This window comes from Corynebacterium sp. HMSC06D04 (genome assembly GCF_001807315.1).
Taxonomy (GTDB): Bacteria; Actinomycetota; Actinomycetes; order Mycobacteriales; family Mycobacteriaceae; genus Corynebacterium; species Corynebacterium simulans.
On the sequence record NZ_KV788547.1, the window covers coordinates 283,877 to 329,481 of the forward strand.

Here is a 45,605-nt window from a genome sequence, read left to right on the forward strand (position 1 = left end):
TGGGTAATCCAGACCGGGCCAGACATAGGCGCGCAGCACCTGTAACGCCGAACGGGCAGCCGGGGTCATCGTCTCGGTAGCGAAAGTCGAGGTGAGCGCGACCCTACCCTCTGGGATCAGAGAGCGATCCAGCATCCCCACGAAGCGCTTACGCTCTGCGGGCGTAAGCAGCTCTAGCTTTTCCACGCTGACGATCGCGTCGTAGCGACCACGCCATTGTTTCGGATGCGGCACGGTGTCATCGATCTGCTGAATCTGTACCGAATCTGCCGCGCCCTCGAGCACTAGGGTTTCGTTGAAGTCCTCGACTTGCTCGGCGTCGGCAGTCAGCACGTCCACCGTCGCCCGCCTGTTGACTGCTTCGACAGCCACATTCATTCCGGCTGCGGGATAAACCAGCAGATGAGTGCCGGCGCCGGTGCACGTGGCGTCGAGAAGCCATTGCGCAGCACGCTTTTGGCCATCCTTTAGGTCGGTGCGGTCCACCGCAGTCGGCTCACTAACGTGAGTGACGTCAACGAAGTGCTCCTTAGGTTCCTTGCGGCCAGCCTGTGGACTAAAGCTAGGCACAGCCTCCCGGACCGTCGTCGGAACGCCGCTGGCAAAGATGCCGCCCGAATGGGTATAGCCATCACCGGCATAAAGACGCACCAATTCCACGGGTAGCTCACCCGGGGTGGAATGCTCGACCTCGAGCTCGCGCGCCTTCGGGCGATAATTCGCACGCAGCAGTCCACGCAAAACCTTGACCAGCTTGTCAGAGTCAGCGGTGGTCCACTCGCCCGCCAGATAAGACTCCGCGAATCCAAGCCAGCCGGTGGCTGCGATGCGAATGAAGAGGGCGTCGTGCAACACGGAAAGGTCTGGTCCGCCCTCTGCCTTAGATTCAGGGTCCAGATCCAACTCCGCGAGATCACAGGCCTTGGCGAATTCCGCCTCCGCACGCCGGGCTTTAAAACGTGCAAAGCTCACCGCCGGAAGCGTCGCTACGCTCGGCCACTGATTGGCATCGATGGTGGCTAGATGTGGAAAATCACCCATTGGTCCGGTTATCTCCTTGGCAAACGTCTACGTGCACAAAGGCTTCCAATTAACCCTAGTGTGAAAAGCCCACCTAGATGCGCCGCCATGCCGAAGAAGAAGCTGTTTAACCTACATAAAGTATGCATGTACGGTGACTAGGGTTTAGACTGATTCGGTACAAAATTTTTCGCTTTCTTAGGAAGGTATCTCCCCACTATGGCTGAAACCCCTTACCGCCCTGCAGGCGGACGCCACCATGTAGTCGTCATCGGCGCCGGCTTCGGCGGCCTCAATGCAGTTCAGCAGCTGAAGAACGCTGACGTTGAGATCACCCTGATTGATAAGAAGAACCATCACCTTTTCCAGCCGATGCTGTACCAGGTAGCCACCGGCATGATTTCCGCCGGCGAGATTGCTCCTTCCACCCGTCAGCTTCTGCGCAACCAGGCCAACGCTCACTTCGTCAACGGCGAAGTCACCGACATCAATCTGGAAGGCCAGACCGTTACCGCTGAGCTTGAGGGCTTCCAGCGTACCTTCGCCTACGATTCCCTCGTCGTCGCCGCTGGCGCTGGGCAGTCCTACTTCGGCAACGATCACTTCGCTGAGTTCGCTCCGGGTATGAAGACCCTGGATGACGCACTGGAGCTGCGTTCCCGAATCGTCTCCGCCTTCGAAAAGGCCGAGTTCGTTGACGACCCAGCTGAGCGCGAGCGTCTCCTGACCTTCGTCATCGTCGGCGCCGGCCCAACTGGTGTTGAGTTGACCGGCCAGATCGCCGAGCTGGCTAACCGCACTCTGCGTGACCAGTACTCCAACTACGGCACCACCAGCGCCAAGATCTACCTGCTTGATGGCGCACCGCAGGTTCTTCCGCCATTCGGCAAGCGCTTGGGCCGCAAGGCGCAGCGCACCCTGGAACGTCTCGGCGTCGATGTGCGTCTGAACGCCATGGTCACCGACGTCACCGAGGACGCCGTCACTTACAAGAACATGAAAAACGACGAAGTCGTCACCATTGAGGGCGCAACCAAGATTTGGTCCGCTGGTGTGGCCGCTTCCCCACTGGGCAAGATGGTTGCTGACCAGGCAGGCGTCGAAGCAGACCGCGCTGGCCGTGTCTCCGTCAACGATGATCTGACCGTGGGCCAGCACTCCCACGTCTACATGGTCGGCGACATGATCTCCCTGAACCGCCTGCCTGGCGTGGCGCAGGTTGCGATCCAGGGTGGCGCACACGTGGCCAAGCTCATCAAGGCAAAGGTCGACGAGGAGTCCACCGCCAACGAGCGCGAGGCATTCGAGTACTTCGACAAGGGCTCCATGGCCGTCATCTCCCGCTTCAACGCGGTTGTGAAGATGGGCAAGACCGAGTTCGACGGCTTCCCGGCTTGGGTTTCCTGGATGGGACTGCACATCATGTACGTCCTTGGCTTCCGCAACCGCACCACCGTCGCGGTGAACTGGATCCAGAACATGATCTCCCGCGACCGCGGCAACCTCGAAATCACCGAGCAGCAGCGCATCGCTCGCAACTTCATCAACAAGAACAAGTAAGCCCAAATAAGCCACTGTTCTAGCAGTTGCAGCTATCCCCCGCACAACCACCAAACCACCTGGTGTGCGGGGGATTTTGTGTCCTTGATCTCGTTTCTGCGCAACCACACCCGAAGACGCGTGACGGGTGGTTGTATAAGAAATGTATCTACCCCTTCTCTCCTTACAAGGACGGTTCTCTATGCCTACTTCCTTGCTCAACATGGTCCCGCAGATTCTGGCCGGCCTTCTCACTCTCATCCTGACTCTCGTCGGCATTTTCACCGGCGGTTCAGTGGGCTCCAGCTCCAATGCACCGCAGCCAGGCGATACCTCGGTTACGAGCCCTAGCAACGGAAACTTCGACGTGGCAGCGGATCAAACCCGCGTCTTCAACGAACTCAACAAGTACCGCGCACAGTATGGTTTGACGGCGGTAAAGCGCTCCACCACGATGGATCAGCGCGCTCAGGATTGGGCAAACTATCTTGCTGAGACCGGCCAGTTCTACCACGACCCCAAGTTCAATGAACGCGAAAACATTGCGATCATCATGACCAATGATGTGTCCGAAGCCGTCTGGAACAGCTGGCACAATTCCAGCGGCCACCGCGCCAACATGCGCGCTGACGATGCCAAGTACGCAGGCCATGGCGTAGCTATCATGAAGAGCGGCAAATTCAAGGGCCAGAAAGTCATTGTTCAAAAGATCTCTGACGTTGCAGTACCGAATACTAGGGCATAGTCCGCATTAGGTTGATGCATTGTCCAGCTCCCACAACGCCGTGGGAGCTGGACTCTTCTTTTGTCGATGCATCTGAACTCCGCAACATTGCGTGATAATAGACGGGGCCTCCAACGCACTACCTGCCGATAAACTAGGCAAACCGCCTTCGTGCACTCCCAGTCTTTGTTAATCTCACTTCTACAACAAGGGGTGCCGCAGGCCTGCGGCTGAGATTAGACCCTTAGAACCTGCACTTAGTTAGCACTAGCGAAGGGATAGTTGTGAAGAATTCTCATCCACGGGGTAGTTTGCCGCGCGTATTGACCATTGCGGGCACCGATCCGACAGGCGGCGCCGGCGTCCAAGCGGACTTGAAGGCGTTTATGGCTGCGGGTGCTTATGGCATGTCCGTGGTAACGGCGCTGGTGGCGCAAAATACGCAGGGCGTGCGCTCGGTGCACACGCCGCCGCTGGAGTTCCTACAGGCCCAGTTGGACGCAGTGCTTGACGACGTCACGGTTGACGCCGTCAAGATCGGCATGCTCGGCAATGCAGATATCACCGCCTCCGTGGAAAAGTTTCTAGACCAGCTAGCACCTTCCACGCCGGTTGTTCTCGACCCAGTCATGGTCGCAACGAGTGGCGATCGCCTCTTGGACGAGCAAGCTGAGGCCGCAGTGCGGCAGCTGTGCAGCAAGGCCACCGTGATTACGCCGAACTTGAAGGAGCTCGCGGTGCTCACAGATACTCCGCAGGCCCAGACCTTCGAGGAGGCTACGGTCATCGCCCAGCGCTGGGCTGCTGATACCGGCACTGCCGTCATCGTCAAAGGCGGCCACCTGCCATCCGGCGATGCAGGAAACGCTGCTGTAAGCGCGGACGGCGTCTTAGTGCAGGTATCGAGCCCGCGCGTAGAGACCAAGAACACCCACGGCACCGGCTGCTCACTGTCTTCGGCACTGGCAGCACGATTGGGCGCCGGCGAAGATCTAGCAGAGGCTCTGGAATGGTCCACCACCTGGCTGCACGAGGCGATTGCCAATGCGGATGCCCTAAACGTAGGAAAAGGCCACGGCCCGGTGGACCATGGCCATATGCTGCGACGCCTCGCAGGGCTTTCATAGCAGCTCGTATCAGCTACTCAAGCGCGTTTAGAGAAGGTCAGCGCCCGGGCGCGTGAGAACCGCCACCAGGAAGGTGGAGCTTTCCTTGAAGACCTTCATATCCCACGAGGAGAAAAGGAAATCAACGCGGAAGCCCACCTCCTTAGCTAAGGTCAGGAAGTCATCGAATGCCCAGCCGCGGCCCTCACCAAAACCGACGACAAAACGGCCGTCGGAATGCAGCGAGTTGTAGATATTGCGCAGGGCTGCCTCACGGCCATCTACTGCCAGGAAGGTCATGACGTTACCTGCAGATACCGCTAGGTCGAAATCGCCTTCGGGAATCTCGTCTTCAGACAAGTCGCCGACTACCCACTGGCCATCCGGAAAGTCATGCTCGGCATGCGAAATCAGGATCGGGTCCACGTCGACGCCCACCACCGTGTGGCCGCGGCCCACCAACTCGCCGCCTAGGCGGCCCGTGCCACAGCCGGCGTCGAGGATGCGAGAGCCACGTTCCACCATGGCGTCGGCAAGCCGTGCTTCACCATGGATGTCTTTGCCCTGCGCAGCAAGCATCTTCCATTTGCGTGCGAAATTCTCCGAGTGCGCGGGGTTAGCTGCGGTTACTTCTTTCCAGGTAGGCATGAAAACTAGTATATGCCCTAAGCAGTGTAGGATTTAGCCGCTAAGTAAAACTGCCTGCCGAACCTGTTTTGGCGCGCAAACGTTATAGAAGTGAAGGAGGCTGAAACGATGCCGTCTGTCCCGTCGCCCTTTAGGCCACGCAAGAGAAACGATCCTCCCAGTTCCTCCCGCACCTTCTCCGTTCCAGCTGAGCGCGCGATAGAACACTGCCGTGTCTTCGTCGACGGCGAGGCACTACCGGGCGAGTTCACCCCTCACTCCGCACTCCGGACCGTCGAGGAATATGGCCGCGGATTCGTTTGGGTGGGTCTGCATGAGCCTTATGAATCCCAGATGACGAAGGTCGCTTCCGAGTTCGGTATTCACGAGCTGATTGTGGAAGACGCCGTTCAGGCGCACCAGCGTCCCAAGCTGGAGCGCTATGATGACCAGCTCTTCGTCGTCGCACGCTCGGTTAACTACCGCGACCACGATGAGGTTGCCGATAAGCGCCAGATCATCTCCACTGGTGAGGTCCAGATGATTTTGGGCAACAACTTCATCATTACGGTGCGCCACTCGGCTAAGCTGCCCAATCTCGCCTACACCGTGCAGGACGAGCAGGACTTGGTTGAGCTCGGCCCGGTAGCCATGGCCTGGAAGATTCTGGATATGTTGGTGGACCGCTACTCCGAGATCGTTCGCCTCATCGCAATAGAGATCGATGAGATCGAGGAAGAGGTCTTTACCCCACAGACCAAGTTCAACATCGACAGGATCTACATGTTTAAGCGTGAGATCTTGGAGATGAAGCACGCCATTGACCCGCTTTCGGTAGCGCTAAAGGCCATGACCAATGACCACAAGGATCTCATCTCCAAGCAGATCCGTTCCTACCTGCGCGACGTCAACGACCACGAGCTTGTGGTCAAGGACCAGGTTGCGGGCTTCGACGAGCGCTTAACCTCGCTTATCGACGCCTCCGTTGCCAAGGTGACCATGCAGCAAAACAGCGACATGCGTACCATCTCCGCGGTGGTCGGCATGTGGGCTGCCCCTACCCTGGTCGCCGGCATCTACGGCATGAATTTCGATGTCATGCCGGAACTGCACTGGGGCGGCGGCTACTTCATGGCGCTAGGCGTCATGGTGCTCGTGGTCGCGGTCATGTGGTGGTGGTTCCGCCGCAACCACTGGCTCTAGGGCTGAAACAAACGCCCTAGGGAGTACACAGCATTCCCTAGGGTCCGCAGCACTATGGGTTGACCATCGTGCGCAGGTTCGTGCGCGCAATGAGTTTGCCGGCTTGGCGCATCTCAATGCACCAGATGTGGGTGCGCCGACCCAGCTGTACTGGTGTTGCCACGGCTTCCAGAATTCCGTCAGACACTGAGCGGATGAAGTCAGTGTTGTTGTTGATTCCAACGACCGGTGCAGCCGCTGCAACGAAGGATGCAATGGAGCCCACGGATTCCGCGATGGAGCAATAAAGGCCGCCGTTGGCAACGCCCCACGGCTGGTGGTGCTCAGGCTTGACCTCAAGCTGGGCACGTACTTCGTCCTTCGAGACAAAAGTAAAGTCCAGGCCGAGCAGCTCGCCAAAGCCGTGGTTGTGGGCGTTGAAAATCGCGAGTTCCTCGGCGGAAAGCGGGCGTTCTTGGACGGTGGCGACCATTTTCGCCATGAGTTCAAACTTGTCTGGGTTTTCTTGGCTCATGCCATGACAGAGTAGCTGCAAACTCTGACGTAGGATAGAGCCCATGACTGAAAAGACTGAACTCGCCCACATCGGCGTTGTCGGCTTGGCTGTTATGGGCTCCAACCTGGCCCGCAACTTTGCCCACAACGGCAACACCGTAGCCGTCTACAATCGCAGCCCGGAAAAGACCCACAAGCTCATTGAAGCGTACGGTTCTGAAGGCAACTTTATCCCTTCCGAGACCATCGAGGACTTCGTCGCTTCTCTCGAGCGCCCACGCAAGGCCATCATCATGGTTCAGGCGGGCAAGGCTACCGATGCAGTCATCGACCAGCTCGCAGAAGCGATGGATGAAGGCGACATCATCATTGACGGCGGCAACGCCCTCTACACGGACACCATGCGCCGTGAGAAGGAAGTAGCTGCCAAGGGCAAGCACTTCGTCGGTGCGGGCATCTCCGGCGGCGAAGAGGGCGCGCTCAACGGTCCTTCCATTATGCCGGGTGGTCCGGCTGAATCTTGGGAGACTCTGGGCCCAATTCTCGAGTCCATCGCCGCTGAAGTCGACGGCACCCCGTGCGTTACCCACATCGGCCCGGATGGTGCTGGCCACTTCGTCAAGATGGTCCACAACGGCATCGAGTACGCCGACATGCAAGTCATCGGCGAGGCATACCAGCTGCTGCGCTACGGCGCGGGCTTGGAGCCGGCAGAAATCGCTGAGGTCTTCAAGGAATGGAACTCCGGCGACCTCGATTCCTACCTGATTGAGATCACCGCTGAGGTGCTCGCACAGAACGATCCAGAAACGGGCAAGCCGCTTGTCGACGTCATCCTGGACGCCGCCGGCCAAAAGGGCACTGGCCGCTGGACCGCCATCAACGGCCTAGAGCTCGGCGTACCAGTCACCGCCATCGCAGAGGCAGTCTTCGCCCGCGCACTGTCTTCTTCTGCTACTCAGCGCGCAGCTGCGCAAGACGGTGAGCTGCCGGCCGGCCTCATCTCCTCGGATGTCGACAAGCAGGCGTTCATCGAGGACGTACGCCGTGCCCTGTATGCCTCCAAGCTCATCGCGTACTCGCAGGGCTTCGATGAGATCAAGGCTGGCTCCGAGCAGTTCGGTTGGGACGTTGACCCGCGCGATCTTGCCACCATCTGGCGCGGCGGCTGCATCATCCGCGCGAAGTTCCTGGATCGCATCCGCGAGGCTTATGACACCAACCCGCAGCTGCCTGCTCTCATCCTCGACCCATACTTCAAGGGCGAGCTCGCCGAACTCATCGCTCCGTGGCGTCGCGTTGTCGTTGCCGCAACCCAGATGGGTCTGCCGGTGCCGGTATTCGCCTCTTCCCTGTCCTACTACGACAGCCTACGCGCTGAGCGTCTGCCGGCTGCGCTGATTCAGGGTCAGCGTGACTTCTTCGGTGCGCACACCTTCAAGCGCGTGGACAAGGAAGGCACCTTCCACATCGAGTGGTCCGGCGACCGCAGCCTGACTGAGATGTAAAAAGGCTTTTTCAGCCTTCTTTCAAAGCGCTAGGTTCTCTTCTTCAGCGGAGGATGCCTAGCGCTTTTGCTTTGCCTGGATTGCGGTCTAAGAAGCGTTGGCCACTAAGATTTAAGGCAATGACTACTTTCGCCGAACTCGGCTTACCGCAAGAAATCGTGCGTGTCCTCAACAAGCAGGGCATCACCGAACCTTTTCCCATCCAGCAGGCGGCTATCCCCGATGCGCTCGCTGGCAAAGATGTCTTGGGCCGCGGTCCTACAGGCTCAGGCAAGACCTTCACCTTTGGTCTGCCGATGCTCGCGCGCCTGGCTCAATCCGGCGCCTCGAAGCCTGCCCGGCCACGCGGCTTAGTGCTCGCGCCCACCCGCGAGCTTGCCACCCAGATCCACGAGCGCCTCAACGACCCAGCTAATGCCTTGGGCCTGCGCGTGCTTTCCGTGGTCGGCGGCGTGAACATCAATCATCACATCCGTTCGCTGGCTCGTCCGGTGGACCTGCTGGTGGCCACGCCGGGCCGTGCACAGGACCTCATCAACCAGGGCAAGCTCTCCTTGGAGGACGTCTCCATCACAGCGCTCGATGAGGCTGACCACATGGCGGACATGGGCTTCCTACCGCAGGTACGCAAGCTTTTAAAGCTCACGCCTGCCGACGGCCAGCGCTTGCTGTTTTCTGCCACGCTGGACGGAGACGTGGACAAGCTGGTGCGCCAGTTCATGCACTCCCCAGTAACACACTCCACTGCGCCTGTTGAGGCTGCCGTGGACACGATGGAACACCACCTCGTATTCGTGGGCGACCGCGACGCGCGAAACGACGTCGTCGTGCGAATCGCCGCACGTGAGGGCAAGACGATCATGTTCATGCGCACCAAGCATGGCGTCGACCGCCAAGCCAAGAAGCTGCGCCGTGTGGGCATCAATGCATTTCCACTGCACGGCGATAAGGGCCAGGGTGCACGCACCAAGGCGATTGAGGGCTTCGCCGACGGATCCGTGCCGGTGCTCGTGGCTACCGATATCGCTGCCCGAGGCATCGACATCGCGAACGTTTCCCTTGTCGTCCACGTTGACCCACCAGCTGAGCACAAGGCTTATCTGCACCGTGCTGGCCGTACCGCGCGCGGCGGCGAATCAGGTGCCGTGGTGACACTAGTTATGGACCAACAGCGTGAGGAAGTTGCCAAGCTCATCAAGAAGGCCGGCGTTGCGGCAGCAGAACTCGATCTCAGCGATCGCCCCACCCCCGCCGGTGCCCCAGAGCTAGCCAAGATCACCGGCGCGCGTAAGCCAAGCGGTAGCCCCCTTCCTCCACCGAATCAGAATGCATCTTCCCAGCAAGGCGGGAAGAAAAAGCCGGTTGGATCCCGGAAAGGCTCGCAGGGTAAGCCTAATCAGCCGAAGAAGGGCTCGGGCCGCAACTCTACAGACCGCAGAGCCTCGAGCAACGGCAAGGGCTACCGCTCCCGCAACGGAAAGCCAGGTGGTTCTCGCCGCCGAGGTGGTGGTCAGCGCTAATGCTGCTGACTGAGCAGGAGTGGCGGACACGGCATGACGCCCACGTCTCCCGCGCCAACGAGCTGCTAGCCCAGTTCCGCCATCCCGGTGACTATCACCCGGTTTATGACTTCCTCTTCGAGTACTATCCGGTGCGTCCCTCGCATTTGCGCCGTTGGCACCCTGGCTTTAACGTCACGCTCGCCGGCACGCCGGGCACGATCCCGCATGAGGAATGGCGCGACTACCATCGCACAGAGCAAGGCGTAACCCTTGACCTGGGAAACTTCTGGGCACGGCGGGGCGATTCCATCACTTATATCCGCAACCTGATGGCTAAAACAACCACGAATCCGGCTCAGTTCGATTGCTTCGGGCTACATGAGTGGGCCATGGTCTACAAGACGGACTCACCGCGCCATAACCTGCCGCTACGCCTTGGTGCCGAACGCACCAACGAGGTAGTGGAATCCCATCGCATTCGCTGCACGCACTATGATGCTTTCCGATTTTTCACGGAGCCTGCGCGCCCGCTCAACCTCACGGTCTTGACCCGTGAGGGCCAACCAGACAGCGACCAGGCCGGCTGCGTCCACGCCACGATGGACCTTTACAAGTGGGCCTGGAAACTCGGCCCGCTGGTTCCAGGCGAACTGTTAATCGAAACGCTGGAACTTGCCATCGAAGCCAGAACACTCGACATGGAGGCCTCACCTTATGATTGCCGTGGCTGGGGCTTCGGCGTGGTCCCAATCGAGACCGCGGCCGGCAAGGCGGAATATGTGGAGCGCCAGCGCGGGCTAGCCCAGAAAGCCAAACCATTGCGTCAACGGCTTGTCGCCATTGTTGACGAAGCCATGGCGGCTACAATTAGCAACCGTTAATGTGGCCTCCTTAAGGCTCGATATCCGGTTGTGAGAACGGCTATTACCGCCCCAGTGTGGAAGGAACTTTCGTGGCAAGACATTCCAACGGCAAAAACACATTCGCAGTGGCAGGCTGGGTATTGGCCCTCCTTGCAGCGTTGATCCTCGCACTCGCCGTCGGCGCCTATTTCCTTTTCCGCGGCAACGATGACGCCTCGACCGCCACTGCAGCAGCGTCTTCCGCAGTAGAGCCAGCCGAGGAATCAGGCGCAGCAATTTCTGATGCTGCCGCGCGCGATGAGCAAGCAGAAAGCAGCGCCGCCGCAAGCTCTGCGCCTGAGTCTTCAGAAAGCGCTCCTTCTTCCGCGGAGAAGCAACCAGAGGAAAATAAGCCTGCCACGTTCGCCGAAAATACCCTGGTTCTCCTCGATACCTCCGAGGGTCTGGCACCGTATTTCAACCAGGTAACGCAGGCCTTGGGCAACACCGCCAACGCGCTTGGCGAAAAGTCTGGTTTGGTAGGCCTGTGGAACTATTCTTCCCCACTGTCTGAGACCGCGACGGTGGGCTACCGCCAGAACATCGGCTATGGGGAGGCCGCCCCAGTGGCCTTTGCCCTGCAGCAGTTTGGAACCGGCGGCGTTCCGCAGACCCGCAGCGCCGTGACCGCAGCGGTGGCAAACGCAGCCGACCAAGCCGCAGGCACCGAGCAAAAGGCCAAGGTTCTGCTCGTTACCACCGGTACGGCCCAAGACATGGATGATCCAACTTTCCAGCAAGCTCTCGCCGATGCCAAGAGCGACAACGTCTCGCTTTCCGTCGTGCATATTGGCCCTGGGGAAAAAGACGCAGTGCTTGACGACGCCGCCGATTCCTTCACCGAAGTCACCGACCCTGCCGACCAGTCCGCCCTCGAGAAAGCCCTAAATCAAGCCGCAGGAGTTTAATCGCCGTTGCTGGCCTTACGCCACCTCGGGGCCTCCCCCCGTAGCGTCTCCGTCTTTCGCTGCAAATGGTGAGGTCCAAATGGTGAAGTCCAAATGGTGAGGATCAGATGGTGAGGTCGCGTAACACCAACATCATCGCTATACATCAGGCACAGCTTTTACGTCGCGTCCTCACCATTTAGAGATCCGGCTGCGGTGCACCTAGAGCTAGTGCCTTACTAGCCCGTTCTACAGATAAGAGAAAACGCTAAAACGCTTACAGTCCCCAACTCACGTGAGCTCGAGCTGGGGACTGTAAGCGTTTTGAAGCTGACCCGCGGGTTCCCACGGGAGCAAGGCCGCTTTACGCGGCCTAGGACCTAGGAGGACTTACGGTTGCGGCGTGCAGCCAGCTCGTCGATACCAATGACGGTCTCGTCCTTGAATTCGTCCAGGCGCTCTGCCGGGAAGGAAGAGATAGTGCCGGAAAGCTCCTTCAGGATGCCCGGGACCGCGATGCCGAAAACGCCCTGGCCGCCTGCCAAAAGGTCAATGACCTCATCGTTGGAGCGGCACTCGTAAACAGTGGTTCCGTCGGAGACGAGGGTCAGCTCTGCAAGGTCGTTAACGCCACGGTCACGCAGGGACTCAACTGCCAGGCGAATGTTCTGCAAGGAAATACCGGTATCGAGCAGACGCTTGACAATCTTGAGAACCAGAACGTCCTTGAAGGAGTACAGACGCTGGGAGCCGGAGCCACGTGCATTGCGAATGGACGGGTTGACAAGGTTGGTGCGTGCCCAGTAATCCAACTGACGATAGGTAATGCCGGCTACCTGGCAGGCAATTGGCACACGGTAGCCGAGCTCCTCGTCCGGTCCGACGTCGAAGAGCGACTCTTGCACGTAGCCCTCGCCTGCTCCGTGGGAGGCGTTGTACTCGTCTAGGTTCTCGTTGATGCTCACGTAATTACTCCAATGGGGTTTGTTGGAAGCCTCTAGGGCTTAATTAAAGGCCACGCCCCTAACCCCGTCAAGGCTAGAGGCTAAAGCTTGGCCAAACTCTCTAGCTTTACTTTAGACTTCTTCGTCCCCATTGTCATCATTAGTCACACGCGTGTCATTAGAATCTTTTTTATCTTCCGTTTCAAAAAAGTCCTCTTCAGAGACGCCCAACGAGCGCATCATCGCCTCGAAATCAGCATCTGCCTGCGGGTTACCCGAAGCGGAGCTATCTGAGCTGGACGTTTTCGCCACTTCCTCACCAGCATCGTCGGCGGGCGGATCGAAATGGAAATCAAAGTAAGCATCCATATCGTCATCCGAGACAAAGACGGCCACTTTAGACAACAGCTCTTTTTCTACAGTGATTGGTACATTGAAGTGTTCCGAAACCACCAGAGCATCGCTAAGCTTTGCGTCGTGCGCCTCACCCGCCGCATCGACGATGTCGACCATAAAGGTGCCTTCGTAATAGTTAACGATCTCAATGGAGCCCACGCCACCGAGTTGCTCAATGAGCTCGATGAGAAGGTCGTGTGTGGTGGGGCGGGTTTCGCTATAACCGTCGAGGCGCTGCATAACGCGCGCGCCTTCTAGTTGCGAGAGCCAAACGGGGAGGATGCGATTTCCTTCTACCCAGCGCATAAGAGCGCATAGTTCGCTTTCCGGCTCCATAACGTGAATGCCGTGGAACTCAAGACTAATTTTTCCCATGCTCTCCACTCTCCCACATTTGCCCGCCGCGTGGTGACGGAGAGCTTTATGTGGGCCGCTAGCACCAGGCACTAGCGGCGAAATCGGGAAATCTAGGAGTTGTATTCGTGACGCAGGTCAGTCTTGACCATGGTCGCGTGTAGCGAGACAACCAAAGCGGTCATCTGCTGTGACAATTCCTCGGCCTTCTGCACGGCAGTATCCGAGTTGGAGTTGGCCACCGGGGAGGCAACCTGCGCGATGAGATCTGCTTGGCGGCGGGCATTGTTGCGCAGCGACTTCAGCTGACGCTCTTCAAAACCGAATGCCTTAAGAGCTACTGCGGCAGATACTACGGAGACGTCATCCGCATCGAAGAACCCCGATGCGTCCGGGGTAATCAGGCCAATCTTGACTAGGCCGGCAACCTCCACCTCAGTGGAGCCTGCCTGATCAGCAACCTCTGCGTCAGTAAGACGCGTAACAACCGGAGCACGGAACTGGTCCGGGCTCAGCAACGTTTCTGCCTTGCCAGCAGAAACGATTGCAGTGACCTGGCCGGAATCCATAGCTTCCAGCTGCTCACGGATGACCTTCAGCGGGGTGTAGTTGTCACGCTGAGAGGTGAGAATGTAGAGAAGGCGATCAACGTCTTCCTGAGTGAAACGACGGTAACCGGAGGCAGTACGCTGCGGCGTGATTAGACCTTCAGACTCGAGGAATCGAATCTTCGACACGGTGACGTCTGGGAATTGCTGATTCAGATGTTCCAGGACGACGCCGATCGACATGGTCTTAGCTTTTTTTGCCTTAGCGGTCCCTTTCCGCAGGGCCGCGGCGTTAGACTGTGCTGCGCTCACTATACTTCTCTTGAATTTCTCTAAAGACTCGAAACGTGTTTATTGATTGGCGATGAAGACCAGACGGAACTTGCCGATCTGGATCTCGTCACCCACGTGAAGAACCTGGGAGTTACGCGGCTCGCGGTTGACGTAGGTGCCGTTCAGGGATCCGACATCGACGACCTCAAACTCGCCCTCGTTCACGCGGAACTCAGCGTGGCGACGGGAAACGGTGACATCATCCAAAAAGATGTCTGCCTCTGGATGACGGCCCGCGGTGGTGGTTGGGCGGTCCAACAAGAAGCGGGCACCTGCATTCGGACCACGCTTTACAACGAGGAGGGCTTGGCCCTCGGAAAGGTTTTCCACACCTGCAACGGAGGTGTCATTACCGGCGGCAGCGCCGTTTTCCATCTCCTTGAGAAGGTCTGCACGGAATACAGAAGTGGTTTCTACCTGCGGTTCCGGCGTACCGGTATGCTCGCTCATTTTTACCTCCGAAGTGTCGGATTAATGTTGACTTATTCCATATTAGCGATTCGCCCGCTTCCGCGAGCATCCTCACCAGATTTGTTTCATAAATTACTTTAACGGAAGATATTACCGATTCCTTTAAGTACGGAATTTCCTCCGCCAGACAAGGGATTATCGGAGACCATATACGTCCAGGTGGCACTCGGGCGGGCAAGCCCCGAATCTTCCAGGTGAGCACCTTTTTCATCAATGTCCACCGACTTGAAGGTAGCCACCGACTCCTCCACGGCACGTTGCGCCAAATCCTTGAACTCGCGGACCGCAATACGGTGATATTCGTCGATCGGTGTCTCACGGGCAATCGCGCGCAGGTGAATCGACTCACGGACATCGTCCATCAGCTCTAGGTGGTCGGCCCACGCTAGGTCAAGATGGTAGAGCATGATTTCCCGAGCGGCTTTTTCCTTTACCTCTGCGGGAAGTTCGGCAAGCTCCGCGGCACGTTCGGGAGCGCGCTCAGCTAATTCCTCCCAGGCTTTTGCGGTGTCGAGCAGCTTCGCTCGGCGTTCATCGATGATAACGCGTTGATCCGCCAACAGCTGGTTGTACTTCCAAGTCTGCGCGTGAATTTCCAGCAGCTGGCCTTCGGTTACGCGCTGACAATGCGCCACGAAGTCTGCCACGCGTTTGGATTCAATACGGCCAGTTTCGTCCGGCTGCGCCGAGAGGGCTTCGTCCTCCCCGCCTTGCTTGACGACGTCGTCTTCCAAAGACACGAAGAAGAGCGACAGGCCCGGGTCTCCTTGGCGTCCAGCACGCCCGCGCAGCTGATTATCCAGGCGGGAGGTGCGATGGCGCGAAGTACCGATGACGGCGAGACCGCCCAGCTGCGCGACCTGCTCGCGGTCAGCCTCAGTAGCGCCGCCCAGCTTGATGTCTGTACCGCGGCCGGCCATCTGCGTCGAGACGGTCACGCGTGCGATATCGCCGGCTTCGGCGACGATGCGAGCTTCCTCAGCATCGTTCTTGGCATTGAGCACGCTGACTTCGACGCCGCGTTCGCGAAGTGCCTCGGCTAAATCCTCCGACTCCGCGACATCGTGCGTGCCCACGAGAACCGGCTGGCCAGTAGCGTTAAGGGCCACGATTTCGTCGACAATAGCCTTCGATTTCTCCTCGACCGTGGCATAAATGCGGTCGGCCTCGTCGAAACGCTGCAGTTGTTTATTGCGCTCGATTACAGAAACGCGCAGATCATAGAACTGACGCAACTGGTCAGTCGCCTCAACCGCGGTGCCGGTCATTCCGCACACCGTCGGGTAACGGCGCATCAGCTCCTGCAGAGTGATCGTGTCGAGGATGCGGCCACCCTCGGAGACTTCAAGGCCTTCCTTAGCTTCCACCGCAGCCTGCAGGCCGTCCGGCCAGCGCTGCAAGTCAGCAACGCGGCCGCGGGAGGCGTCGATTAGCTGCAACTTGCCATCTACAACGATGTAGTGGATATCACGAATCAGCAAGGCCTTGGCGTGCAAAGCCAGATTCACCTTGACCAGAATCGTTCCGATGTTGTCCTCGGAATACAGCGAGTCAATGCCCAACTCGCGCTCGACGCGTGCCGCGCCATCATCGGTCAAAGCAACGGTACGGCCATCTTCGGCGATGACGTAGTCCAAGTCCTCACGAAGACGCGAAACCACATTGGTGATATGACCCGTGGGAGCCTCCCCTGGACGGTTTCCTGCCAGTACCAACGGAACCAGAGCCTCGTCGACCAAAACAGAGTCAGCCTCGTCTACCAAAGCGACGTCGGCTCGCGCCTGCACGGTCTGCTCGCGACTAGTGATCTGGTTATCGCGCAGCACGTCGAAGCCGAGCTCATTGACTGGGGCATAAATAATGTCGCAGGAATACGCTTTGCGACGCTGCGCGGCGTCCTTCTTCTCCGTCACGGAGTCTACGGTGAGGCCAAAAAATTCGACTAGCGGGCGCATCCATTCAGCATCCCGATCGGCCAAGTAATTGTTTACCGTCACAAGGTGGACGCGCTTACCGGTCAATGCGAAGCCGGTTGCGGCCATGGCTCCGACGAGGGTCTTGCCCTCACCAGTGGCCATCTGGATGACGTCTCCGGAAAGCAGGCGCAACACCGCTTGGGACTGAACGTGGAAAGGTTGCATGCCAAGCGTACGCTCGCTGGCCACGGCAAGGGCTGCCAAAAATCGCGCTTTATCTGCGATTTCACCCTCACGCACAGAGTCGCGGGCGGATTGTGCCACGGCGGCGTCGTCAAGCGCGGATAGCTCCTGGGTCGCAGCACCGGAGCTATCCACGATGGCTTTCGACTTTTTATCGTTCCGCTCGCTCTGCGCACCCATGGCCTTCCAAAACCAGCCAAATGCACCCATGTTCGTCTCCGTTACTGTTGAATGCTTCTTAAGTAAATCTTTAACTCTACCGACTCTAGCTAACCCTCTGTGGCCTATGTAGAGACGGCTCTATATCCTAGTCTTTATGCAATCTGTGAACGTGAAGCTCCCGTCCTCCACTGGAACCATGATGGCGGGTACCATTGACTTTCCTGACTCCGCGCCACAAGCCTTTGCGATCTTCGCGCACTGCTTTGCTGGATCGCGCCACACTCCCGGTGCGGCTCGCGTATCTAAGCAGCTCACCAATTTCGGCGTAGCTACCCTGCGCTTCGATTTCCCGGGCCTCGGCCAGTCCGAGGGCAATTTCGGTGAGACCAACTTCAGCCAAAATGTTGCTGATATTCAGGCTGCAGCAAACTGGCTGGCTGAAAACTACTCCGCTCCGCAGCTTCTGATGGGCCACTCCTTGGGCGGCGCCGCCTCCCTGGCAGCGGCAAGCGGTATTCGCTCGCTCAAGGCAGTGGCAACCATCGGCGCACCATTTGATCCTGCCCACTCTGTTTTGCACTACGCCGACAAGATTGGTGAGGTTGACGCAAATGGCGAGGTCGAGGTCATCCTCGGCGGGCGCGCGCTGACCATCTCCCGCCACTTCCTCGAAGACTTGGCGGATACCAACCCAGAGGATTACCTGCGCCTGCTGCGCAAGCCGCTGATGATCTTGCACTCCCCGATCGACCAAACCGTTGGCATCGACAATGCCCAGAACATCTTCTTAAAGACGCGCTACCCCAAGTCCTTAGTGGCCCTGGACAAGGCAGACCACCTCGTCACCAAGCAGGGTGCCGCTGCCCGCGCCGCAGACCTCATTGGTGCTTGGTTCGAGCAGTTCATCGTGCCGGAGAATGTACCAGCCCACATCGATGAAACCGCAGCTGAAGCGCAGCCTGCAGTCGGCACCAAGTTCGGCGTGGTGGTTCGCCACAATGAGCGCAGCGTCACGGCTGACCGCCCCAAGAAACAGGGCGGAAAGGGCCAAGGATTCACCGCGGAGGGCCTGCTGATGTCCGCGCTAGCTGCCTCGACCACGCAAACAATCAAGGAAGCCTCCAAAGGCATGCCGCTCGACGACGTCCAGGTCAACGTCACGTATGTGGGGGACACGACGTTTGAGCGCCGCATAAAGCTTGTGGGCGATCTTTCAGCGCAGCAGAAGTCGACCTTGCTCGAGGCCGCGAAGTCCTCTCCTGTTGAGCTGTTGCTGGGCGCCGCCCAAATCGTGGACGTCGAAGCATGATCGTGCTCAACCCCTTGTGCCCCGAAGCCCGCTGCCCTTGTGGGCTCGGGCTTAGCTTCGGCGAATGCTGCGGCAAGTACCACGGCGGCAAGCCCGCCCCGACCGCTGAGGCCCTCATGCGCTCACGCTTTTCGGCCTTCGTGACCGGCGATGAGGATTACCTGCTGCGCACCTGGGACCCGGAAACCCGGCCAGAGCGCCTACACCTGGAAGACAACGGTATCCACTTTTATCGCCTGGACATCATCGATACCGTCGACGGCGGCCCGCTCGATGATACGGGAATCGTGGAGTTCGAAGCTTTCTACAAAGGCGCGGCCGCAGGCTCCCAGCGTGAGCGCTCACAGTTCCGGCGCACACAGTGTCAGTGGGTATATAGCACCGGCGATTTTTAAGCAATACCCAGCTCACACAGGCGATTGGAATCAGTGAATACTACTGATGTAATCTATTCAGGTCGCATCCTCGAGATGTGACGGCGGACTATGGCGCAGTTTGGTAGCGCACTACACTGGGGGTGTAGGGGTCGCAGGTTCAAATCCTGTTAGTCCGACCAAACCGGTAAAGAAGCCGGCTTTGGGCAGTAGTCATCTACCGCCTAAAGCCGGTTTCTTCTTTTCGACCACTAAAATCCTTGAATCTGACCCTTGATTCCCAAGTGCTCCGCGATGCCCACGAGCTCGATGTCGAAAATGCGTGAGGCTAGGTCAAAGAGGAATTCACGGGGTTGGTCGCGCAGCGCGCCAAAGGTTGTCAGGTGCGCGAAACCGTGGATGGTGGACCACATCGACATGACCATCGTGTACAGCGCCCATGGAGTACGAGGGCCACCGGCCTCGTCGAGGGCATCGCGCGCAATCGTCATGAAATAGCCGAAGGTCTCGCCCATCTCGAAACGCGAATTGATTAAGTCCTTGCGTTCAAAAGACGCTGGCACGATGGAACCTGAGGAAATCATCGTCAGGCCTAAAAAGCCGACTGGGTCATGATGCGCGAAGCCTAAATATCCGAAAGCACACGCCTTCATCGTGCTAAAACCGAGACTTTTACCGCCTTCGTAACGCATCTGTTCGCGGAGATGCTCGTGTGCGATGGCATCGATATGCTTTTCCAATAAGGAAAGGAGCTTTTGATCTCCTTCTATCAAATGCGTCGCCCGGTCGAAATCGATACCAGCACGTTCGGCGGCAGTGCCGAGATGCATATTGCTAAGGCCGGAGTCGACGATGTCCTCCACCGCGCCGCGCAGTAGAGCCCTAACTACTTCCCCGTCGTTGCCTCGCGGCAAATGTTTGGCGCGAATTCTTTTATCAGCTGGGAGGCTACCTCCCATCGCAACTGGATCCTGCGGCGGGATAGCACCGTGCGCGAAACCTATTGCCAACCCGGCACTTAGGTAGTCCAAACAGGCATTGAAAGTCTGCTTCTTCGCGGTTGGCGAGAGATGTCGCAGCACGCCCGTGGTACACAGATGGGAGATACCATGGACACCAACCAAAAGGCTCACGGCTTGGATACGGACCAAGTCTGCATCGCGCGGTCCGCCAGCTTCCTCAATGCAATCGCGTGCGATGTTGAGCAGAATATCCAGCGTGGGGCGTTTGCCAGAGCGCTGGAGATAATCATCGAAGCTCAGCTCATAAGAGTGCAGGCTCGGAGCTGCTTGCGTAAACGTGAAGGCGTCGAAATAGACCGGATGCTTCTGAGCGAACTCGAAAAAGCCAGCAGCCATGGCTCGCATACGATCGAGCGCCGTGGCATCAGGGCTTAGGTACTTTTCTTGCTCATCTAGATAGTGGATGACCAGTTTGTCGAGGTAAGCTTTAGCCTCATCAGCCAATTGCTCATCAGATGCAAAAAGCTTCTTCGCCTCTTTGACCTCAACATCGGTCTGTTCGGCGACGGTACACACTGCAACGGCATCGCGTCCGGCGCGCGCAATGACGCGAACTGCCAGATCTAGCATGCACTGTCATGGCGAGCCCGAGGCCAAGCAAGCATCTACAGATGTCTTCACGCAATCCACCCTACTGTGGTCTAGGTATCCGTTCCGGGAAAATTGATGCGCTCAGCATCAATTAAGCAAACACATATGACCACATATGACATAGCCAACATGTCCGAGCTTTGCCCTCCGATGGAGGTACCGCCCCAAAAACCACAAAGCTCCCAGCAAACTAAGTTGCCGGGAGCTATGGATTAATTCGCCAAGATTGGGACACTGGCTAGGCCCCAATCAAGCAATAAGCTTTAGGCGCCAGCGTTGCCGATCTGGTCATCGAGCTTGTCGCGACCCTGCTGAATCTTGTCAGCCTTGTCCTCGCCGAACTTCTGCTCTGCCACCTCAGCAGCCTTGTCGAGGCCCTTATCGGAAATCTGCTCGCCCTTGTCGGAGTTCAGTGCGTCCTTTGCCTTGTCGAAGATACCCATTTAGCATCCCAACCTTTCTAAAATACTTTCGATATATCTTTCACCGCACCCCCAATGAAGGCTAAACCCCTTCATCGCGAATGCCTTTCCAACGCTACATGCGTTTGCCAATTCATGCCATAAAGAACTATTTATAGACGGGAATAGGCTCGCCATTTTCGGACAATCGCAGTCCATTCGCCTTTCCTTAAAATTTTCAGATTTCTCAGGTTTTACCTGCGATAACACCCCCGAGTCCACCCCCGATTTTAAGTATTTGTTCCAGCAATATAAGAGTCAACAAATTAAGTAAAATTAGGGAATGCTAGCGTAGCAGAACATCACTCAAATGATCCTGACGGTCGTTTTCTGGTGTTTTCCATCGGTACGCGCGCAAACTTGCAAAAATGATAGCCGCGGCATGGGAGGATGACCCAGCCCCCATCATTTCCCCCACCACCTAAAATCATCCGTTTTCAGTCATGACCTCAACCCACAGCGACTCCGCGAGCGCCCCAACTGCCGATTCCCAAGCCCAAGAGGAATTCTTTGGGCTTGTCTGGCCAGGCAAGGCGCAAGCAGCAGAACAAGCAAAAATTGCGACCACCAAGCAAAAGATTGCAGTGTCAACGCCGGCAGCTTGTTCCAATTCCATCGTCGAAGGCGACAACCTCGACGCGCTCAAGCTGATGGTGGCAGATGGCTTTGCTGCCGATGTCATCTACATCGACCCTCCTTATAACACCGGCAAAGACTTTGTTTATAAGGACAATTACCGCAGCCGCCGCAAAATGAACTCTGGCAGCTATAGCGGCTGGCATGCGCAGTGGCTGTCTATGATGCTCCCCCGGCTCATCCTCGCGCGACAGGTCCTCAAAGACACCGGTTTTATCTTTGTCTCCATCGGCGAAGATGAAAGTGCCAACGTACGCAAAGTGTTGGATGAAATATTCGGTGAGAACTGTTTTGCCGGACAATTGATCTGGAAAAAGGGCGGGACCGGGAAGAACGACTCCAAATACGCGGTGGTCGAGCACGAGTACATCCTGGCTTATGCCAAGTCCCCAGCTAACCCTGGTTTCAACGCCGATTCTGAAGCTCATACCACGACCAAGTACAACTTCAGCGACGAAAAGGGAAACTATTCGCTGGTCCGCCTAGACTCCAAAACACTGGGTTATCTTCCTTCCCTAGACTTTCCCATCGCAGATCCCCAAGGCCGCGAATACTGGCCCCACCAGCCAGCCGGCAAAGACAAGGTCGCGCGCTGGCGCTGGGGCAAAGACAAGGTCGAGGCCAACTATGAGCAATTGGTCTTTCGACGCGGTTTTGTCTACACGAAGAACTATCAGAAAAAGGGCGCGCGGCCGCGTTCCATCCTGGACGGTGAACGCTTTGGCGTCACACGCGCTGGACGCCGCGATGCGGAGGACGTCATGGGAGTTCAGGGCGTCTTCGATTTCCCGAAGCCAGTGCGCCTTATCAAGCACCTCATCGCCATCGCCGGCGGTCCCGACGCCGTGGTGCTAGATTTCTTCGCCGGATCCGGCACTACCGCTCAGGCGGTCTTAGAACTCAACGACAGCGACGGCGGCTCCCGCAGCTTTCACTTGGTCCAGATGCCGCAGCCTACCGATAGCAAAGGCCCGGCTTTTGCCGCGGGGTATAAGACGGTCGCAGACATTTGCATCGCCCGCGTCGCCGCCGTACCAAACGCTAAGTTTGCACACTACGTCCTGCAGGATTAGCAAGACTACTTCGTTTTCTTGCCAGATTCTGGGTCAATGGTGCCTGCGGGGCGACCTGGAATACCGAAGAAGTCGAGAACGCGGTCGGTGGCAAAGCCCTTGCCTACCTCCGCGCGATCGTCGGCAAGCCCGCCCGGCCAGATATGCGAGCCGCCGCCGATACGGATGTGCTGCAGCGGAGCTTTACATCCAATCCACGTTTGCTGCAGAGCGTTGTTAACCAGCTGCGTCGTTGAAATCTGCGTGGTGCATTCATTCCGGCGCCGGTTTTGCTCCATGACTTCCGCTACCGAATCGTACTTAGTGTCATGGCGGGTTCCGCCGTAGTACTCCACCACGGGGTCATCGGTGCCGTGCATATCTAGACGGCCGACCGGGGCTTCCGAACAGCCCTGGTGAATGCCCTCATAATAGGCCGCAGACACCGTTGCGATAGAGCGGAAAGTCTCCGGCATACGGCACGCCAAAAAGGCAGCAAATCCACCGCCGTTGGATAGGCCCGCGGCAAAGATACGGTCATCATCTACCGCATAGGTAGCACGCAAGCTATCAACCACGTCTGCAACGAATTTAAGGTCTTCCTCCTCGCTCGTCTTCGCATAAGGCGCCGGCGTCCAAGCATTATCCTCACCTTCTGGATAAACCAGAATCGCTTTCGCGGCGTTGAACTCCGTATATCCCTCAATGGTCTTGGGCTTCTCGCCCCAACCGTGGAAGACCATCACCACTGGCCAGCGCTTATCCGCGTCATAGTCTTCCGGCACATGCAGCAGGAAGGTGCGGCCATTCGGCATATTAATCTGCTTGGTTTGACCTGGCTCCGGGCCATCCAAAGGCGCTGAGACAGGGATGCCGAGGTCAGAGTCCTTATCCCAGAGTGTTCCGGACTCTGGTGCAGGCTCCTGCGTTGGCGTTGCCGAACAAGCTGTGGCAAAAGCCAAATTTAGACAAAACAGCACAAGCAGTGATTTCTTTAGGCTGCTCCGAGTAGAGCCGGCAAAAGCCCACCGCAAGTTAGAACAACGAGCATTAAGGGACACCTTCTCAGTCACGTCCTTTCTGCCACGCGTTCCACAATTGTTGATATCGGCCTTTAGAATCTAGCAGCTGCGCATGAGTGCCCTGTTCAATCACCCGGCCATCTTCCATAACCAGCACACAATCAGCCTTGGCGGCTTGGTCAAGACGGTGGGCAACCATAAGTGAAGTGCGCCCTTTTGTGACGGCATCGGCAGCCGCGTCGAGTGCGCCCGCACCACGCGAACCGGCCTCCGCAGTTGCCTCATCAAGAACCACGATTGCCGGATCCAGCAACATAATACGAGCCAGCGCCAGCTGTTGCGCTGCAACGGGGTCTAGCTGAATGCCCCAAGCGCCCACGACTGTATCAAGGCCATCGGCCAAGTCCTCAACCCAGCGCGCCTGGACTGCGCGTAGTGCCTGCCAAATCTCCTCGTCACTGGCATCGGGGTTACCCAGGGACAGGTCATCGCGCAGCGTGCCGGAAAAGACGTGGACTTCCTGGGAGACCATGGCCAGGCGGGTAACTCGCTCGGCGTCGGAAAGCCACGAGACCTCTACCCCATCAACCTTGACGCTGCCAGCACTCGGCACGCGCAGACCAGCCAGCAGCGCCGCAACTGTAGTCTTTCCCGCGCCGGAAGCACCCACCAGTGCGACGGACTGCCCCGGCGCAATGCTGACGTTGACGTCGCGCACCGCCCACGCGTTATCGCCGTAGCTAAAGCTAACGTCCTCCATCGCGACCTCACCACGCGGAGCCGGAGCTCCTGCGGACGGAATTGCCGCGAGCGGATCCGTAGTAACGCCAACGATGCGTGCGAGAGAGGCATAGCCCGACTGCACCGTATCCAGCACGCGCATAAGCCCGAGCAGCGGGCCACGCAGGCGGATAAGCATCAGCATCGCCGCCGTTACTGAACCCACCGTCATCGCGCCCTGCGTTGTAACCCAAAAGCCCACCAAAAGACCGACGCTCAACATCACCAGCTCCACGGTGGTGATCCATAGCTGCAAGACCATCATCGTGCGCCTTGCGGCGAAGCCATGCTCAACCACCTCACGGGAAGCGCCATTGATGCGCTCACGCATCTGCGGCTCCATCTGATAGGCACGCACAGTGGCGCGTCCGTGGATTGTCTCCAAGATGCGGCGCGCACGCTCCGCCATGGAGGCCCGCTCGTCTGCATAGCGCTGTGGCGCATGGCGCAGGTAGTTGCGCGCGGCAAAGAAATAGATTGGCGCTGCACAAACCACCACCAGTAGGAACTGCCAGTCCAATGTGACCAGGGCGATGGCGGTAGTGCAGATGGCAAACAGCGAGCTTGTTAGGACCGGCGCTGTCTCCGTCACGGCGGAGGAAAGCTCAGCCACGTCATCCGTGGAGCGGGAGACCAAGTCACCCGATCCGGCCTCCTCCACGCGGTGGACCGGCAGGCCCAAGGCCGTACCGACAGTCTCCTCGCGCAGGTTCGCAATCACTCGCTCAGTAATGCGCGAAAGCAGATAAAAACCGGCCGCAGAAAGCCCTGCCGAGGCAATCGCAACCACGATGAGCCCAATGCCAATACCGCTGAGACTGCGCAGCTGCCCGCTCCCCTCAACCACCGCGTCGACAATCTTGCCCAGCAGCACCGGGATATAGACATTGGCCACCGCACCACCGGTAAGCAACGCCAGCGCCAGGAAACAGACCTTGCCCGCATTCGGCAACGCCTTCACGTGTTCGCCCACCTTGCGGCGGACCTGCGGCCAGGTTGCAGTAGGAAAACGCATTAGATGTCCTCCCCTTCGCTCGCATGCGCGGCTGCAGCAGGCTCGCTCACACTATCGGCCACCGCGGTCCACGCCGGCGCGTTGGTATATACCACGGTGGTCATCCCGCGGCGGGCGTCACGCACGCGCTCAGCGACGACCTGTTCCGTCACCGAGTCAAGCGCAGTGGTCGGGTCCTGAAGGACGAGCACCTCGGCGTCGGCAGCAATCGCGCGCGCCAACGCAACGCGCTGACGCTGACCACCAGACAGCGCCCCGCCGTTTTCGCCGACCTCCTTTTCCAGACCGCCGGGAATATCCTCCGCCGCCGCGACATGCAGCGCTCGTTGCGCCGCACCCTTATCCGCAGCAATGTTGGACTCAACGGAACCTGCAAAAAGGTCCGCCGCATGCGGGGCCACAAGGAAGCGGTCTCGCGGCAGGTCAATCAGCTCTCGCGGGGCCACTCCCTTGATGACGTGCAGGCCAGGCTGCCAGCCAGGATCCCTAGCATCCGCCGCCTCACGGAAAGGCGCGTTGAGCAAAGCCGTAATGCGGCGACCACTAGCTTGAGCCGCGGCCCACCGCGAGGCAATACTCTTGCCCATCATCGTCATCGGCGTGATGACGAACTGCGTTAGGCCGACCACTGTGATGAGTTGTCCAACGCTCATCGCGCCCTTTACCGCCATCGCGCCGGCGGCCAGAGCTACCACGATGACGTAAATGGAACCGACAGCTTCGGTCGTGGCATTCAGCCGCGCGCGGGCGCCATTGGCAGAAACCGTCTTTGTATAGGCCGTGTCCGATACCTGCGAATAACGGCCCCGCACCGTATCGATAGCGCCTAGGCCTTTCAGAATGCGTAGACCCTGAACCACATCGGTGGCCATCGCGGAAGCCTGTGCTAGGGCGGCCTGACGCGCGCCCGAGCTCTGCCGCAAAGGCTTTGCCGCACGCAGAGAAAACCAAACCACCAGCGGTCCCCCGAGCAAGATGGCAATTCCCAGCGCCCAATTAACGCGCGAAGTCATCACCGCGACGTAGACAATGGCGCTAACTTCCGCCACGGGAAAGACAGTCATGATGACCGCATCAGACACGCGCTTGGTATCTGAGGACGCGATGGACAATAACTCGCCCGCCGTATGTTTAGCACCGGCAATCCCACGGGGATCCTGAATGCGATCCGTCACCGCCATGCGCAAGTCATGGCCAACCTCCAGCATGGCTCGGGAAAACATTCCGCGCGCGCACCATGCCGCCGACGCATTAACGCAAAAAATAGCAAGCAAAATCCCCAACCAGCGCAGCAAAGAGGAAAAGGACTGATAAGCAATCGCTCCATCGATAGCGTTTCCTACAACAACTGGGGTCATGCCGTTGCACAAGAATGAAACGGACATCAATACGGCCGCAGGGATCGTCTTTTCGCGCCGAGAAAACACGGTCTTTAAAAGCCACCGTGAATCCTGAGGTACGGGAAGTCTCGACATGGTGACCCATTCTATTTCAGCTTGGATAGTTTTCCGGAACCGTCTAACACGGTAGGTTATAAGTCCATATGACTTCTCAACTGCCCAACCCCGCGCACTATCCGAGTTACCGCAAGGCCTCGGAGAAGCAAACCCCTACCTTCAAGGGGGCGGAGCATCGTGCAGCCTCCGCACGTGCCTTCGTGCAGGGTGCCGATAACTACCATGACGTGCGCCCCAGCTACCCTGCCGAAGTAGCCGCACTAATAGCGGATGCCCACACGGTGGTCGATATCGGCGCTGGCACCGGCAAGCTCACGCAGACGCTGCACAATCCCGTCGTTCTGGCCTGCGACCCTTCCCCCGACATGACGCGTGTGTTGCGCACCCAGCTTGGTATTCCAGCCTGGCGGGCGGTGGCGGAGAGCACTGCGCTTGCCGACGCCTCCGTGGACGCTGTCGCCTGCGCCCAGACCTGGCACTGGGTCGAAGTGGAAAAAGCCTGTAGAGAATTCGATCGCATCGTGCGGCCAGGCGGCAAGGTGCTTCTAGTGTGGAACACCCTCGACGTCGGCGCCGACCCGTGGATCCTGCGCCTGGCCCGCATCATGCACTCCGGCGATATTCAGCGCCCCGGCTTCCTCCCCGAGCTTGCCCCTCCCTGGGAAATCGAGCGCGAACTGCGGCTTAACTGGGCTCATACGCTCTCCCCGGAGCAGCTACATCAATTGATGCACACCCGCTCTTATTGGCTGCGCAACGGAGAAAAGATCCATGAGCGCATGACTTATAACCTCGACTGGTATCTCTTCGAGCACATGGGCTTTGCGCCCGGCCAGGCAATCGACATTCCGTATCGCACGGATGCCTTCTTGCTGTGCCGAGCGCACTAGAACCCGAAGAGTCTAGAACTAGAGAAGTACTGTCGCCAGCAGGGAGCCCACGACGCAGGAGGTAAACACCGAGATCGCGCCGGGGATGATGAAGGAATGGTTTACCACGAACTTGCCGATGTGCGTGGTGCCGGTGCGGTCGAACCCGATGCAGGCAAGGTCCGAAGGGTAGGTCGGCAGGATGAAGTAGCCATAGGCGGCACCGTAGAAGCCAACGATGATGGCTGGGTCAATGCCCAGGGACATTCCGATCGGCGCAATGGCTACCAGAGCGGCGGCCTGGGAGTTGACCAGCTTGGACACGACGATCAGGACGATGGCATAAGCCCACGGAGCGGTCTCCACAATTCCGCCCAGATTAGATTCCAGAGAGTCGATGTGGGCTTCGAAGAAGGTATCGGCCATCCAGGCCACGCCGAAGACCGAGAACACTGCGGTCATGCCCGCCTTGAACACTGGCGTGGAGGCGATCTTCTTGTTGTCGACGTCGCAGAAAATCAGGATGATTGCACCGGCAACCAGCATGACCATTTGAATGACCAGGTTCATCGACAGGGCCTTCAGCTCGCCGTCCTCATTCGGGAAGGAAGGACGCAGGACGTCGAATGCGCCCAAGATGACCACGATAGCGATGGCGGATAGGAAGACTGCAACGGAGCGCTTTGCCGACGCCGGGAATACTTCGTCCAGCAGGGAATGACTGGAGGCAGAGATGGTCTTGGCAAACTCCGGATCCTTCATCTTCTCTTGGAAGACTGGGTCCTTATCAAGGTCCTTACCGCGACGCAGCGACCAGAGGGCGGCCAGGATAACGCCAGAGAGCGAAGCCGGAATGGCGACCATGAGGATCTGCGGGATGGAATAGGACGTGCCGGTGATACCAGCGTTCTCAGCGATGATGGAGGCCAAGGATACGGTAGCAACGGAGACTGGCGAGGCGGTAATACCCATCTGGGCGGAGGTCGAGGCAACAGCCATCGGGCGCTCCGGGCGGATGCCCTTCTTCAGGGCGATGTCCTCGATGATGGGAAACATCGTGTAGACAACGTGGCCGGTACCGCACAAGACCGTCAGGAACCAGGTGGTAAGTGGAGCCAAGATGGTGATGCGTTCTGGATGCGCACGCAGGAATTTCTCCGCGAACTGCATCATCACTTCGAGGCCTCTCGCCTGCTGCAGCGTAGCCGCACAGCCGATGACGGCGATGATGGTCAGCATCACGTCCACCGGTGGCTCGCCCGGAGCCAGGCCGAAGACAAAGACCATGACGATAAGGCCGATGCCGGAGATAAGGCCCAAGCCGAGGCCGCCGTAGCGGGTGCCGAGCAACAGCGCGGAGAGAATGACGATGACTTGAAGAACGATCGCCACTACTGAGGTGGGATCGAGAACTGAGGCTAACATGTCGCGCCTTTCGGAAAACCAAATCAGTTAGACATACTTAGACTATCCAAACGGGCATGACATCACAGAACCAAAAAGACGAGCTATTCGTCACACTTAGAGTGTTTGTTGAACAGCTCGCCTTTTGTTCGCGTTAGCGCTTAGAGTTCTTACCGCGGCGCTCGCGCACGCGCACCGCGATGCGCACCGGAGAACCGTGGAAGCCGAAACGCTCGCGGAACTTGCGCTCCAGGTAGCGACGATAACCAGCGTCCAAGAAGCCGGTAGTAAACAGCACGATTGTCGGCGGCTGCGTCGATGCCTGGGTGGCAAACAGAACGCGCGGCAGGCGGTTGTTCTTCATCGGCGGCGGGTTAGCAGCGATAGCCTCACGCAGCCAGTTGTTCAGCTGGCCGGTAGACACGCGCTGATCCCAGCTCTCCAGAGCCTCAATCATCGCCGGCTCCAGGCGCTGCAGGGCGCGGCCGGTCTGCGCAGAGATGTTGACGCGGGTAACCCAGGGCAGGTGGCGCAGCTGCTCGTCAATCTCACGATCCAGGTAGTAGCGGCGGTCCTCGTCCATCAGGTCCCACTTGTTGAACGCGATGACTAGAGCCTTGCCGGATTCGAGAACCATGTTGAGCACACGCTGGTCCTGCTCGGAGACCTCCTCGGAGGCGTCGATAAGCATGATGCACACCTCAGCAGCGTCGATGACTCCGCGGGTACGCAGCGAAGCGTAATACTCATGCCCCTGCGCGTTCTTGACCTTCTTGCGCAGGCCCGCAGTATCGATGAACTTCCAGAGACGCTGATCAAGCTGCACCAGTGAGTCCACTGGGTCGACCGTAGTACCCGCCACATTGTCCACGACGGAGCGTTCCTCGGAGGTCAGCTTATTCAGCAGCGAGGACTTACCAACGTTCGGCTTACCCACCAGCGCCACGCGACGCGGTCCGGACGTAATCGATGAATGGCGCGGTTCCTCGGGGAAAAGACGCAGAATCTCATCCAGAACGTCCGCGCCACCGCGGCCATGCTGCGCGGAAACCGGCCACGGATCGCCCAAGCCCAAAGCGTAGAACTCGGCCATATCGGCGTACATGGTCTCAGAGTCGAATTTGTTGGAGACCAAAATGACCGGAACCTCAGACTTTTGCAGCTTGCGAGCCATAACAGAGTCGGTCTCGGTGATGCCGACCTTCGTGTCGACCACGAAGACGATGACATCTGCAGTCGCCATGGCCTGCTCTGCCTGGCGAGCAATAGCAGCGTGGATGCCCTTGACGTTCGGGTCCCAGCCGCCAGTGTCTTGGACGAGGAAGCGCTGGCCGTTCCAGTCCGCGATATAGGAAACGCGGTCACGGGTAACGCCTGGGTGGTCCTCCACCACTGCCTCACGGCGGCCCAAGAAACGGTTTACGAGGGAGGACTTGCCCACGTTTGGGCGGCCAACAACAGCCACGGTGCAGAGGTTTTCCTCGGTGTGGGAATCCTGCACGCCGAAGGCACGGGAAAGTTCTTCCCATTCCTCCTCGCTCATTGGCTCTTCGCCGTCAGACTCATAGTCTTCACCGAAGTCGGCGTCGCCGAACTCGGAATCATCAAACTCACCGTTCTCGAGCTCCGACTCGTCGAATTCGTAGTCGAATTCTTCGGCATCGAAATCGCTCGGGGCCCAGCCGCCGTGCGGGTCACGGGCTACTTCTTCTTCGAGCTTGCCCACTGGGTAGTGGAACTGGGTATCGAAGTCGCCTGCGGCGTTATTGTCTTCTTGACCTGCAAAATCCTTAGACATGTGCAGACTCCTTCACGATTTCGGTGAGAGCGTCGAGGACCTCTTCCAAGCTCATGAAAGAGGTATCAACGAGGGTGGCATCCTCGGCAGGACGCAGCGGAGAAGTGGCGCGGGAGGAATCCGCGGCATCACGGCGCTCGACGTCTGCCAAGACGGTGGCGAAATCAGATTCCAAGCCTGCAGCAAGGTTCTGATCGTGGCGGCGCTGGGCACGTACCTCAGCGGCGGCGGTCATGAATGCCTTCGCCGGGGCGTCGGCAAGCACCACAGTTCCGATGTCGCGGCCTTCAACGATGGCGCGGTGCGCATCCCGGGCCAGCTTGCGCTGCAGCTCCACCAGGTTCTGGCGAACCTCAGGGACCGCCGAAACTGCGGAGACGTTACGAGTAACTTCGTCCTCACGAATGACGCGGGAGACGTCTTCGCCGTCGAAGATGACCTGCTTGGAATCCGGATCATCGGAGACCTCCAGTGGCAAGTCTGTAGTGGCCTTGATGACCGCATCCGTATCAGCTGGGTCGATGCCAGCGCGCAGAACTGCGAGCGTGGCAACGCGGTACATGGCGCCAGTGTCGACGTATTTTGCGTCGAGGCGCTTAGCCAAAGCACGGCAGGTGGTGGACTTGCCGGTGCCGGAGGGCCCATCGACTGCAAGGATGAGTCCACCGTCAGGCATGTTTGAAATCATGTTTCCTTCCATTACATCCCCACCGCCTTGTACAGGCTGGTCAACTCACTGGAGTTGAGCGCACGCAGGATACCTGGCTTCATCTCGCCCAGCTGCAGAGTGTGCAGCTTGGTGCGAACCAGACGCTGAACTGGGAAGCCAGCTTCCTTAAGCATGCGGCGGACGATGTGCTTGCGGCCTTCGTGCAGCTCAACGCGGACCAAGGAGTAACCCTGGTTCTTGTCCACGACCTGGACATAGTCGGCCTTTGCCAAGCCGTCCTCGAGCTCCACGCCTTCCTTCAGGGTGCGTACCAAGCCGTTGCCAGCCTCGCCTAGAACGGTAGCGAGGTAAGTCTTGCGCACCTCGTACTTCGGGTGCATCAGGCGGTTGGCCAGCTCACCATCATTGGTGATGAGGATAAGCCCCTCGGTATCGGCGTCCAGACGGCCGACGTGGAACAAACGCTGACCTGCGGCCACGCGTTCACCGATGAGGTCGCCGATGCAGGGGCGGCCCAGTTCATCGCTCATGGTGGACTGCAGACCGCGCGGCTTGTTGAGGATGAAGTACTGCGTTTCTTCGTTGACGTTGATGCGCACGCCGTCGACGCGGATGATATCCACGTTTGGGTCGACGCGTACGCCCTGCTGCATGATGATTTTTCCGTTGACCTCAACGCGGCCGGCATCGATCATGATTTCGGCGTGACGGCGGGAGGCAACGCCTGCCTTGGCCAAGACCTTCTGGAGGCGTTCGCCCTTGGAGTTATTCGACTTGCCTTCGGTCAGCCAATCTGCGCCCAGTTCGCGGGCGACGGAATCTGCGGTGGCCTTCTTTTTCCTATTTGCGCGTTCACGCTTGTCGACGTGTTGATGGCGGGCCGGCTTCGCATTGGAGACAAGCATCTCGCTGTCTCGCTGCTTCTTTTCCGGTGTGCCGTCTCGGCGAGCGGGTGGGGTCACAATAAGTGTCCTTATCAGTAGAAGTTATGAAGTTACCTGCGCAATGCTACCCCACTGCCGCGCACCGTGCGAATACCTAATATTCGGAATCGATCTGTTCCATATCCGGCAAAAGCGGTGCAAGATCCGGCAGGCGCTCCAGCGAGTCAATGCCCAGCAGCTCCAAGAAAAGCTCGGTGGTTTCGTAGCGGTGTGCTAGGCCTTCCTGCGGCAGCTCGCGTACGAGACCACGCACGGTGAGCGTGCGCATTACACCATCGACGTTGACGCCACGCACCGCAGCAACCTGGGCGCGGGTGACCGGCTGGCGATAGGCAACCACAGCAAGGGTTTCCAGCGCCGCACGGGAGAGCTTGGTCTGCGAGCCATCAAGCAGAAACTCTTCTACTGCATCGGCATTCTCCTGGCGGGTATAAAAGCGCCAGCCCTCCGCTGTCTCGCGCAGATCAATGCCTGAGCCCCGGGAATCAAACTCGCGCTGAATCGCCCGCAAGTGATCACTGACCACGGACTCCTCTAGGTCGAGCGCGCGAGCCAAAGACTCAACGGAGGCCGGCGAATCAATCACCAGAAGAATCGATTCAAGGCGCGAACGTTGCTGCGAGATTAGCGGAAGTTCCATGCCGGATACTGTACTGCACCGACACAGCTGGCCTACTGCGAGCCGGCATTAATCCCAGGCCGGGAATTACTCCACCGGTCTAATCCCAGTTGGAAGCCGCCACCACGGCAGGGTCCACGTCGAGACCGGTCCAGCTAAGTTCCAGTGGCCCGAGGGACTCTGGCTGCTCGGCGTCGACAGCCTTGGCCTTGTAGAGCTCCAGCAATGCCAGGAAACGGCCGACAACCTCCATCGAGACGGTGCAATCACGCGTGAGAGCAGCAAAACTCATCCACTGGCCCTCGCCCAGCAACTTCAGTGTGCTGAGGATCTTGCCGGCCTGCTCTGGGACAGAGACAGCAACCTGGTGAATATGGCCCGTGGCCACCTCATCCGGTGGCTTGGGGCGGAAGACGCTGGCAGCCAGCTCGGCAAAGGAGGCTGGCGTATGCCCTAGGCGCACGGGTGGGAGAAGTTCCACGAAAGCCTTCTCCATGGAGACAGCACGCGGATAGCGACGCCGCGCCTGTCGCTGCCATTGGGCGAATTGGTCGGCGACTTGCTTATAAGCCTTGTACTGCAGAAGCCGGGCGAAGAGAAGGTCGCGCGTTTCGAGCAGCTCAAGGTCTTCCAGATCGTCGACATCGCCGCGCGGCAAGAGGCGGGCCGCCTTCAAATCCAGCAACGTGGCAGCCACGAGAAGAAACTCGGTGGTTTCATCCAAATCTGCGGTAGCCCCCAGCTGGCGGGTGTACTCGACGAACTCATCGGTGACCTCAGAAAGCGCCACTTCGGTTACGTCCAACTTTTTCGACTGGATCAGCTGGAGCAGCAGATCGAAAGGGCCCTCGAAGTTGCGCAGTGCAATTCGAAAGCCCGTAATCTCCGGTTGGGTCACGGATAAACTTCCTAGACGGTGGAGCGCTCAATAACCTCTTTAGCGAGGTTGCGGTATTGCTGCGCCGCCTGGGAGCTAGGAGCCCAGCTGGTAATCGGCTCACCGGCCACGGATGTCTCCGGGAAACGGACCGTACGAGTAATAACGGTGTCGAAGACCTTGTCACCGAAGTACTGGACGACGCGATCCATCACCTCTCGGGCGTGCTTGGTGCGGCGGTCAAACATGGTGACCAAGATGCCCATGACCTCAAGGTCGAAGTTAATGCGCTCGGAAACTTTGTCCACGGTATCGGTCAAAAGTGCGAGACCGCGCAAGGAGAAGAACTCGCACTCCATCGGGATGATGACGCCCTGGGAACAGGCCAAAGCATTGACCGTAAGCAGGCCCAATGACGGCTGACAATCAATGATGATGAAGTCATAATCACGGCGGATAGGGCGCAGCGCACGGGCCAAGGTGTGCTCACGGCCGACCTCGTTGACCATCTGAATCTCAGCGGCCGACAAGTCAATGTTGGCCGGCACAAGGTCGAGGTTCGGCACACCAGTATGTTGGATGGCGGAATGGATAGAAGTCTGGCTATCCAACATCACGTCATAGATGGTGTCCTCGATTTGGTCATGGGTCAGGCCCAAGCCTGCGGACAGTGCACCCTGCGGGTCCAGGTCAACGAGCAAGACTTTACGGCCCAACTCTGCAAGGCACGCGCCCATGTTGATGGTCGAGGTGGTCTTGCCAACGCCACCTTTTTGATTACACATCGAGATGATGGTTGCTGGCCCGTGCTTTTCCAACGGAGCTGGATCTGGCAGCTCACGGATTGGACGCCCAGTCAGCCCCACCTGCGCTTCAGAGGCTGCAAACAGTCCCTCTTCGCCCACAGTCACACCTGCTTCCTTGACCACAAATCGATCGCCAGTGCCACCCGATGCGGGTGGCTGATTACAACGTTGTGATTATAGAGTACCCGCTCTGACCCTTTCATCGCGATCAAGCAAGACTATCCAGTCTCTTGACTTGATTTACGGCGACGCGAAAGCAGCCATCCCAGCACAATTAAAAGCAGAACGCCGCCGGCACCAATAGCCCACGGAAGAATCGAAGAACTATTCTTCGAATCCGCATTGGCACCTTCACCGGAGCCATTGTCAGGGTTTGGTACTTCTCCGGCAGTTTCCTTATTTGGGTCCGTCAGCGTCACTACGAGCACCGCCGCGTTATCGGAATCGCGGACCAGCTCCATGATGAATGGGTTATCCGGGGTTTGGCCTTCCGGATAGGTCAACTCAAGCGTGCGCGAGGACTTATCCACCTTGCGCTGAACGCCCTTGATGAACTCGCCCTTCGCATTGAGATAGCGCAGCGTAACGCCAGCCTCGTCAGTGTCCTTGAAGCGGTTATACAGATCCAGAGCCTGCATCACGCCCATCTGCGCCGTGATGGTCTGGCCTTCAATCGTTGCGTCCAGGTTGATGTACTCCGCCTGCGACACATCGACCCCACCTGCTGCCGCAGGATTATTCGCAGGGGCACCGCCCGGCACACCACCCTGAGCGCCTGCCGCAGCACCAGCGCCACCACCATTTTCATCGGCAGTGCCAGCGCCACCGCTTCCGGCCCCAGCACCGCCATCGGCACCAGAACCAGAACCGGAGCCTTCACCAGCGGGGCCGCTGCCAGCCGCATCACCGGCAGTGCCACCGCCGCCATGCAGCACTGCCCCGCCGTCCCCTCCATTGGCGATATCCTCGCCGGCGTTATTGAGGTCTTCCTGGGTGACCGAACCATCGGCCACGAGCGTCAGGCTAATGGTCGTGCCTTCGTAGGTTACCGGCACCGTGACTTGGCCGCCTTCGGGCGGTGCGGTAATCGTGGCTGATCCGCCGGAGGCATTGATGTTCCAGCCCTCACCGGCATAACTTACGTCCACAGGGACCGGTAAAGACACGGTCGAAGTTTGGCCCGCTGGGACAGAGACTGAGGCGTCCTGTGCCTGCGCAGGCGCTACCGCCAGCACCATCGCCACTACCGCTGTTGCGGCAGCCAGCTTTGCCCCGCGCGTTACACCGGCAAGATTTTTCAGCATGTTCTACTTACTTTCCTGTCTATTTTTAAATTCGTTTAAGCCTAAGCCCTGGGATGCGCCGTGCGCCAGACTTCGCGCAGAGAATCCGCAGTGACGTGGGTATAGATCTGAGTCGTTGTCACCGAGGAATGCCCCAGCAGCTCCTGCACGGTACGCACGTCCGCACCGCCTTCTAATAGGTGCGTGGCAAAGGAGTGGCGCAGCGTGTGCGGTGAGATTGACTTTTTAATCCCGGCCCGCGCGGCGGCCTGTTTCAACACCGCCCATGCGCTTTGGCGAGACAGAGACCCACCGCGCGTATTGAGAAATAGTGCATGGGACTTGCCCTTCGACAGAACCGGCCGGCCCCGCACCAAGTACTCCTCCACGGCCTTTTGCGCCTGTGATCCCACCGGAACCAAGCGCTGCTTATCGCCCTTACCGGTTAACATCAACATGCCATCGTTTTCGGTTACATCATCAACAGTTAAAGAGGTGACCTCCGTGATGCGTGCACCCGTGCCGTAGAGCAATTCCAGCAGCGCACGGTCGCGAATATCAATCGGAGTGGCCACTTCCCCCGTAGGCACCGAATCGAGTAGCTTTTCTACCTCCTCAATCTGCAGGGTTTCCGGCAGGTGCTGCGCATTCTTCGGAGGAGTCACTTCACTAGCCACATCCACATCGAGGATGCCCTCAGCCACGGCGAACTTGTGCAGCCCACGGGCGACGATGAGAGCCCTGCTTGCCGACGACGCGGCCATCGAGCCGCGCAAAAACTTCAGGTAGTTTTCAACCATGCCACGGTCGACTGCCGCTAAATCATCCACCCCATTGTCAGCCAGCCAGCCCAAATAGCGACGCACATCCCTGCGATAGTTGCTCAAGGTATTGGCCGAAGCGCCTCTTTCCACCGCTAGGTGGTTGAGCCACGTCGCAGCTAGTCCCTCCGCCTTCACAGCTTCTTCAAGTCAGGGCCAGGGCGACGCGCAGCCATCGCGGTCGGGCGCAGCTCGAAAGGCTCGTCCACGCTACGCGTCTTGCGGCCGCCGCGATAAACAACATAGGCCGCCAAGATGCCGGTGGCCGCTATCGAATTGACGATGTCACCAGAAATCACTCGATCGACCGCCTCATCAAGCGGCACCCACGCGAAGTCCATGTCGGCTTCCTCATCGCCTTCAGCATCCATTCGCGGGACAGCACTTAACCCACGGGATAAAAACACGCGCACGGCTTCCTCGCAGAAGCCCGGCGAGGTGATTATATCCGCAAGCACGGACCAGTCTTCAGCGGCCAACCCGGCTTCTTCCTGCAGTTCCCTCTTCGCTCCGGTGAGTTCGTCCTCCCCCTTGATGTCGAGCAAGCCAGCAGGAAGCTCCCACAGGCGCCTATCCGCACTACGGCGATATTGATTGACCATGGCGATGCGCTCTTCATCATCCACCGCGACGATAGCCACAGCGCCAAAGTGCTCTACTACCTCACGGTAGGCGGTGGTCCCGCCCGGCATCACTACTTCGTCCCGGCGCACTGCGATAATCGGGGCGTCGAGAAGCAGCTCACTGCTGCGTACCTCGAAGTCATGAGCCATTTAGAGATCCTCCGGCAGGCTCGGCGCCGCCGCATCGGCTGAGGAAGCAGCACCATAGGCACCCTTGCCTCCGTCGAGCTGCTCCTTTGCCGCCATAACCGCAGCCATGCGCGAGGTGGTGCGGTCGATGGAGTCCACCGTCGAGATATCGGATTTGGCCTCACGCAGCTTGCCAATGACGCGATCTTCGGCAGCCTGCTCTACGCGTGTTGCCACCACAGTGTTTCCGCCGGCCGCGTCTAGGGCCTCTAGGAAATTGACCGTCTGATCGGTGTAGTAACCAGGAAAGCCCTTACCACCGACGTAAACCACGGCCTGTGCAGGCAAAATAGTGCCGTCTTCATAGTCGATATAGCCTGCATCGCGCAGCGCCTGCAGCAGGTTCGCGCGGTCCTTGGTTGAAGCCAGTGGCTCGGTGGTCTTTGGATCCATCAGCAAGGCCGCGGCCAGGGCCTGGCCGGAGTGCGTGCCTGCATCTACCTTCTTGGGATCAAGCTTGGCACCCGCCGGCAATGCGCTAGTAACCAAAGAAAGCAGCTTATCCGCGCCCTCCTGGCGGTAGAACTCGTCCGTTAGCTTGATCTCGCCGGCATCTTCGGCATCCGCGGACTTGAGCAAGCTGCGGATTGCGCGCACGTCGCCCTCGCTGGCTTCCCCAGTAGAGATAACCAGCACGGGACGCTGCGCCAAGCTGCCATCAACTACGGCGGGAGCCAGTTTGTCAAGGACGGAGTCGCTAGAGTCTGCCTGTGCCTTGAGCACTTCCTCATTCTGAGCCTTCTTCTGGAACTCCTCGCGTAGCGATGAATCGCCCCCGGCACCGCCCGACGGCATATTCGGAGCAATCGCCAGCGCTCCCAAGGCCACGCCCACGGCGGTGCCGAAACCAAGACCAGCAACAAGAAGTGACTTACTCGCCATTACTTAAACCATCCTTGCACGCTCAAAGCAAAGTTATTCCAGGTATCGATGAGGTTCTGACCGAAGGAAGCGTCGCCGCCCAAGCCCACGATGATGACGATCACGGCCAGCGCAACCAGGATGCCAAGCAGAGCCCAGAGCCATCCGATGCCGCCGGAGCTCGGGTTGGTGTAAAGGTTGATGACGGAATCGGCATCCACCAGGCGCGTGCCCGCCTTCATACGGGAAAGCATCGCAGCCGGAGTAGCGTGCTCTTGCTTAGCAAAAATATCGTCCAGGTCCAGGGAGCGGCCGACCTGCACAATCATCTGGGCGCCGTGATAATCAGCCAGCAGCAGCGCAAGATCGGTGGCGGAGTCTGTTGCCGCCGGGAAGGTCATCGCACCAATGCCTAGGTCTTGGATGCGCTCAAGGCCCTCCGCGGTGCCGTCTGGATCTGCAGGCAAGATAACGCGCGCACCGCAGCGCAGAGTCTCGGAGCTAATCTCGGAAGGATCACCGACAATAAAATCCGGCTTATAGCCCAAATCCACCACGGTATCTGCTGCAGAATCCACACCAATGATGATCGGTTCGTATTCGCGGATGAAGTTGCGCAGCAGCTTCACCTTGTTGCGATGGTCCGTGGACGGCGAGACAACCAACACCTTGCGGCCTGCCATCTCAGTGCCGGAATCCGGAACGCCCAGGCCGTCGATAAGCAGCGGACCCTCGGAATGGATGAACTCGATGGAGTTGCCGAAGAAAGCCTCCATATGGTCAATCAGCTCGCGTTGTGCGGAGGAAAAATTCTTCTCGGCCTTCTCGCGGCTCACAACCTTGCCCGTGGCCACCTCGGTATCGCCAATGAAGACGGCGCCTTCCTCATTAATCCGCGCCTTCTTGCCGTCCTTAAAGCTGGAGACGAATTCCTCGCCCACGCCCTCGATCAGGGTCACACCAGCGTCCAACAGCATGTGCGGGCCGTAGTTCGGGATGGACCCGGTGGTAAATTCTGCGACGTTCAGGACAGCTGCAGGCTTGATATCGACCAGCATCTGCGCTTCCTGACGGGAAATATTGGCGGCATTGATGACGGCAAAGTCACCTTCGACGAACTTCTTCATGCCCTTTCCGCCCGGGGTGCAGTCACGCAGCGCACCGTGTTCACCAGGCAGATCGGAGTTACGGGAAAACAGACTCATGTCTGCCATTGTCCCCCGTCACAAACTTAAATTGTGGAAGGCGCGCGGAACGCTGCCACTTCTGCCTGAGCGCGATCGAACAATTCCTGTGCATGCGCGCGGCCGGTCTCCGTATCATCCAGACCCGCGAGCATGCGGGCAAGTTCTTCTACCCGCTCGCTAGCGCTGAGATCGCTGACACCGGAGGTGAATTTCTCCTTCGAGACATGCAGGTGACTATCTGCATAGGCGGCAACCTGTGGCAGGTGGGTGACCACGATGACCTGGTTGGAGGTAGCTAGACGCGCTAGGCGACGCCCGATTTCTACCGCGGCGCGGCCGCCCACGCCGGCGTCGACCTCGTCGAAGACCATGGTCGCACCATCTCCATCCGCCAGCACGACCTCCAGCGCCAGCATGATGCGGGAAAGCTCGCCGCCAGAGGCCGCGCCTGCCAGCGGCTTGCCGTTGAGTTGAAACTCCACCTCGTCGGCACCGGTCTTGGAGTACTTCGCTTCCCGGATTTCCACGTTGAGCGCGGAATTCGGCATGGCAAGTCCGTGGATTTCCTCGGTGACCTGCTTACTTAGGTTCTTCGCGGCCTTCTTGCGGGCCTTGGTCAGCGCGCTGGCCTTAGCTACCATTTGTTTCTCGGCCTCCATGACCTTAGCCTTGAGCTCTTCCAAAACCTCGGCGGAGGTGTCCATGGAGTCGAGTTTTTCTGCCGCGGCGTCACGCCAAGTCAAAACGCCGTCGATGTCTGCGGCATACTTGCGGGTCAGCTGCTTCAGATCTTGCTGACGGCGCAGTGATTCTTCGAGCAGGTTTGGGTCGGCAGGAAGCGATTCTAAGTACGTGCCCAGCTCAGCGGCGATATCGGAGACCTGGCTGGTGATATCGCTCAAGCGTTCACCCAATGCCGCGAGCTCCTTATCGCTAGAGCCCACCAACGCGGTGCTGGCACGGCCCAACAATGCGGAGGCAGCCTCGGCCTCGCCAAAAGAATCATCGCCGTCTACGGCCGAAAGCGCGGTCGCTGCCGCCTCGCGTAAGGTATCAACGTCCTGCAAGCGCTGGATGAGGGTAACAAGCTCGGTGTCCTCGCCCGGTTCTGGGGCGACCTCACCAATTTCATTGATTGCAAATTGCAGGCGATCTACCTCTTGCGCCAGCTCGCGGCGCGATTCCGTGCGGCGCTTATAGTCCTTGGCTAGGTCGCGCCAGGTGCGAAAAGCCTCGGTGTAGGTCTCGCGGACCTTAGCAATTGCAGGCTCCGAACGATCAACCGCGGCCAATTGCTGTTCGGCGGCAAGAAGACGCAGCTGATCGTTTTGGCCGTGCACCGTTAAAACGTGGGAAGAAAAATCACCCAGCGTTGCAGCAGGCACCGCGCGCCCGCCCAGGTAGGCGCGGGAGCGGCCAGCCGCCGACACCGTTCGGGAGGCGATATATTCGCCATTCTCGTCAGCGACGCCACCGACGGACTCCACGACCTCGGCGGCTGCCGCGCGAGCTGTGGCAAAGCGCCCCTCCACTGCTGCTTTCTGTGCACCATCACGCACGCGGGAGGCGTCGGCACGCCCGCCAGCCAGAAGGCGCAGGCCGGTGACAACCATGGTCTTACCAGCGCCGGTCTCACCGGTTAAGACGGTAAGACCTTCCGCGAACTCCGCCGCAGAGCGCTCAATGACGCCTAAGTCCTCGATAGTGATATCAACGAGCATGTCTGTGCCACACCTGCCTTTCTTTTAAAAAGCCTAGCTTTGCGGGCCGCGCCAGCCGTGTACTGGCAATCGGAGCTTAGATACCAACCTATCCGTAAAGGGTTGGTCATCCAGGCGCACCCATTTGACCGGATGCGCACCGCGCACCGCCTCCACACGCGAACCAGGCGGCATCGCGATTTCGCGGAAACCATCCAAGATGACGATTGCCGGAGAGGTAGCCGAGGCCGACTCTACCGCGACCTTGGACAGCGGAGAGACCACCATCGGCTTCGTGAACAACGCGTGGGCGTTGTTGGGAACCACGAGGAGAGCATCCAACGACGGCCATAGCACGGGTCCGCCGGCGGAGAAGGCATAGGCGGTGGAACCAGTCGGCGTGGAAATCAGCACACCGTCGCAGCCAAAGGAAGATACCGGGCGGCCATCGATTTCCAAGATGGCGTCCAGCACACCGGAACGGTTGAGATTTTCGATGGAGGCCTCGTTGAGTGCCCAACCGCGCTCGATGAGTTTGCCTGAGCGGTCAGTGACCTCGACGTCGAGAGTCAGGCGATCTTCTACCTCGTAGTCGCAATCGATGACGCGCACGAGGGCGCGCTCCAAGGATTCCGCTTCCCATTGCGCGAGGAAGCCCACGTGGCCCAAGTTGATGCCCAACACTGGGACATCGACTGCGCGAGCCATGTCGGCAGCACGCAGGAAGGTGCCATCGCCGCCTAGGACGAGGACGAGCTCGCAGCCTGCCGCCGCAGCCGGGGTGTGCTCAACGTGCTGCAGCTCCGGCAGCACGTGTTCCGGCGCGCTGACGCGGACCGTGATGCCGGCCTCCTGGAGAATCTCAGCGGCGCGAATGGTGGACTCGAGGTTGTCTGCACGGCTGGCGTGCGGGACAAGCAGAATTTCGCGCTTCACTGTGGCCCTTCCTCGATGGCAGTGCGCACCATCGCTGCGATGTCTGCATCTTTGGTTGCCTTGCCGTCTTTGACCAGCCACAGGAAATACTCCACGTTTCCGCTAGGTCCCGGGAGCGGTGAGGCTGCCACGCCTTTGACGCTAACCCCCAAGGTCTGCGCAAAGCGCGCCACCTCCTCGGTGACCTCCTGACGCAGCTCCGACGAACGGACGACGCCACCAGCGCCGATACGGTCTTTGCCGACCTCAAACTGCGGCTTGACCATGGGCAGCAGCCATGCGCCCTTAGCCATCACATCGACGATGGCGGGCAGCACCAGCTTCAAGGAAATGAAGGAAAGATCACCCACCATGGCATCACAAGGCCCCTCGGTGATGTCTAGATCAAGATTGCGGATGTTGGTACGGTCGAGTACCTTTACGCGCTCGTCGTTCTGCAGGCGCCACAGCAGCTGGCCGTAGCCCACGTCGACGGAGATCACCTCGCGAGCCCCTTTTCGCAGGCACACGTCGGTGAAACCACCGGTGGAGGCGCCGGCGTCGAGAACACGCTTATCTTTCAAGTCGACGTCGAAGGCCTCAAGCGCCCCGAGCAACTTATGCGCGCCGCGGGAAGCCCAGTCATCATTGTCAGCCGTTTCAACCTTGATGGAGACTTCCGGCTCTACGACGGTCGCGGGTTTGCTGGCCTTGAATCCGCCCACGGTAACGCGGCCGGCCTTGATCATCTCGACGGCCTGTTCCCTAGAACGAGCGATCTTCCTGCGGACGAGTTCTGCATCCAAACGACGCCGTTGTGGTGGCATTAGTTCTCCTGCAAGGCCTCACGCAGCACGGCGTGGGCGTTATCTAGTTGGGCTACTTCTTCGCTTAGCGACGCCGCCGGCTGCCCCAAGATTTCCGACATCGCGGCGTCGACCTCCTCGGGCGCCATGACGGCGCGCGGATCGTGTGGCTTTATCGCCATGCAGCTACTGCCTTCTCAGCAAACTCGCTGCGCGGCTGGATATAGCGTGGCGGCTCAGGCATGGCCCAGGCAACCTCAAGAACGGTGCGCAGCGCCTGGATGGAGGTGGATTTTTCGTTTCCGCCCTGCAGCACAATGTCATATCCGTCGCAGCGGGCGCGGAAATCGCCCTGTGCGCCGGGCTTTGCCACCGCAACGGGCAGCGACAGCTCGTGGAAGCCTGCACCGATGAAGTTCGGGCGGTGGGCTACCGGGGCCTCGATGAGCTCCAGCTCTCCCGATACACCGGTGAGCACGTGGAAGGTGTCCATCGCCGCTGCATTGCCACCGGCAATATCGGTGTCCAGGCGGTCACCCACGGCAAGAGGTTTTTTCGACCCGACCTTCTTCGCCGCATACGTAAACATTGCAGGCTCCGGTTTGCCGGCGGAGATGGGCTCCACGCCAGTCGACGCCGCGACTGCCCCCACGAGGGCACCGTTGCCCACGGCGAAGCCACGCTCGGTGGGCAACGAGGTATCCAGATTGGTGGCGAAGAACTTAGCGCCGTTGTTGATGGCGTAAGCAGCTTCGGATAGCTCCCTCCAGCCAATCGCCTTATCCATTCCCTGGACCACTGCTGCAGGCTTATCCTCGGCGCTGTCTACCACCTGGTATCCAGCTTCACGCGTGAGCGTACGGAAAGACTCTGCACCGATAACGAGAACCTTGGAGCCAGCCGGGATTTCCGCGGCCATGAGCACCAAGGAAGCCTGAGCGGAAGTCACGATGTGTTCCGGATCGGCTTGCAGACCGATCTCAGAAAGCATCGAAGTCACGGCTTCTGGGCTGCGGGACGCGTTATTGGTGACGTAAACGGCGGGAACGCCACAGGAGTTAATAACATCCACGACGCAGCGCAGCGGCTGGCCGCCTTCCCAAACGGTGCCGTCGAGGTCGAGCAAAAGCGAATCGTGGGCTTTGAGAATATTCATAATTAGATCTCTGCTAGGCGTTCGGCGGCGTCAGTCCAGTCCCCTTCATCGATTTTAACTGCATGCTTGAACCATTCCTTGGCCTCGTCCTTGCGGCCTGCTTCCAGCAGCGCATTGGCGTAGGCATAGGACAAGCGGCATGCAGAAACACCGCGGTCTTCCTTGTTTGGGTTAGCGCGCTGCATGGTCACAACGGCAGACTCTGCCTGACCCATATCGATGCGTGCGCCGGCGACGACGATGGCAAGCTCGATTGCGGAATCGGCATCTAGCTCGCGTGCTTCCTCGCTGCGACCAAGCTCGACTGCCTTTTCAGGACGACCCAGCCCGCGCTCACAGTCGGCCATCACAGCCAGCAGACCTGGGCCACCGGAGATTCGACGCGCTGCGCGCAGCTCCGACAGGGCTTCCTTCCACTCGCCAGCGTGGTACGCCGCGACACCATTGGCCTCGCGGGCGACGGCTACACGACCGGCACGGTCCTTGGCGGCACGAGCATGGCGCAGCGCTAGCTTCGGGTCATCATCCATCCAAGTGCCGGCCATGATCAGGTGCTTGGCGACGGCCTCCATGTTCTCCTTGGACAAAGAGCGCAGATCCTGCAGCACCGACGGATCCAGGTCCTCGATGTTGATATCGGAAGGCAGATCGGGGTCAGTCATACGACGGTTAATGCGCTCTTCGCGGTATCCGGAACGCTGCGGATGTGCCTTATCGAAGCGCTTACCGCCGTAACCGCGACCGCCACCGCGGCGATCGTTACCGCGTGCGTCATTGCGACGGTCATTGCCGCGACGCTCGTCGCGGTTTCCACGGCCGCCGCGACGGTTATCACGGCTATCGCGGTCCTCACCACGACCGTAGCCACGGCCACCACCACGGCGGTTGTCACGGCCACCGTTCTTGCGGTCACCGTAGTTCCCACGGCCGGAGCCGCCCTTACGATCGTTGAAACTGCGCTCAGACATCTAGCCTTACTCTCTTCTTGATTAAAACTCGTCCGTTACTACCGGCCTAGTTTACAGGCCATCAAGGACAAGACAGAAACCTCTACTTTACGCACCACAAGCGCTATAACCAAGCGGGGCCCAATCCAAATCAACCATCGAAAGCCCCATTCAATCTCAAAACCGGACAGAACCTGCATTCGAACCATCGACGCCATAAAATCTAGCGCTCTCAACGCTGCACTAACGAAGTCGAATGCTCCCGGGGTGCTTTATGTGGTGAACAAAGCTGCGTTCGAACCATTGAAGCCGCTGTAACCGGGCGTTGTGGGCGGGTTGGGTGGTTCGAATGCAGGCTGGCCAACGATAAGCGAGGCAACGTCGTGCCGATAGTCGTTGGCTGGCTGGTGGTGGTTCAATGGTGGAAAACGAAAAAGAAGGAAGGGAAGCAACCCGTATGTTTGGTTGCTTGCCTTCCTTTTTTGTGTATTGAGTTATGTGTTTATTGTTTTATGTCGGCGGTAACTTACT

At 58.9% G+C, this 45,605-nt stretch carries 43 protein-coding genes, 1 tRNA gene and 1 riboswitch (1 of these 45 cut by a window edge); of the genes, 13 read left to right on the forward strand and 31 right to left on the reverse strand.

Annotation, left to right across the window (positions count from 1 at the left end; translation table 11 throughout):
- Positions 1 to 1,041, reverse strand: the 5' portion of a protein-coding gene (locus HMPREF3155_RS07155; protein WP_061922531.1) for a class I SAM-dependent methyltransferase. It extends 273 nt beyond the left edge of the window; 1,041 of the gene's 1,314 nt are visible here — the first part of the coding sequence; the start codon lies at positions 1,039 to 1,041; the stop codon falls past the left edge of the window.
- Between the two features lie 198 nt (positions 1,042 to 1,239).
- Here HMPREF3155_RS07155 and HMPREF3155_RS07160 point away from each other — a divergent pair, with 198 nt between their 5' ends.
- From HMPREF3155_RS07160 to thiD, 3 genes are all read left to right on the forward strand, one after another.
- On the forward strand, positions 1,240 to 2,580 hold the full coding sequence (locus HMPREF3155_RS07160) for an NAD(P)/FAD-dependent oxidoreductase (protein ID WP_070432936.1): 1,341 nt from the start codon (positions 1,240 to 1,242) through the stop codon (positions 2,578 to 2,580).
- Between the two features lie 181 nt (positions 2,581 to 2,761).
- Positions 2,762 to 3,304, forward strand: a complete 543-nt coding sequence (locus HMPREF3155_RS07165) for a CAP domain-containing protein (protein ID WP_061922537.1) — start codon at positions 2,762 to 2,764, stop codon at positions 3,302 to 3,304.
- A gap of 178 nt (positions 3,305 to 3,482) precedes the next feature.
- Positions 3,483 to 3,580: riboswitch (TPP riboswitch) on the forward strand.
- Positions 3,568 to 4,410, forward strand: coding sequence for a bifunctional hydroxymethylpyrimidine kinase/phosphomethylpyrimidine kinase (gene thiD / locus HMPREF3155_RS07170; RefSeq protein ID WP_061922540.1), 843 nt, complete (start codon positions 3,568 to 3,570; stop codon positions 4,408 to 4,410). (Overlaps the previous riboswitch by 13 nt.)
- A 27-nt stretch (positions 4,411 to 4,437) precedes the next feature.
- On the opposite strand, the gene HMPREF3155_RS07175 is transcribed toward thiD, so the two are convergent.
- Positions 4,438 to 5,037 carry a class I SAM-dependent DNA methyltransferase gene (locus tag HMPREF3155_RS07175; RefSeq protein ID WP_061922544.1) on the reverse strand — a complete coding sequence of 200 codons (600 nt, stop codon included), beginning with the start codon at positions 5,035 to 5,037 and terminating at the stop codon, positions 4,438 to 4,440.
- A gap of 108 nt (positions 5,038 to 5,145) precedes the next feature.
- Between HMPREF3155_RS07175 and corA the strand changes: the two genes are divergently transcribed.
- The gene (gene corA / locus HMPREF3155_RS07180; RefSeq protein WP_061922546.1) at positions 5,146 to 6,219 is read left to right on the forward strand and encodes a magnesium/cobalt transporter CorA; all 1,074 of its coding nucleotides are present in this window, start codon (positions 5,146 to 5,148) and stop codon (positions 6,217 to 6,219) included.
- A gap of 52 nt (positions 6,220 to 6,271) precedes the next feature.
- On the opposite strand, the gene HMPREF3155_RS07185 is transcribed toward corA, so the two are convergent.
- Positions 6,272 to 6,733, reverse strand: a complete 462-nt coding sequence (locus HMPREF3155_RS07185) for a PaaI family thioesterase (protein WP_235591039.1) — start codon at positions 6,731 to 6,733, stop codon at positions 6,272 to 6,274.
- Positions 6,734 to 6,776: 43 nt separating this feature from the next.
- On the opposite strand from HMPREF3155_RS07185, the gene gndA reads away from it, so the two are divergent.
- From gndA to HMPREF3155_RS07205, 4 genes are all read left to right on the forward strand, one after another.
- A complete protein-coding gene (gene gndA, locus HMPREF3155_RS07190) occupies positions 6,777 to 8,222 on the forward strand; it encodes an NADP-dependent phosphogluconate dehydrogenase (RefSeq protein WP_061922549.1) in 1,446 nt (481 codons plus the stop codon).
- A gap of 119 nt (positions 8,223 to 8,341) precedes the next feature.
- Positions 8,342 to 9,742, forward strand: coding sequence for a DEAD/DEAH box helicase (locus tag HMPREF3155_RS07195; RefSeq protein ID WP_061922552.1), 1,401 nt, complete (start codon positions 8,342 to 8,344; stop codon positions 9,740 to 9,742).
- On the forward strand, positions 9,742 to 10,605 hold the full coding sequence (locus HMPREF3155_RS07200) for a 3-methyladenine DNA glycosylase (RefSeq protein ID WP_070432937.1): 864 nt from the start codon (positions 9,742 to 9,744) through the stop codon (positions 10,603 to 10,605). The genes HMPREF3155_RS07195 and HMPREF3155_RS07200 overlap by 1 nt, the downstream gene beginning before the upstream one ends.
- A gap of 71 nt (positions 10,606 to 10,676) precedes the next feature.
- Positions 10,677 to 11,534 (forward strand): VWA domain-containing protein, encoded by an 858-nt coding sequence (locus HMPREF3155_RS07205; RefSeq protein WP_061922558.1) that lies wholly within the window; start codon positions 10,677 to 10,679, stop codon positions 11,532 to 11,534.
- 359 nt (positions 11,535 to 11,893) lie between these two features.
- Here HMPREF3155_RS07205 and HMPREF3155_RS07210 read toward each other — a convergent pair whose 3' ends face one another.
- The 5 genes from HMPREF3155_RS07210 to secA2 all read right to left on the reverse strand — a co-directional run bounded on the left by HMPREF3155_RS07210 (position 11,894) and on the right by secA2 (position 16,928).
- Positions 11,894 to 12,472 (reverse strand): MerR family transcriptional regulator, encoded by a 579-nt coding sequence (locus tag HMPREF3155_RS07210; RefSeq protein ID WP_141741042.1) that lies wholly within the window; start codon positions 12,470 to 12,472, stop codon positions 11,894 to 11,896.
- A gap of 117 nt (positions 12,473 to 12,589) precedes the next feature.
- On the reverse strand, positions 12,590 to 13,228 hold the full coding sequence (locus HMPREF3155_RS07215; protein WP_061922564.1) for a bifunctional nuclease family protein: 639 nt from the start codon (positions 13,226 to 13,228) through the stop codon (positions 12,590 to 12,592).
- A gap of 92 nt (positions 13,229 to 13,320) precedes the next feature.
- Positions 13,321 to 14,067, reverse strand: coding sequence for a transcriptional regulator FtsR (locus HMPREF3155_RS07220; protein ID WP_061922567.1), 747 nt, complete (start codon positions 14,065 to 14,067; stop codon positions 13,321 to 13,323).
- A gap of 39 nt (positions 14,068 to 14,106) precedes the next feature.
- A complete protein-coding gene (gene odhI / locus HMPREF3155_RS07225; protein WP_061922571.1) occupies positions 14,107 to 14,538 on the reverse strand; it encodes an oxoglutarate dehydrogenase inhibitor Odhl in 432 nt (143 codons plus the stop codon).
- A 98-nt stretch (positions 14,539 to 14,636) separates the two neighbouring features.
- Positions 14,637 to 16,928 (reverse strand): accessory Sec system translocase SecA2, encoded by a 2,292-nt coding sequence (gene secA2, locus HMPREF3155_RS07230; RefSeq protein ID WP_061922575.1) that lies wholly within the window; start codon positions 16,926 to 16,928, stop codon positions 14,637 to 14,639.
- 106 nt (positions 16,929 to 17,034) lie between these two features.
- Here secA2 and HMPREF3155_RS07235 point away from each other — a divergent pair, with 106 nt between their 5' ends.
- The 3 genes from HMPREF3155_RS07235 to HMPREF3155_RS07245 all read left to right on the forward strand — a co-directional run bounded on the left by HMPREF3155_RS07235 (position 17,035) and on the right by HMPREF3155_RS07245 (position 18,745).
- On the forward strand, positions 17,035 to 18,189 hold the full coding sequence (locus HMPREF3155_RS07235) for a bifunctional alpha/beta hydrolase/OsmC family protein (protein WP_061922580.1): 1,155 nt from the start codon (positions 17,035 to 17,037) through the stop codon (positions 18,187 to 18,189).
- Positions 18,186 to 18,584 (forward strand): YchJ family protein, encoded by a 399-nt coding sequence (locus tag HMPREF3155_RS07240; protein ID WP_061922583.1) that lies wholly within the window; start codon positions 18,186 to 18,188, stop codon positions 18,582 to 18,584. Before HMPREF3155_RS07235 ends, HMPREF3155_RS07240 begins: the two co-directional genes overlap by 4 nt.
- Before the next feature lie 84 nt (positions 18,585 to 18,668).
- Positions 18,669 to 18,745: transfer RNA gene (locus HMPREF3155_RS07245), tRNA-Pro, on the forward strand.
- A 69-nt stretch (positions 18,746 to 18,814) separates the two neighbouring features.
- Here the strand turns inward: HMPREF3155_RS07245 and HMPREF3155_RS07250 are convergent.
- Both HMPREF3155_RS07250 and HMPREF3155_RS07255 read right to left on the reverse strand, forming a co-directional pair.
- Positions 18,815 to 20,155, reverse strand: coding sequence for a TetR-like C-terminal domain-containing protein (locus HMPREF3155_RS07250; RefSeq protein ID WP_070432938.1), 1,341 nt, complete (start codon positions 20,153 to 20,155; stop codon positions 18,815 to 18,817).
- A gap of 284 nt (positions 20,156 to 20,439) precedes the next feature.
- Entirely contained in the window at positions 20,440 to 20,619 is a 180-nt protein-coding gene (locus HMPREF3155_RS07255) for an antitoxin (protein ID WP_061926171.1), read from the reverse strand.
- Positions 20,620 to 21,080: 461 nt separating this feature from the next.
- Here HMPREF3155_RS07255 and HMPREF3155_RS07260 point away from each other — a divergent pair, with 461 nt between their 5' ends.
- Positions 21,081 to 22,346: a site-specific DNA-methyltransferase gene (locus HMPREF3155_RS07260; RefSeq protein WP_070432939.1), complete on the forward strand. Its 1,266-nt coding sequence runs from the start codon at positions 21,081 to 21,083 to the stop codon at positions 22,344 to 22,346.
- Positions 22,347 to 22,351: 5 nt separating this feature from the next.
- Here HMPREF3155_RS07260 and HMPREF3155_RS07265 read toward each other — a convergent pair whose 3' ends face one another.
- The 3 genes from HMPREF3155_RS07265 to HMPREF3155_RS07275 all read right to left on the reverse strand — a co-directional run bounded on the left by HMPREF3155_RS07265 (position 22,352) and on the right by HMPREF3155_RS07275 (position 26,617).
- The gene (locus tag HMPREF3155_RS07265; RefSeq protein ID WP_235597047.1) at positions 22,352 to 23,287 is read right to left on the reverse strand and encodes a CE1 family esterase; all 936 of its coding nucleotides are present in this window, start codon (positions 23,285 to 23,287) and stop codon (positions 22,352 to 22,354) included.
- Between the two features lie 103 nt (positions 23,288 to 23,390).
- Positions 23,391 to 25,142: an ABC transporter ATP-binding protein gene (locus HMPREF3155_RS07270; protein WP_070432940.1), complete on the reverse strand. Its 1,752-nt coding sequence runs from the start codon at positions 25,140 to 25,142 to the stop codon at positions 23,391 to 23,393.
- Positions 25,142 to 26,617, reverse strand: coding sequence for an ABC transporter transmembrane domain-containing protein (locus tag HMPREF3155_RS07275; protein ID WP_070432941.1), 1,476 nt, complete (start codon positions 26,615 to 26,617; stop codon positions 25,142 to 25,144). The genes HMPREF3155_RS07270 and HMPREF3155_RS07275 overlap by 1 nt, the downstream gene beginning before the upstream one ends.
- Positions 26,618 to 26,685: 68 nt before the next feature.
- Between HMPREF3155_RS07275 and HMPREF3155_RS07280 the strand changes: the two genes are divergently transcribed.
- Complete coding sequence (locus tag HMPREF3155_RS07280; RefSeq protein WP_070432942.1) at positions 26,686 to 27,489, forward strand: class I SAM-dependent methyltransferase; 804 nt, start codon at positions 26,686 to 26,688, stop codon at positions 27,487 to 27,489.
- Positions 27,490 to 27,507: 18 nt separating this feature from the next.
- Here the strand turns inward: HMPREF3155_RS07280 and HMPREF3155_RS07285 are convergent, their stop codons facing one another.
- The 18 genes from HMPREF3155_RS07285 to HMPREF3155_RS07365 all read right to left on the reverse strand — a co-directional run bounded on the left by HMPREF3155_RS07285 (position 27,508) and on the right by HMPREF3155_RS07365 (position 45,095).
- Complete coding sequence (locus tag HMPREF3155_RS07285; protein ID WP_061926154.1) at positions 27,508 to 28,893, reverse strand: anaerobic C4-dicarboxylate transporter; 1,386 nt, start codon at positions 28,891 to 28,893, stop codon at positions 27,508 to 27,510.
- Between the two features lie 133 nt (positions 28,894 to 29,026).
- Positions 29,027 to 30,670, reverse strand: a complete 1,644-nt coding sequence (gene der, locus HMPREF3155_RS07290; RefSeq protein ID WP_061926149.1) for a ribosome biogenesis GTPase Der — start codon at positions 30,668 to 30,670, stop codon at positions 29,027 to 29,029.
- Entirely contained in the window at positions 30,663 to 31,358 is a 696-nt protein-coding gene (gene cmk / locus HMPREF3155_RS07295; protein ID WP_061926186.1) for a (d)CMP kinase, read from the reverse strand. The genes der and cmk overlap by 8 nt, the downstream gene beginning before the upstream one ends.
- Positions 31,359 to 31,369: 11 nt before the next feature.
- On the reverse strand, positions 31,370 to 32,302 hold the full coding sequence (locus tag HMPREF3155_RS07300) for a pseudouridine synthase (protein WP_061926146.1): 933 nt from the start codon (positions 32,300 to 32,302) through the stop codon (positions 31,370 to 31,372).
- 76 nt (positions 32,303 to 32,378) lie between these two features.
- Positions 32,379 to 32,924, reverse strand: coding sequence for an SMC-Scp complex subunit ScpB (scpB, locus tag HMPREF3155_RS07305; RefSeq protein ID WP_061926143.1), 546 nt, complete (start codon positions 32,922 to 32,924; stop codon positions 32,379 to 32,381).
- Positions 32,925 to 33,003: 79 nt separating this feature from the next.
- The gene (locus tag HMPREF3155_RS07310; protein WP_062034955.1) at positions 33,004 to 33,801 is read right to left on the reverse strand and encodes a segregation and condensation protein A; all 798 of its coding nucleotides are present in this window, start codon (positions 33,799 to 33,801) and stop codon (positions 33,004 to 33,006) included.
- A gap of 11 nt (positions 33,802 to 33,812) precedes the next feature.
- Positions 33,813 to 34,691: a ParA family protein gene (locus tag HMPREF3155_RS07315; protein ID WP_201057392.1), complete on the reverse strand. Its 879-nt coding sequence runs from the start codon at positions 34,689 to 34,691 to the stop codon at positions 33,813 to 33,815.
- A 113-nt stretch (positions 34,692 to 34,804) separates the two neighbouring features.
- A complete protein-coding gene (locus HMPREF3155_RS07320) occupies positions 34,805 to 35,890 on the reverse strand; it encodes a hypothetical protein (protein WP_070432943.1) in 1,086 nt (361 codons plus the stop codon).
- A 41-nt stretch (positions 35,891 to 35,931) separates the two neighbouring features.
- Positions 35,932 to 36,828: a site-specific tyrosine recombinase XerD gene (xerD, locus tag HMPREF3155_RS07325; RefSeq protein ID WP_070432944.1), complete on the reverse strand. Its 897-nt coding sequence runs from the start codon at positions 36,826 to 36,828 to the stop codon at positions 35,932 to 35,934.
- Positions 36,825 to 37,463, reverse strand: a complete 639-nt coding sequence (locus HMPREF3155_RS07330; RefSeq protein ID WP_070432945.1) for an NUDIX domain-containing protein — start codon at positions 37,461 to 37,463, stop codon at positions 36,825 to 36,827. Before HMPREF3155_RS07330 ends, xerD begins: the two co-directional genes overlap by 4 nt.
- Positions 37,464 to 38,384, reverse strand: coding sequence for a copper transporter (locus HMPREF3155_RS07335; RefSeq protein WP_070432946.1), 921 nt, complete (start codon positions 38,382 to 38,384; stop codon positions 37,464 to 37,466). It lies immediately after the preceding gene.
- A complete protein-coding gene (steA, locus tag HMPREF3155_RS07340) occupies positions 38,384 to 39,568 on the reverse strand; it encodes a putative cytokinetic ring protein SteA (RefSeq protein WP_062034945.1) in 1,185 nt (394 codons plus the stop codon). Before steA ends, HMPREF3155_RS07335 begins: the two co-directional genes overlap by 1 nt.
- Before the next feature lie 26 nt (positions 39,569 to 39,594).
- Positions 39,595 to 41,271 carry a DNA repair protein RecN gene (recN, locus tag HMPREF3155_RS07345; RefSeq protein ID WP_070432947.1) on the reverse strand — a complete coding sequence of 559 codons (1,677 nt, stop codon included), beginning with the start codon at positions 41,269 to 41,271 and terminating at the stop codon, positions 39,595 to 39,597.
- Positions 41,272 to 41,304: 33 nt separating this feature from the next.
- A complete protein-coding gene (locus HMPREF3155_RS07350) occupies positions 41,305 to 42,186 on the reverse strand; it encodes an NAD kinase (protein WP_061926116.1) in 882 nt (293 codons plus the stop codon).
- Positions 42,183 to 42,992: a TlyA family RNA methyltransferase gene (locus HMPREF3155_RS07355; protein WP_070432948.1), complete on the reverse strand. Its 810-nt coding sequence runs from the start codon at positions 42,990 to 42,992 to the stop codon at positions 42,183 to 42,185. Before HMPREF3155_RS07355 ends, HMPREF3155_RS07350 begins: the two co-directional genes overlap by 4 nt.
- The gene (locus tag HMPREF3155_RS13040) at positions 42,992 to 43,153 is read right to left on the reverse strand and encodes a hypothetical protein (protein WP_167599038.1); all 162 of its coding nucleotides are present in this window, start codon (positions 43,151 to 43,153) and stop codon (positions 42,992 to 42,994) included. The genes HMPREF3155_RS07355 and HMPREF3155_RS13040 overlap by 1 nt, the downstream gene beginning before the upstream one ends.
- The gene (locus HMPREF3155_RS07360) at positions 43,144 to 44,127 is read right to left on the reverse strand and encodes an HAD-IIA family hydrolase (RefSeq protein WP_062040675.1); all 984 of its coding nucleotides are present in this window, start codon (positions 44,125 to 44,127) and stop codon (positions 43,144 to 43,146) included. The genes HMPREF3155_RS13040 and HMPREF3155_RS07360 overlap by 10 nt, the downstream gene beginning before the upstream one ends.
- 2 nt (positions 44,128 to 44,129) lie before the next feature.
- Complete coding sequence (locus tag HMPREF3155_RS07365; protein WP_070432949.1) at positions 44,130 to 45,095, reverse strand: tetratricopeptide repeat protein; 966 nt, start codon at positions 45,093 to 45,095, stop codon at positions 44,130 to 44,132.
- Between the last annotated feature and the right edge of the window lie 510 nt (positions 45,096 to 45,605).

Coding starts and splice junctions, on each gene's coding strand:
- HMPREF3155_RS07195 (WP_061922552.1), top strand. CDS start 8,342: ATGACTACTTTCGCCGAACTCGGCTTACCGCAAGAAATCGTGCGTGTC.
- HMPREF3155_RS13040 (WP_167599038.1), bottom strand. CDS start 43,153: ATGGCGATAAAGCCACACGATCCGCGCGCCGTCATGGCGCCCGAGGAG.
- HMPREF3155_RS07355 (WP_070432948.1), bottom strand. CDS start 42,992: ATGCCACCACAACGGCGTCGTTTGGATGCAGAACTCGTCCGCAGGAAG.
- HMPREF3155_RS07285 (WP_061926154.1), bottom strand. CDS start 28,893: ATGTTAGCCTCAGTTCTCGATCCCACCTCAGTAGTGGCGATCGTTCTT.
- HMPREF3155_RS07215 (WP_061922564.1), bottom strand. CDS start 13,228: ATGGGAAAAATTAGTCTTGAGTTCCACGGCATTCACGTTATGGAGCCG.
- odhI (WP_061922571.1), bottom strand. CDS start 14,538: ATGAGCGAGCATACCGGTACGCCGGAACCGCAGGTAGAAACCACTTCT.
- HMPREF3155_RS07250 (WP_070432938.1), bottom strand. CDS start 20,155: ATGCTAGATCTGGCAGTTCGCGTCATTGCGCGCGCCGGACGCGATGCC.
- HMPREF3155_RS07235 (WP_061922580.1), top strand. CDS start 17,035: ATGCAATCTGTGAACGTGAAGCTCCCGTCCTCCACTGGAACCATGATG.
- HMPREF3155_RS07200 (WP_070432937.1), top strand. CDS start 9,742: ATGCTGCTGACTGAGCAGGAGTGGCGGACACGGCATGACGCCCACGTC.
- HMPREF3155_RS07360 (WP_062040675.1), bottom strand. CDS start 44,127: ATGAATATTCTCAAAGCCCACGATTCGCTTTTGCTCGACCTCGACGGC.
- HMPREF3155_RS07330 (WP_070432945.1), bottom strand. CDS start 37,463: ATGGCTCATGACTTCGAGGTACGCAGCAGTGAGCTGCTTCTCGACGCC.
- HMPREF3155_RS07365 (WP_070432949.1), bottom strand. CDS start 45,095: ATGTCTGAGCGCAGTTTCAACGATCGTAAGGGCGGCTCCGGCCGTGGG.
- HMPREF3155_RS07275 (WP_070432941.1), bottom strand. CDS start 26,617: ATGTCGAGACTTCCCGTACCTCAGGATTCACGGTGGCTTTTAAAGACC.
- steA (WP_062034945.1), bottom strand. CDS start 39,568: ATGAGTCTGTTTTCCCGTAACTCCGATCTGCCTGGTGAACACGGTGCG.
- gndA (WP_061922549.1), top strand. CDS start 6,777: ATGACTGAAAAGACTGAACTCGCCCACATCGGCGTTGTCGGCTTGGCT.
- HMPREF3155_RS07160 (WP_070432936.1), top strand. CDS start 1,240: ATGGCTGAAACCCCTTACCGCCCTGCAGGCGGACGCCACCATGTAGTC.
- HMPREF3155_RS07185 (WP_235591039.1), bottom strand. CDS start 6,733: ATGAGCCAAGAAAACCCAGACAAGTTTGAACTCATGGCGAAAATGGTC.
- HMPREF3155_RS07165 (WP_061922537.1), top strand. CDS start 2,762: ATGCCTACTTCCTTGCTCAACATGGTCCCGCAGATTCTGGCCGGCCTT.
- HMPREF3155_RS07335 (WP_070432946.1), bottom strand. CDS start 38,384: ATGGCGAGTAAGTCACTTCTTGTTGCTGGTCTTGGTTTCGGCACCGCC.
- HMPREF3155_RS07320 (WP_070432943.1), bottom strand. CDS start 35,890: ATGCTGAAAAATCTTGCCGGTGTAACGCGCGGGGCAAAGCTGGCTGCC.
- HMPREF3155_RS07260 (WP_070432939.1), top strand. CDS start 21,081: ATGACCTCAACCCACAGCGACTCCGCGAGCGCCCCAACTGCCGATTCC.
- HMPREF3155_RS07175 (WP_061922544.1), bottom strand. CDS start 5,037: ATGCCTACCTGGAAAGAAGTAACCGCAGCTAACCCCGCGCACTCGGAG.
- der (WP_061926149.1), bottom strand. CDS start 30,670: ATGTCTAAGGATTTTGCAGGTCAAGAAGACAATAACGCCGCAGGCGAC.
- HMPREF3155_RS07240 (WP_061922583.1), top strand. CDS start 18,186: ATGATCGTGCTCAACCCCTTGTGCCCCGAAGCCCGCTGCCCTTGTGGG.
- HMPREF3155_RS07255 (WP_061926171.1), bottom strand. CDS start 20,619: ATGGGTATCTTCGACAAGGCAAAGGACGCACTGAACTCCGACAAGGGC.
- secA2 (WP_061922575.1), bottom strand. CDS start 16,928: ATGGGTGCATTTGGCTGGTTTTGGAAGGCCATGGGTGCGCAGAGCGAG.
- HMPREF3155_RS07270 (WP_070432940.1), bottom strand. CDS start 25,142: ATGCGTTTTCCTACTGCAACCTGGCCGCAGGTCCGCCGCAAGGTGGGC.
- cmk (WP_061926186.1), bottom strand. CDS start 31,358: ATGATTTCAAACATGCCTGACGGTGGACTCATCCTTGCAGTCGATGGG.
- HMPREF3155_RS07280 (WP_070432942.1), top strand. CDS start 26,686: ATGACTTCTCAACTGCCCAACCCCGCGCACTATCCGAGTTACCGCAAG.
- scpB (WP_061926143.1), bottom strand. CDS start 32,924: ATGGAACTTCCGCTAATCTCGCAGCAACGTTCGCGCCTTGAATCGATT.
- recN (WP_070432947.1), bottom strand. CDS start 41,271: ATGCTCGTTGATATCACTATCGAGGACTTAGGCGTCATTGAGCGCTCT.
- corA (WP_061922546.1), top strand. CDS start 5,146: ATGCCGTCTGTCCCGTCGCCCTTTAGGCCACGCAAGAGAAACGATCCT.